This is a genomic window from Bordetella genomosp. 10 (genome assembly GCF_002261225.1).
In the GTDB taxonomy this organism is placed as follows: Bacteria; Pseudomonadota; Gammaproteobacteria; order Burkholderiales; family Burkholderiaceae_B; genus Bordetella_C.
The window spans coordinates 570054-627724 of the sequence record NZ_NEVM01000001.1; the positions used below are offsets into that span (position 1 = coordinate 570054).

Annotated in this window: 46 protein-coding genes and 1 pseudogene (2 of these 47 cut by a window edge); 30 read left to right on the top strand and 17 right to left on the bottom strand. The window is 68.3% G+C overall.

Features of this window, described 5'->3' with window-relative positions; genetic code table 11:
- From ychF to CAL29_RS02585, 19 genes are all read left to right on the top strand, one after another.
- On the top strand, nucleotides 1-317 hold the end of the coding sequence (gene ychF / locus CAL29_RS02495) for a redox-regulated ATPase YchF (RefSeq protein WP_094851417.1). 775 nt of this gene lie to the left of the window's left edge; only the last 317 of its 1092 coding nucleotides appear in the window; its start codon lies off the left edge, out of view; the stop codon is at nucleotides 315-317.
- Between the two features lie 331 nt (nucleotides 318-648).
- Nucleotides 649-1620, top strand: a complete 972-nt coding sequence (locus CAL29_RS02500; protein ID WP_094851418.1) for an Abi family protein — start codon at nucleotides 649-651, stop codon at nucleotides 1618-1620.
- 282 nt (nucleotides 1621-1902) lie between these two features.
- Nucleotides 1903-2739: an intradiol ring-cleavage dioxygenase gene (locus CAL29_RS02505; protein ID WP_094851419.1), complete on the top strand. Its 837-nt coding sequence runs from the start codon at nucleotides 1903-1905 to the stop codon at nucleotides 2737-2739.
- A gap of 357 nt (nucleotides 2740-3096) precedes the next feature.
- Nucleotides 3097-4158, top strand: coding sequence for a type VI secretion system protein TssA (gene tssA / locus CAL29_RS02510; RefSeq protein ID WP_094852658.1), 1062 nt, complete (start codon nucleotides 3097-3099; stop codon nucleotides 4156-4158).
- A gap of 41 nt (nucleotides 4159-4199) precedes the next feature.
- The gene (gene tssB, locus CAL29_RS02515) at nucleotides 4200-4766 is read left to right on the top strand and encodes a type VI secretion system contractile sheath small subunit (protein ID WP_094851420.1); all 567 of its coding nucleotides are present in this window, start codon (nucleotides 4200-4202) and stop codon (nucleotides 4764-4766) included.
- A 54-nt stretch (nucleotides 4767-4820) separates the two neighbouring features.
- A complete protein-coding gene (gene tssC / locus CAL29_RS02520; protein ID WP_373559712.1) occupies nucleotides 4821-6278 on the top strand; it encodes a type VI secretion system contractile sheath large subunit in 1458 nt (485 codons plus the stop codon).
- A 53-nt stretch (nucleotides 6279-6331) separates the two neighbouring features.
- Nucleotides 6332-6829, top strand: coding sequence for an Hcp family type VI secretion system effector (locus CAL29_RS02525; RefSeq protein WP_256977147.1), 498 nt, complete (start codon nucleotides 6332-6334; stop codon nucleotides 6827-6829).
- An 82-nt stretch (nucleotides 6830-6911) separates the two neighbouring features.
- Nucleotides 6912-7427, top strand: a complete 516-nt coding sequence (tssE, locus tag CAL29_RS02530) for a type VI secretion system baseplate subunit TssE (RefSeq protein WP_094851422.1) — start codon at nucleotides 6912-6914, stop codon at nucleotides 7425-7427.
- The gene (gene tssF, locus CAL29_RS02535; RefSeq protein WP_094852660.1) at nucleotides 7427-9352 is read left to right on the top strand and encodes a type VI secretion system baseplate subunit TssF; all 1926 of its coding nucleotides are present in this window, start codon (nucleotides 7427-7429) and stop codon (nucleotides 9350-9352) included. The genes tssE and tssF overlap by 1 nt, the downstream gene beginning before the upstream one ends.
- A gap of 61 nt (nucleotides 9353-9413) precedes the next feature.
- Complete coding sequence (locus tag CAL29_RS02540) at nucleotides 9414-10070, top strand: DUF3540 domain-containing protein (RefSeq protein ID WP_094851423.1); 657 nt, start codon at nucleotides 9414-9416, stop codon at nucleotides 10068-10070.
- Between the two features lie 22 nt (nucleotides 10071-10092).
- Nucleotides 10093-12462 (top strand): type VI secretion system Vgr family protein, encoded by a 2370-nt coding sequence (locus CAL29_RS02545; RefSeq protein WP_094851424.1) that lies wholly within the window; start codon nucleotides 10093-10095, stop codon nucleotides 12460-12462.
- 30 nt (nucleotides 12463-12492) lie between these two features.
- Nucleotides 12493-12897, top strand: a complete 405-nt coding sequence (locus tag CAL29_RS31795; RefSeq protein ID WP_218831795.1) for a hypothetical protein — start codon at nucleotides 12493-12495, stop codon at nucleotides 12895-12897.
- A gap of 29 nt (nucleotides 12898-12926) precedes the next feature.
- Nucleotides 12927-15581: a DUF2169 domain-containing protein gene (locus tag CAL29_RS02555; protein ID WP_094851425.1), complete on the top strand. Its 2655-nt coding sequence runs from the start codon at nucleotides 12927-12929 to the stop codon at nucleotides 15579-15581.
- Nucleotides 15578-16627, top strand: coding sequence for a pentapeptide repeat-containing protein (locus CAL29_RS02560; RefSeq protein WP_094852662.1), 1050 nt, complete (start codon nucleotides 15578-15580; stop codon nucleotides 16625-16627). The genes CAL29_RS02555 and CAL29_RS02560 overlap by 4 nt, the downstream gene beginning before the upstream one ends.
- Before the next feature lie 73 nt (nucleotides 16628-16700).
- Nucleotides 16701-17093 carry a DUF4150 domain-containing protein gene (locus tag CAL29_RS02565; RefSeq protein ID WP_094851426.1) on the top strand — a complete coding sequence of 131 codons (393 nt, stop codon included), beginning with the start codon at nucleotides 16701-16703 and terminating at the stop codon, nucleotides 17091-17093.
- A gap of 14 nt (nucleotides 17094-17107) precedes the next feature.
- A complete protein-coding gene (gene tssG / locus CAL29_RS02570) occupies nucleotides 17108-18211 on the top strand; it encodes a type VI secretion system baseplate subunit TssG (RefSeq protein ID WP_094851427.1) in 1104 nt (367 codons plus the stop codon).
- Between the two features lie 12 nt (nucleotides 18212-18223).
- On the top strand, nucleotides 18224-20857 hold the full coding sequence (gene tssH / locus CAL29_RS02575; RefSeq protein WP_094851428.1) for a type VI secretion system ATPase TssH: 2634 nt from the start codon (nucleotides 18224-18226) through the stop codon (nucleotides 20855-20857).
- 2 nt (nucleotides 20858-20859) lie between these two features.
- Nucleotides 20860-21570 (top strand): hypothetical protein, encoded by a 711-nt coding sequence (locus CAL29_RS02580; protein WP_094851429.1) that lies wholly within the window; start codon nucleotides 20860-20862, stop codon nucleotides 21568-21570.
- A 1-nt stretch (nucleotide 21571) separates the two neighbouring features.
- Complete coding sequence (locus CAL29_RS02585) at nucleotides 21572-22435, top strand: hypothetical protein (RefSeq protein WP_094851430.1); 864 nt, start codon at nucleotides 21572-21574, stop codon at nucleotides 22433-22435.
- A 6-nt stretch (nucleotides 22436-22441) separates the two neighbouring features.
- On the opposite strand, the gene CAL29_RS02590 is transcribed toward CAL29_RS02585, so the two are convergent.
- Nucleotides 22442-23182 carry an FHA domain-containing protein gene (locus tag CAL29_RS02590; protein ID WP_094851431.1) on the bottom strand — a complete coding sequence of 247 codons (741 nt, stop codon included), beginning with the start codon at nucleotides 23180-23182 and terminating at the stop codon, nucleotides 22442-22444.
- A 54-nt stretch (nucleotides 23183-23236) separates the two neighbouring features.
- On the bottom strand, nucleotides 23237-23647 hold the full coding sequence (locus tag CAL29_RS02595; protein WP_094851432.1) for a TssQ family T6SS-associated lipoprotein: 411 nt from the start codon (nucleotides 23645-23647) through the stop codon (nucleotides 23237-23239).
- Nucleotides 23648-23964: 317 nt separating this feature from the next.
- Between CAL29_RS02595 and tssJ the strand changes: the two genes are divergently transcribed.
- The 6 genes from tssJ (at nucleotide 23965) to CAL29_RS02625 (ending at nucleotide 33804) form a co-directional block, all read left to right on the top strand.
- Entirely contained in the window at nucleotides 23965-24507 is a 543-nt protein-coding gene (tssJ, locus tag CAL29_RS02600) for a type VI secretion system lipoprotein TssJ (RefSeq protein WP_094851433.1), read from the top strand.
- Between the two features lie 43 nt (nucleotides 24508-24550).
- Nucleotides 24551-25888 (top strand): type VI secretion system baseplate subunit TssK, encoded by a 1338-nt coding sequence (gene tssK / locus CAL29_RS02605; RefSeq protein ID WP_094851434.1) that lies wholly within the window; start codon nucleotides 24551-24553, stop codon nucleotides 25886-25888.
- 125 nt (nucleotides 25889-26013) lie between these two features.
- A complete protein-coding gene (locus CAL29_RS02610; protein ID WP_256977285.1) occupies nucleotides 26014-27270 on the top strand; it encodes a DotU family type VI secretion system protein in 1257 nt (418 codons plus the stop codon).
- On the top strand, nucleotides 27267-30881 hold the full coding sequence (gene tssM, locus CAL29_RS02615; protein ID WP_094851436.1) for a type VI secretion system membrane subunit TssM: 3615 nt from the start codon (nucleotides 27267-27269) through the stop codon (nucleotides 30879-30881). The genes CAL29_RS02610 and tssM overlap by 4 nt, the downstream gene beginning before the upstream one ends.
- Nucleotides 30863-31624: a type VI secretion system-associated protein TagF gene (gene tagF, locus CAL29_RS02620; protein WP_256977148.1), complete on the top strand. Its 762-nt coding sequence runs from the start codon at nucleotides 30863-30865 to the stop codon at nucleotides 31622-31624. The genes tssM and tagF overlap by 19 nt, the downstream gene beginning before the upstream one ends.
- Nucleotides 31625-31791: 167 nt before the next feature.
- Entirely contained in the window at nucleotides 31792-33804 is a 2013-nt protein-coding gene (locus CAL29_RS02625) for a hypothetical protein (RefSeq protein WP_094851437.1), read from the top strand.
- Nucleotides 33805-33891: 87 nt separating this feature from the next.
- On the opposite strand, the gene CAL29_RS02630 is transcribed toward CAL29_RS02625, so the two are convergent.
- The 5 genes from CAL29_RS02630 to nirB form a co-directional block, all read right to left on the bottom strand.
- Nucleotides 33892-34329, bottom strand: coding sequence for a pyridoxamine 5'-phosphate oxidase family protein (locus tag CAL29_RS02630; protein ID WP_094851438.1), 438 nt, complete (start codon nucleotides 34327-34329; stop codon nucleotides 33892-33894).
- 126 nt (nucleotides 34330-34455) lie between these two features.
- Nucleotides 34456-34887 (bottom strand): DUF1810 domain-containing protein, encoded by a 432-nt coding sequence (locus CAL29_RS02635; RefSeq protein ID WP_094851439.1) that lies wholly within the window; start codon nucleotides 34885-34887, stop codon nucleotides 34456-34458.
- Nucleotides 34888-34951: 64 nt separating this feature from the next.
- Nucleotides 34952-36238, bottom strand: a complete 1287-nt coding sequence (locus CAL29_RS02640) for a nitrate- and nitrite sensing domain-containing protein (protein ID WP_094851440.1) — start codon at nucleotides 36236-36238, stop codon at nucleotides 34952-34954.
- Nucleotides 36239-36364: 126 nt separating this feature from the next.
- Entirely contained in the window at nucleotides 36365-36727 is a 363-nt protein-coding gene (gene nirD / locus CAL29_RS02645; protein WP_218831796.1) for a nitrite reductase small subunit NirD, read from the bottom strand.
- Complete coding sequence (gene nirB / locus CAL29_RS02650; RefSeq protein ID WP_094851441.1) at nucleotides 36724-39336, bottom strand: nitrite reductase large subunit NirB; 2613 nt, start codon at nucleotides 39334-39336, stop codon at nucleotides 36724-36726. The genes nirD and nirB overlap by 4 nt, the downstream gene beginning before the upstream one ends.
- A gap of 503 nt (nucleotides 39337-39839) precedes the next feature.
- Between nirB and CAL29_RS02655 the strand changes: the two genes are divergently transcribed.
- A complete protein-coding gene (locus CAL29_RS02655) occupies nucleotides 39840-40901 on the top strand; it encodes an FUSC family protein (protein WP_444979144.1) in 1062 nt (353 codons plus the stop codon).
- A gap of 796 nt (nucleotides 40902-41697) precedes the next feature.
- Entirely contained in the window at nucleotides 41698-42726 is a 1029-nt protein-coding gene (locus CAL29_RS02660; RefSeq protein WP_094851443.1) for an NADP-dependent oxidoreductase, read from the top strand.
- 23 nt (nucleotides 42727-42749) lie between these two features.
- On the opposite strand, the gene CAL29_RS02665 is transcribed toward CAL29_RS02660, so the two are convergent.
- The 5 genes from CAL29_RS02665 to CAL29_RS02685 are packed head-to-tail and all read right to left on the bottom strand — an operon-like array spanning nucleotide 42750 to nucleotide 49548.
- Nucleotides 42750-44327 carry an efflux transporter outer membrane subunit gene (locus CAL29_RS02665; RefSeq protein ID WP_094851444.1) on the bottom strand — a complete coding sequence of 526 codons (1578 nt, stop codon included), beginning with the start codon at nucleotides 44325-44327 and terminating at the stop codon, nucleotides 42750-42752.
- Nucleotides 44328-44337: 10 nt separating this feature from the next.
- A complete protein-coding gene (locus CAL29_RS02670) occupies nucleotides 44338-45456 on the bottom strand; it encodes an ABC transporter permease (RefSeq protein ID WP_179283880.1) in 1119 nt (372 codons plus the stop codon).
- A gap of 5 nt (nucleotides 45457-45461) precedes the next feature.
- Nucleotides 45462-46607, bottom strand: coding sequence for an ABC transporter permease (locus tag CAL29_RS02675; RefSeq protein ID WP_094851445.1), 1146 nt, complete (start codon nucleotides 46605-46607; stop codon nucleotides 45462-45464).
- Nucleotides 46604-48535 carry an ATP-binding cassette domain-containing protein gene (locus CAL29_RS02680; protein WP_094851446.1) on the bottom strand — a complete coding sequence of 644 codons (1932 nt, stop codon included), beginning with the start codon at nucleotides 48533-48535 and terminating at the stop codon, nucleotides 46604-46606. The genes CAL29_RS02675 and CAL29_RS02680 overlap by 4 nt, the downstream gene beginning before the upstream one ends.
- The gene (locus tag CAL29_RS02685) at nucleotides 48535-49548 is read right to left on the bottom strand and encodes an HlyD family efflux transporter periplasmic adaptor subunit (RefSeq protein WP_094851447.1); all 1014 of its coding nucleotides are present in this window, start codon (nucleotides 49546-49548) and stop codon (nucleotides 48535-48537) included. Before CAL29_RS02685 ends, CAL29_RS02680 begins: the two co-directional genes overlap by 1 nt.
- A gap of 188 nt (nucleotides 49549-49736) precedes the next feature.
- Here CAL29_RS02685 and CAL29_RS02690 point away from each other — a divergent pair, with 188 nt between their 5' ends.
- Both CAL29_RS02690 and CAL29_RS02695 read left to right on the top strand, forming a co-directional pair.
- Nucleotides 49737-52397: an AsmA family protein gene (locus tag CAL29_RS02690; RefSeq protein WP_094851448.1), complete on the top strand. Its 2661-nt coding sequence runs from the start codon at nucleotides 49737-49739 to the stop codon at nucleotides 52395-52397.
- Nucleotides 52394-52780, top strand: coding sequence for an MOSC N-terminal beta barrel domain-containing protein (locus CAL29_RS02695; protein WP_094851449.1), 387 nt, complete (start codon nucleotides 52394-52396; stop codon nucleotides 52778-52780). Before CAL29_RS02690 ends, CAL29_RS02695 begins: the two co-directional genes overlap by 4 nt.
- An 85-nt stretch (nucleotides 52781-52865) precedes the next feature.
- On the opposite strand, the pseudogene CAL29_RS02700 reads toward CAL29_RS02695, so the two are convergent.
- The 4 genes and pseudogenes from CAL29_RS02700 to rsmD form a co-directional block, all read right to left on the bottom strand.
- Nucleotides 52866-54053 (bottom strand): annotated as a pseudogene (locus CAL29_RS02700) (benzoate/H(+) symporter BenE family transporter); the annotation flags it as partial.
- A gap of 29 nt (nucleotides 54054-54082) precedes the next feature.
- A complete protein-coding gene (locus tag CAL29_RS02705) occupies nucleotides 54083-54334 on the bottom strand; it encodes a YfhL family 4Fe-4S dicluster ferredoxin (RefSeq protein ID WP_094851451.1) in 252 nt (83 codons plus the stop codon).
- A 142-nt stretch (nucleotides 54335-54476) separates the two neighbouring features.
- Entirely contained in the window at nucleotides 54477-54980 is a 504-nt protein-coding gene (coaD, locus tag CAL29_RS02710) for a pantetheine-phosphate adenylyltransferase (protein WP_094851452.1), read from the bottom strand.
- Nucleotides 54981-55033: 53 nt separating this feature from the next.
- Nucleotides 55034-55600 (bottom strand): 16S rRNA (guanine(966)-N(2))-methyltransferase RsmD, encoded by a 567-nt coding sequence (gene rsmD, locus CAL29_RS02715; protein ID WP_094851453.1) that lies wholly within the window; start codon nucleotides 55598-55600, stop codon nucleotides 55034-55036.
- A gap of 112 nt (nucleotides 55601-55712) precedes the next feature.
- Between rsmD and ftsY the strand changes: the two genes are divergently transcribed.
- Nucleotides 55713-57089 (top strand): signal recognition particle-docking protein FtsY, encoded by a 1377-nt coding sequence (gene ftsY / locus CAL29_RS02720; RefSeq protein ID WP_373559713.1) that lies wholly within the window; start codon nucleotides 55713-55715, stop codon nucleotides 57087-57089.
- A 91-nt stretch (nucleotides 57090-57180) separates the two neighbouring features.
- Here ftsY and CAL29_RS02725 read toward each other — a convergent pair whose 3' ends face one another.
- On the bottom strand, nucleotides 57181-57671 hold the 3' end of the coding sequence (locus tag CAL29_RS02725) for a CYTH and CHAD domain-containing protein (RefSeq protein WP_094851455.1). 1258 nt of this gene lie beyond the right edge of the window; 491 of the gene's 1749 nt are visible here — the last part of the coding sequence; its start codon lies off the right edge, out of view; the stop codon is at nucleotides 57181-57183.

Here is a 57671-nt window from a genome sequence, read left to right on the forward strand (position 1 = left end):
TGGGCATGGAAGAGCCGGGGTTGAATCGGCTGATTCGCGCGGCGTTCAAGCTGCTTGGGTTGCAGACTTACTTCACGGCTGGCGTGAAGGAAGTGCGCGCCTGGACGGTTTCCATCGGCGCTACTGCCCCGCAGGCGGCTGGCGTCATCCACACTGATTTCGAACGCGGATTTATTCGGGCTCAGACGATTTCCTATGAGGACTTTATTGCCTATAAGGGCGAGCAAGGTGCCAAGGAAGCGGGGAAGATGCGGGCGGAAGGGAAGGAGTATGTGGTGCAGGATGGGGATGTTATGAACTTTTTGTTCAACGTCTGAGCGAGCCGAGGTGTTCCCGGAATTTTCATGAAATATCGGGAACGTCCGGAGCCTAGCAAAAGCCGCATGGTTATGCGGCTTTTTTATTTTTGGTTGTTTGTCGGTGTTTCCTGTGCGTCGGTTACGCGAGTGGAAGTCCACGCCCATGGCCCGTTCGTGAATAACAGGCGTTGTGGAGACAGCCGTGTCAGTCGCGAGAAGTCGCGGAAGATCGAGCGCATGATCCGCACACGCCGGTACTGGAACGGTTCCCCTTGCGAAGTTCCGGAAGGCAAAGCCAAGCTGGAATGTGTGCAAAAAGGACCACCAATTGAGTTACCTAAAACCTTGGATGAGCTATGCCGATCAACTGGATCAATTGGTCGAACGGGGCATGGTCGTCACCGATGGCGGTCGCGCGCTCGATTGCCTAAAGCGCATTGGTTACTACCGGCTGAGCGGCTATTGGTTTGCATTCCGCGAACGGAGTGGCCCACTGTGCATGCTGGATGAACATGGCAGGAAACCGAAGACAGTGCGAGAAGAGCGGCTCGTGCTGGACACCTTTCGTGCCGGCACGACTTTCCAGGACGCGGTGGATCTGTACGTGTTTGACAAGAAGCTGCGTCTGTTGGTGTTGGATGCACTGGAGCGCGTCGAGGTGGCACTGCGTGTGGACGTGTCTCATACGCTGGGGCAACTTGATCGGTTCGCCTACCTCAAGCCAGACTTATTCCATAGTGAGTTCAGCTCCGATCTGGACAAGGCGTCTGGGGTCACGCGACACCATGGCTGGCTTGGCAAGCATGCACAACTGATTGGCCGTTCCAAGGAAGAGTTTGTGCGGCACAGTCTAGCCAGATACGGCTTACCGTTGGCAATCTGGGTAGCCTGCGAAGTATGGGACTTCGGGACACTCTCGACGCTGTATAACGGGATGCGAGAGTCCGAGCAGGACGCCATTGCAGGCCGGTATGGAATAGGAAGTGGCCGTATATTCGCGACCTGGCTGCGTAGCCTGAACTATTTGCGGAATGTTTGTGCGCATCATAGCCGCCTATGGAACCGCAACATCGTGGATCAGCCCAAGCTGCCGGGGGCCACTGAGTTGCCATGGGTTGTCCCGTTTGAGACTGATGTGCACGCCCGGGCCCGATGCTTTCTCTTGTTGAAGATCACTCAGCACCTGCTGAGCGTGGTCAACCCTCGGTCTAGCTGGGCAGCGCGGATGAAAGCGCATTTGATGATGTTTCCTGACCTAAGCCACCTCGGCCTGAACCTCGGAGGCATGGGCGCACCGGTTGGCTGGGATGCTGATTGGTGATCGGGCCCAATAAAAAACCCCTCAGCAGCTTCCTCGCCGAAGCGAGGTCACCGAGAGGGGCCGTGTTGGAGTGAATTGTAGGTGGCATAGCCACGCTCGTCAATGTCAGCGCATGGTTTGGTGGATCGCCCCGCAAGAGGCTGCTCTGCCAACCAAGGTTCGCTTTGAGTTAGGAAGTTGTGCCCGGCTACTTGAGCACGTAAGGCGCACTTAGGGCCCGTCGCTGCGGTTACGATGTTTGGTGGTTTGCAGTTATCCCTGTCCCAGTCAAGGAACCCCACCATGCCACAATACTTCTCGGAAGCCGATTCCGTCGATGCCGTGAACGCGCGGATGGGCGCGGAGGTTAGTCCTCGCTTGCGGCGGGTCATGGCGTCGTTGGTCAGTCACCTTCACGCGTTCATCAAGGATGTCCAGCTCACGCAGGAGGAATGGGAGTTCGCCATCGAGTTCCTGACGCGGACGGGGCAGATTTGCAGCGAGGAAAGGCAGGAGTTCATCCTGCTGAGCGATACGCTGGGCGTGTCGATGCTGGTGGATGCGATCAATAATCGTCGGCCGAGCGGCGCCACGGAGAATACGGTGCTGGGGCCTTTCCATGTCGCCGGGGCGCCGCGGCGGGCGATGGGCGAGTCGATCTCTCTCGATGGCAAAGGCGAGGGCTGTTTGTTCGAGGGGAGGGTGCTGGACACTCAAGGGCGTCCTATCCAAGGGGCCTGTCTCGACGTGTGGTCGGATAACGCGGACGGTTTCTACGATGTCCAGCAACCCGAAGCCCAGCCCAGGTGGAACAATCGCGGCGTTTTCGAGACTGGCGCGGACGGCAGGTACAGCTTCCTGGGCATCAAGCCGGTGTCCTATCCGATTCCGCACGACGGGCCCGTGGGCAAGATGCTGGTTGCGCTCGGCCGCCACCCGTATCGTCCGGCGCATATGCACTTCATCGTCACTGCGCCCGGGTTCCAGACCGTGGTGACGCATACCTTTGTCGGCGACGATCCCTATATCGCCTCCGACGCGGTGTTCGGCGTGAAGGACTCCCTGGTGGCGCCGTTCCAGAAAGAAGGCCCGATGTGGCGTTCGTCGTTCGACTTCGTGCTCATGCCGCTGAGCCCCTGAACCTGTCTAAAACTCCTGTCCAAAACTCCCGTCTAAAAATCCTGCCTGAAAAATACTGTCTCAAACGCCTGTCCAAAACCGGTCATATTGGCGACCCAGCACGCCAATATTAAATTCTCGTGAATCTCACAAACATATTCACTCGAAACGCCAATACCGGTTTTTGTCGCGCGTTCTTAATAAGTCCCGGCATAGTCGTATCGGGAGATATAAGTCAACGGTAAAAATTAAAAGAACTTGTTAGCGAGCAAGATAATTGCCATTTGCCGTGCTTAGCATCCGGCTTTCCTCCCGAATGTGGACGAAAGTAGGAGACCGGGGTGGCGGTAGCCATCCGCCCGGTCCCGGATGCGCAAAATGGAATTTGCAGACATTCTCACCGCGCTGGATCCGCGCCTGCCCTGCGGCGAAGATCTGGAATACGACGCGGACTTCCTGCTGTTGCAGCAGGCTGCCGTCGGCAAGGCCGAGCAGCAGTTCGGATCGACCATCATTCCCGCCGACCCGCCCGATTGGCGCGAGGTCGAACGGCGCGCGCATGCGCTGCTGGAACGCACCCGCGACATCCGCATCATCAGCCACCTGACCCAGGCCTGGACCGAGATCCGCGGCCTGCCTGGCTATGCGCAGGGCCTCACGTTGGCCGCCGATGCGCTCGAACGTTATTGGGAGCCCGTGCATCCCCGCCTGCAAGGCGAGGACGACGAGGACATGGATCCGATGCCGCGCATCTATGCGTTGACCTCGCTGGGCGACGTGCAGGGCTGCGCGCGCAGCGCGCGCTCGGCGTCGCTGCTGAGCGGCGTGCATGGGCAACTGAGCTTGCGCGACGCCGAGGCGGTGCTGGACGGCACCCGCACCGACAACGACGCCTATCCGGGCGGCCGCGCGCGCCTGGTGCAGAGCCTGCGCGCCGCCGCGATGCAAGGCAGCGCCGACGTCAACGCGGTGGGCGAGGCGGCCGCGGCCCTGCTGCGCATACAGGAACTGGTGAACGCCAGGCTGGGCGCCGAATGGGCGCCCGATTACCGCGGCATCCTGCGCACGCTGCAATGCGTGGCGCAGCAGCTCCAGGACGAGAGCGCCGCCGGCGACGGAAAAGCCGACGTCGACCTCGCGGACAGCACCAACACCGGCGCGCCAAAAGTTGACGCGCCGCAGCCCCAGCGTCCCGCCCCCGCGCTGCGCTGGCAGGACGCCCAGATCCAATCCCGCGACGACGCCGTGCTGATGCTGGCCAAGGTGTGCGCCTACTTCGACGCGCACGAACCCAGCCACCCGGCACCGTACCTGATCCAGCGGGCGCAGCAGCTTATCTCGATGCGCTTCCACGACATCATCCGCAACCTCGCGCCGCAAGGCCTGGAGCAGTTCGAAGCGTGGTTGCCCAAGGACCCCGACGGGCGCGTTTCGACCTGAATCCAGACCGCCGCCAACATACCGAACCAGGAGCAACCAGCATGGCCACCAACCCCAAGGGAAGCGGACAGAAGTTCATCGCCCGCAACCGCGCCCCCCGCGTGCAGATCGAGTACGACGTCGAGATCTACGGCGCCGAACGCAAGGTGCAACTGCCGTTCGTGATGGGCGTCATGGCGGACCTGGCGGGCAAGACCGCCGCGCCGCAGCCGGACGTGGCCGAGCGCAAGTTCCTCGACATCGACATCGACAACTTCGACGAGCGCATGAAGTCGCTGCAGCCGCGCGTCGCTTTCCAGGTGCCGAATACGCTGACCGGCGACGGCAACCTCAACGTGGACATCACGTTCGAGAGCATCGACGATTTCTCGCCCGCCACGGTGGCCTCCAAGGTCGAGGCCATGAACAAGCTGCTGGAGGCCCGCACGCAGCTCGCCAATCTGCTGACCTATATGGACGGCAAGACCGGCGCCGAGGAACTGATCGGCCAGGTGCTGAAGAATCCCGCGCTGCTGAACGCGCTGGCCTCCGCGCCCAACCCGGAAAGCGGAAAAGACGCCGCGCCCGACGACGGCGCCGCGCCCCGGGACGAGCAGGCGGAAAACTAAGAGGAGAATCCCATGACTGTTGCTGCCAAGCAGACGCAAGCACGCGCCGAGGCGATGCAGGCGGACGACCTGTCCGCCCTGCTGAAGAAGGAGTTCAAGCCCAAGACCGAGCAGGCGCAGGACGCCGTGGAGCATGCCGTGCGCACGCTCGCGCACCAGGCCCTGGAGAACAGCGCCGTGGGCCTGTCCTCGGACGCCTACCGCACCATCCAGGCCATCATCGGCGAGATCGACCGCAAGCTCTCGGAGCAGATCAACCTGGTCATGCACCACGCGGAGTTCCAGCAACTGGAAGGCGCCTGGCGCGGGTTGCACTACCTGGTGAACAACACCGAGACGGACGAGCTGCTGAAGATCCGCGTGATGAACCTGTCCAAGAAGGAGCTGGGACGCACGCTGAAGCGCCACAAGGGCGTGGGCTGGGACCAGAGTCCCATTTTCAAGCGGGTGTATGAAGAGGAATACGGCCAGTTCGGCGGCGAACCGCTGGGTTGCCTGGTGGGCGACTACCACTTCGACCACAGCCCGCCCGACGTGGAGCTGCTGGGCGAGATTGCCAGGGTCTCGGCGGCGGCGCACTGCCCCTTCATCGCCGGCGCGGCACCCAGCGTGATGCAGATGGATTCCTGGCAGGAACTGGCCAATCCGCGCGATCTCACCAAGATCTTCACCAATACCGAATACGCCGCCTGGCGCAGCCTGCGGGAGTCCGAGGATTCCCGCTACGTCGGCCTGGCCATGCCGCGCTTCCTGGCGCGCCTGCCCTACGGCGCGCGTACCAATCCGGTCGACGAGTTCGACTTCGAGGAAGACACCGACGGCGCCAACCACGACCGCTACACCTGGGCCAACTCGGCCTATGCCATGGCGGCGAACATCAATCGTTCCTTCAAGCTGTATGGCTGGAGCACGTCCATCCGCGGCGTCGAATCGGGCGGCGCGGTGGAGAACCTGCCGTGCCATACCTTCCCCACGGACGACGGCGGCGTCGACATGAAGTGCCCCACCGAGATCGCCATCAGCGACCGGCGCGAGGCCGAGCTGGCGAAGAACGGCTTCATGCCGCTGGTGCATCGCAAGAACTCCGACTTCGCCGCCTTCATCGGTGCGCAATCGTTGCAGAAGCCGCAGGAGTACTACGACAACGACGCATCGGCCAACGCCAAGCTGTCGGCCCGCCTGCCCTACCTGTTCGCCTGCTGCCGCTTCGCGCACTACCTGAAGTGCATCGTGCGCGACAAGATCGGCTCGTTCCGCGAACGCGACGACATGGAGCGCTGGCTGAACGACTGGATCATGAACTACGTGGACGGGGACCCGGTGAACTCGTCCCAGGAGACGAAGGCGCGCAAGCCGCTGGCGGCCGCCGAAGTCCAGGTGGAGGAGATCGAGGACAACCCCGGGTACTACTCGGCGAAGTTTTTCCTGCGGCCGCACTATCAGCTAGAAGGTTTGACAGTGTCGCTGCGCCTGGTGTCGAAGCTGCCGTCGCTCAAGCAAAACGAAGGCTGAGACACATCACTTTGGCAGACATGCCTTATCGATCACACACTTAGGAGAATGAAGTGGCTGTTGACATGTTCATGAGGATAGAAGGGGCGAGCGGCGAGTCCAAGGATGCCAACCACAAGGAGTGGACCGACATCCTGAGCTTTTCCTGGGGCGCCACCCAGCCCGGCTCCATGGCCACCGGCGGCGGCGGCGGTTCGGGCAAGGCCAGCTTCAACGACCTGCACGTGGTGGCCCGCATCGACAAGGCCGCGCCCGCCGTCATGAAGCATTGCGCCGGCGGCAAGCACCTGAGCAAGGTCGAGCTGTCGATATGCAAGGCCGGCGGCACGCAGATCGAATATTCGAAGATCACGCTGGACGACGTGATGGTGACGTCGGTGCAATTGTCGGGCGACAACACCGCCACCTCGGCCGATCCCGAGTACGTGCTGGTGAACTACGCCTTCCAGGCCTCCAAGGTCACCCAGCAATACTGGGAACAGACCGACAAGGGCGGCAAGGGCGCCGAAAGCCAGGTCGCCTGGGACATCAAGCAGAACAAGGAAGCCTGAGTCCCTTGCGTCCAGCCGGCCGGATGCCGTTCCCTCGCGGCGCCCGGCCGGCGCCATTCCCTGACCGCCTGCCCCTCCCGCGATGCAAAAACCCGTTCCTTCCCTGCGCGACCGGCTCCAGCCGGCATTGCTCGATCGCCTGATGGACGACGCGCCGGCCCAACGCGCGGAAACGCACGACGCCGGCATGATCACGCACGCGGAACTGCGGTCGGCGGTGCTGCGCGATTTGCGCTGGCTGCTGAATACCGTGAACCTGGAAAGCACGGAAGACCTGGCGGCGTTCGGCCAGGTGCCGGCTTCCACCCTGAATTTCGGCGTGCGCGCGCTGGCGGGCAAGCGCATGTCCGACATCGACTGGATCGACGTCGAGGATTCCCTGCGCCACGCCATTACCGCCTTCGAACCGCGCATCCTGCCCGCGTCGGTCGAAGTGCGCTGCGTGACGAACACCGCCACCCTGGAGCACCACAACGTGCTCAGCCTGGACATCAAGGGCATGCTCTGGTGCGTGCCTTATCCGATGGAATTCCTGTTCCGCACCGACATCGACCTGGAAAGCGGACATATGGACCTGCGCGACCTGGGGGGCCATTGATGGACGCCCGCCTGCTGGACTACTACAACCGTGAACTCTCCTACATGCGGGAGATGGGCGAGGAGTTCGCGCGGCAATATCCCAAGGTCGCGGGCCGCCTGGGCATGAACGGCGTCGAGGTGGCGGATCCCTACGTGGAACGGCTGCTGGAGGGCTTCAGCTTCCTGACCGCGCGCGTCCAGATGAAGATGGACGCCGAGTTTCCCCGCTTCTCGCAACGGTTGCTGGAAGTCGTGTACCCCAACTACCTGGCGCCGACGCCCTCGATGGCGGTGGTGCAACTGTCGCCCAGCATGAACGAAGGCACGCTGGCGCGCGGGTTCAAGCTGCCTCGCGGCACGCTGCTGCGCGGCCGCCTGCCCAAGGGGGAACAGACGCCCTGCGATTTCCAGACCTGCCACGACCTGACGCTGTGGCCCCTGCGCGTGGACGGCGCCGAGTTCACCGGGGCGCCGTCCGACCTGCCGCTGGCCCGCATGGGGCTGGCCGGCCGCGGCGCCGGCGTCCTGTCGGCGCTGCGCATCCGCCTGGAGGTATGCGGCGGCGCCGAGCTGGACAAGCTGGACCTGGACAGCCTGGTGCTGCACCTGAACGGGCAGGACGTGCCGATGCAGCGCCTGCTGGAGCTGATGATGGGCCACACCGTGGCGGTCCTTTGCCACGATGCCCAGGCGCCGTTCGGCTGGATGGAGAAGCTGCCCGCTTCCGCGGTCCGCCACGAGGGCTTCGAGGACGGCCAGGCCATGCTGCCGGCCGACCGCCGCCTGTTCCAGGGCTACCGCCTGTTGCAGGAATACTTCGCCTTTCCGCAGCGATTCCTCTTCGCCAGCATCAACGGCTTGCGGCGTGCGCTGGCCGGCGCCGCCCGTGCCGGGACGGGCGCGGGCGTAGGCGCTTCGGGCCCGCGCAGTCCCCGGCATTTCTGCATCACCCTCCTGTTCTCGCGCGCGGCGCCCGAGCTGGAGGGCGCCGTGAACGCGTCCAACATCGCGCTGCACTGCACGCCCGCCATCAATCTCTTCCCGCGCCGCGCCGACCGCGTGGCCGTGACGCCGCGCAATCACGAGTACCACCTCGTGGTCGACCGCACGCGCCCCATGGACTACGAGGTCTACGGCGTGACGGCGGTCACGGGCCATGCCACCGCCGCGCGGCCGGCGCAGTCCTTCCGGCCATTCTACGGATCGCTGGGCGCTGACGAGGAGGAGTATGGCGCGTATTTCTCGGTGCGGCGCGAGCCGCGCCTGCTGTCGGACTCGGCGCTGCGCAACGGCACCCGCACCGGCTACACCGGCAGCGAGGTCCACGTGTCGCTGGTGGACCGCAACGAGGCGCCGTTCTCCGGCGATCTGCGCTACCTGACGCTGGAAACCCTCTGCACCAACCGCGACCTGCCCATGCTGCTGCCGCTGGGCACGGACACGGATTTCACCTTGCGGGTGTCCGCGCCCGTGGCGGCCATCAAGGTGCTGCACGGACCGACCCGCCCCCGCGCGGCGCTGGCCGAGAACGCCGCCACCTGGCACCTGATCAGCCACCTGGGCCTGAACTACCTCAGCCTGGTCGATATCGACCAGGAGCAGGGCGCGCAGACCCTGCGCGAGATGCTGAAGATCTATGGCGACCTGGCCGATCCCGTGGTCGCGAAGCAGATTTCCGGCCTGCGCCACGTGCGTGCCACGGCGGTGCATCACCGCCTGCCCGTGCCCGGCCCCATCGTCTATGGACGCGGGGTGCGCGTGTCGCTGGACGTGGACGAGATCGCGTTCTCGGGCATCAGCCCCTACCTGTTCGGGGCCGTGCTGGAGCAGTTCTTCGCCCGTCACGTGTCCATCAACATGATGTCCGAGCTGGAGCTGTCCACCTTGCAGCGGGGCCGCATCGCGAGCTGGAAGCCCCGCATGGGCGCGCGCCCCGCGGTGTAGCGCCTTGCCACGATATACGACACAGAACCACAGAGCCGAACGAGAACCGAGGAAACCCCAGATGAGCACAGCCGCCGCCAGCCGAAGCTATCCCCGCTACGATCCCGTGCATCTCATCGGCGTGGTCATGCACGTCGGCGACGACGGCTGCGTGGTCGATTGCGACGGCCGCGCATGGCGCTGCGTCCGCGCGGCGAGCTGCCTGCTGGCGCCGGCCGTGGGCGATACGGTGCTGGTGAGCGGGCCGGACAGCAGCCGCGTATTCCTGATCGCCGTCATCGCCCAGGCCGATCCCGCCTCCGCGCGCATCGAGCTCCCCGGCGACGTGGTGATCGCCGCGCCGGACGGCGACCTGACGCTGGAAAGCGGCGGCCGCACGCAACTGAACGGCCGCACCCGCGTGCAGGTCCAGGCCGCGGCGTTCGGCTTGCAGGCGGCCGACGCGGACTGCCGCGTCGAGCGCATGCGCTACGCCGGGGCCGAGGTGAAGGGCAGCGTCGGCATGCTGCGCCTGGCCGGCAAGGTCTGCGAAACGGCGGTGGACCGCCTGGTGCAGCTCAGCCGAAACGTCTTCCGCATCACGGAGGAATCCGAGCACGTGCGCGCCCGCGTGCTCGACAGCCAGGCCAGCCAGAGCGCGCGCCTGCACGCGCCCTATACGGTGGTCACGGGCGAGGAGCTGGTCAAGGTCGACGCCAGCCAGATACACGTGGGCTGAACCCCGCTATTGGAGCCAGGACATGGATCGCATCATCACCGCCCACACGCCGCTGCCGCCGGAGCAGCTTTCGTTTCGCGGCATGTACGGCCAGGAAGCCCTTTCGCAGTTGTTCGAGTTCAGCGTCGAACTGATATCCGATTCGTATACGCTGGACCTGAAGCAGTTGCTGGGCAAGCCCCTGACGCTGGAAATCCAGACGGCGGACGGCGGCAAGCGCTACCTGAACGGACAGATCACCCGCTGCACGCTGGTCGGCCGCGAAAGCGCGACCTCGCGCTACTACGTCTACCGCGCCACGGTGCGCCCGTGGCTGTGGTACCTGACGCAGACCTCGGACAACAAGATCTTCCAGCACAAGAGCGTGCCGGACGTCATCAAGGAAGTGCTGGCCGACTATGCCTTTCCCATGGAGATGCACCTGTCCAGCAGCTACCGGCCCTGGGAATATTGCGTGCAGTACCAGGAAACCGATTTCGCCTTCGTCAGCCGCTTGATGGAGCACGAGGGCATCTACTACTGGTTCAAGCACGAGAACGGCAAGCACACCCTGGTGCTGACCGACGACATCACCCAGCACGAGACCCTGCCGGGCACGGCCAGCATTCCCTACTATGGGCCGGATCGCACCACGGTGCCGCAGGAAGAGTACGTGTCGAACTGGGAAATCGCCGAGCAGATCACGCCCGGCGGCTTCGCCACCAACGATTTCGATTTCAAGCGGCCGGGCACGAGCCTGGACGCCAAGCGCATGAACCCCGGCGCCTACGACAACGGCGACCTGGAGGTCTACGAATGGCTGGGCGGCTACACCGACCCCGGCGAGGCGGAGCACTACACTCGGGTGCGGCTGCAGGACTTGCAGAGCCGGCAGGAGATGGTGCAGGGGACGAGCAACATCCGCACGCTGGCGCCGGGCTACCTGGTCACGCTGCGCAACCACCCGCGCGAATCCGAGAACCGCGAATACCTGATCGTCGCCACGCGCTACCGCATCCATGAAAGCGGCCAGAACACGGGCGCGGGCAGCATCGCCATGTGCGACGTGGATTTCACCGTGCTGCCGTCCAGCACGCAGTTCCGCGCGCCGCGCCTCACGCCCATGTCGCACACGCACGGTCCGCAGACGGCCACCGTGGTGGGCAAGGAGGGCCAGCAGATTTGGGTCGACCAGTACGGCCGCATCAAGGTGCAGTTCCACTGGGACCGCTACGGCCAGAAGAATGAAAACAGCTCCTGCTGGGTGCGGGTGTCCAGCCCGTGGGCCAGCGGCGGTTTCGGCGGCATCCAGCCGCCGCGCCGCGGCGACGAGGTGGTGGTGGATTTCATCGGCGGCCACCCCGACCGGCCCATCGTGATCGGCCGCGTCTACAACGGCGGCAACATGCCGCCCTGGGACCTGCCGGCCAATGCCACGCAAAGCGGTTTCCTGACCCGTTCGCAGGACGGCACGCCGCACACCGCCAATGCGTTCATGTTCGAGGACAAGCCGGGCGTCGAGGAAATCTGGGTGCACGCCGAGCGCAATATGCGCACCGAGGTGGAGAACGACGAGTACCGCAAGGTGGACGGCCTGCGCGACACGACCATCGGCCAGAACGACACCACCCGGGTGCTGGGCTCGCGCTTCATCCACGTGACGGGCACGGATACGCTGACCGTCGGCATGACCCGCAATGTCACCGTGACCGACACGGAAACCTATACGGTCAACGGCGCGCGCACCCTGCACGTGTCCGGCGGCATGACGACGGAGAATTTCGACCAGGGCCTGACCACCACGGTGGCGGCCGACGGCGAGACGCGCGAGGTGACCGGCGCCTTCAAGGAGACGTTGCATACCGGGCAGGAGGTCGTGGTCACGGGCAACGACTCGCTGCACGACGTGCTGGCCGGCACGCTGACCGAACGGGCCAAGGGCAAGGTGTCGGTGGAATCCACCAGCGACGCCATGGACGTCAAGGCCATGAACCAGGTGCTGGTGCAATCCTCGGCGGCGGGCATGGACCTGAAGTCCAAGGCGCAGATGACCATGACCTCGGAGAGCGCGGGCATCGACATGAAGGCGCCGCAGGACATCACGCTGACCAGCGACACCGACGTGGTCCTGAACGGCAAGAAGGTGAAGGATCTTTCGACGAAGAGCTGGCTCAAGGCCACGCCGTTCGGGTTGAACCTGACGGTGGCGCAGGCGACCATCGGCATGTTCAACGCCACGGTCTGGCGCTCGAACGTGGGCGCCGCGATTTCGAAGGCGGACTTCTCCGTCATCAAGACCGACGTGTTCAACGTCTCGAACAAGATCGGCGCCTTCGAGTCCAAGAATACCGGGCTGAAATCCGAGAGCGCGGGCGCCAAGAGCCTGCTGGCCGGCCTGCTGACGATCATCTGAGCGCCGCGGCGACTTCAAGGAGGGGGAAGAATGGATTTTCTCGAACGCATGGGACTGCCGGGCTGGATAGCGTGGTTCGGCCCGGTGGCGCTGCTGCTGATCGCGTCATTCGCCTGGAACATCTACAACATCAAGCGCCAGATCGACCGGCGCGCGGCCGTGGTCCAGAAGGAAGAGGCCGTGCGCGCGTCCGGTGACGCGGCCACGGCCACCGTGCTGGAAACCGCCGACACGGGCGTGCGCACCGGCGCGGACGAATACTTCATCTGGCGCCTGCGGCTGGCGGTCAGGCCCGCGCTGGGCCAGCCCTTCGAGCGCACGATCGAGGTGCCCGTCGCGCCCACGCGCTTCGCGGATTTCGCCGAAGGGAAGGAGATCCGCGTGCGCGTCGCCGCCGACCGCGGCCAGGTGGTCGTCGACCAGCGCACCAAATGAACATCGCTTGAACATCGCGTGAACGCCGAATGAAGACCATCAAGCCTTTCCGCCTGAGCCTCATGACCCGGCCTTATCGCTGGCGGCGCGCCGACACCCTGGGCGTGGCGGTGATGGCCCTGGCCACGCTGGACGACGCGCCGCGGTTGATGCCGGAGCAGGAGCTGTGGAAGCTGGCCGCCGAGGAGACCGGCGGCATCCTGGACCTGGGCGTCCCCAAGGCCTGCGCGGAATTCCTGGTCAGCGGCTACGCGTACACGCGGCACCAGCCGGACAAGACGGCTTGCGGCGTGCGCGTGCGGGTGGGCGAACTGGAGAAGTCCCTGCTGGTGTTCGGCGACCGCTATTGGCTGGACGGACGCCCCAGCCAGCCCGCGCCCTTCGAGCAGATGCGGGTGAACTGGACGCGCGCGTACGGCGGCCCCGACGTCGCCGCGAATCCCCAGGGCATGGGATCCCTGGCCGTCGACGTCAACGGCGCGCGCGTATTGCCCTTGCCCAATGTCGAGGCGCCGCATGCCCGCATCTCCTCGCCGCGCCAGCAAGTCGAGCCGGCCGGCTTCACCGCCTACCCGCCCGACGCCGCGCAGCGTTTCGCGCTGATCGGCAGCAAGTATGGGCAGGACTGGCTGGAGCAGGACTACCCCGGTTTCGCCGAAGACATGGACTGGCACTTTTTCAACGCCGCGCCGGCTGACCAGCGCCGCGACGGCCGGGCGCTGGAAGCGGGCAGCCGCTACGAAATCTGGAACATGCATCCCGAGCGCCAGGCCTTGCACGGCCGCTTGCCGGACTGGAAGGCGCGCTGCTTCGCCAGCCGCCACGCCGACGGCGCGGCGCTGGAAGAGATCGACCTGTGGCTCAGCACCGCGTGGTTCTTCCCGCACCGCGAGCGGGTGCTGCTGATCTGGCACGGCGGGCTGCCCGTGCGCGAGAACGACGCGGCGGATGTGAAGCTGATCATGCCGGCCCTGGAACTGGCGGGCCGGCCGCGGCCCCTGGATCATTACCTGCGGGTGGTCCAGCAGCGGCTGGACAAGACGTACGGCGCGGTCCATGCCTTGTGCGACGCGGATCTGGCGCCGGAGGAAGTGCAGGGCGAGTGGCTGGACGGCGCCTTGCCCGATCCCGCGCAGCGCCCCATGGTGCGCAACATCATGCAGGGCCTGGCGCGCAAGCGCGAGGGCTGGCGCCAGGAGCTGCTGGACGAGGGCATGGATCCCGACCTGGTCCTGGCCTCCGTGCCCGAGGCGGAAAAACCGCCTACCGTCGCCGAGCTGCCGGCGTTGCTGCGCGGCATGGAGGAACGGATGCGCGAACAGCGGGCGTCGCTGGACGAGGCGCGGGCGCAAGCCCTGGCCGACGCCGACCTGCGGCAATTCGCCCGCGCGGCGGAGATCGACGTGCCCGCCATCGCCGATCATGGCCGGCCGGGCAGTGTCGGCCGTTTCGATCCCGAGGAAATGCACGCGCAACTGGCGGATTTCGATGCGAATCCGGTGACCGCGCCGGCGGCGCCGGGCGTGGAAGCGCAAGCCGATGCCGGGCACGAGGCGCGGGCGCGTCCGCCCATGGATCAGGACGGCATCGCGCAGCGGCTGGGCCCGCAGGTCGACCGGCTCTATCTGAATGGCGCGCATATGTTCGACGCGCCGCCGGCGATGCCGCCGCACCGCGCGCAACGCACGCGCCGGCGCGTCATGGAGATCCACGCGGGCAACCGCGATTTCACCGGCATGAACCTGATCGGCGCCGACCTGTCGGGGATGGACCTGCGCGGTAGCTGCTTCCGCCGCGCCGCGCTGGAAGGCGCCAACCTGACCGGGGCCACGCTGGACCAGTGCGACTTCACGGGCGCGGTGCTGGCGCGGGCCAACGCGCAGGGAGCCTCCTTCAACGCGGCTGTGTTCGCCCAAGCCAACCTGTCGATGCTGCGCGGCGAGCGCGCACGCTTCGACAACGCCGACTTCACCGACGCCGTATGCGTGGAGTCGGTCTTCGACGGCTGCGCCTTCGCCGGCGCTGGTTTCCTGCGCACGCAGTGGCGCGACGCGGCCTGCACGGACTGCGATTTCAGCGGCGCGCGCTTCGCGGAACTGACGCCCATGACCCTGCGGCTGGTCCGTAGCGTCTTTGCCGGCGCGAGCTTCAGGCAATGCGCTTTCATGGCCTGCCAGCTCGATCAGTGCGGTTTCGCCGAGGCGGCGCTGACGCGTTGCAGCTTCGTCAACACGGCGTTTACCGGCGCCACGGATTTCACCGAGGCAGCGCTTTTCGCATCGTCCTTTTGCGGCACGACCTCCCTGGAAGACGTCTGTTTCCGCGAAGCCAGCCTGAAACAGTGCGGCTTCCGCGGCGTCTCGCTGGCGCGCGCCGATTTCAGCGGCGCGGCCATGGCGGGCAGCGACTTCTCGGATTGCGTCTTCCACCAGGCCCGCCTGGACAAGCTGTCCGCCGGCGAAAGCCTGTTCGTGCGCGCCGACTTCACCGGCGCGTCGCTGCGCGGGGCCAACCTGATGCAGTCCATCCTGTCCAAGGCCATCTTCCTGCAAGCCGATCTGGGCGAGGCCAACCTGTTCCGCGCCGACGTGTCGCAAGCCGCGCTGGACGGATCGACCCGCATGGACGGCGCCCATACGCGCAACGCCAAGGTATGGCCGCGGCGGCGCGAGGCGGCGGCATGACGCCGCAGACCCTCATGGAGCGCATCGCCTTGGGCGACGTCGTCCAGGACGCGGACCTGCGCGGCGCGCCGCTGGCCGGGCTGGACCTGTCCGGCGCCATGTTCGACGGCGTCGATCTGCGCGGCGCGGACCTGTCGGCCTGCCTGCTCGTCGATTGCCGCTTCAACGGTTGCCGGCTGGACGGCTGCCGCCTGGAAGGCGCCGACCTGTCCGAATGCAGCTTCCTGCGTTGCGCGTTCGCCGGCGCGCGCCTGGCCGCCGCCAACCTGACCGGCGCCGCGCTGGTCGAGTGCGATCTCTCCGGGGCGGACCTTGCCGGCGGCACGCTCGATCGCAGCACGTTTTTCCAGAGCGACCTGCGCGATGCCTGCCTGCGCACGCAGGCCATCGACCGCGCGGTGTTCAGCGAAAGCCGCATGGACGGCGTGGACCTGTCCGGCACCGTGCTGACGTTCGTGAACTTCCATCGGCTGGACCTGCGCACGGTGCGGCTGGCGGAGGCCCATGGCGAAAGCGCCATGTTCGTGGAGTGCGACCTGACCGGCCATGATTTCACGGGCCAGCGTTTCACCCTGTGCCAGTTCACGGATGCGCGGTTGGACGGCGCCGATTTTTCCGGCGCGGTGCTGACGCAGTCCAATTTCAAGGGCGCCTCGCTCAAACGCGCCGTGTTCACGGGCGCCGACGCGGCGCGCTGCCTCTTTCCGCAGGCGGATCTTTCGGGCGCCGTCTGCCGGGGCGCGCGCTTCGACCAGGGCATCTGGGCCGGCGCCATCGTGGAGGGCGCCGATTTCTCGGGCGCCAGCCTGTGGCAATGCGTGTTCCATGGCGCGGTCTGCGCGGACGCCGACTTCAGCCATGCGCGCATGGAAGACACCGATTTCAAGATGGCCGACCTGAGCCGCGCGGACCTGCGCGGCGCCCACGTGCTGCGCCTGCGCCTGCATCGCGCGCTGACGGCCGACGCGCGCTGGAGCAGCCGCGCCGGCGTCATCGAGAACGACCCGGAATTGCTGGAGGCCGAACTATGGTCGGCGTCGCATTGATGGCCCGTCCCCGGGCCGACCGCCGCCGCGGGCGATGGCCCGCCGGCATCCCCGTACACGAAGGAGCACGGATATGTTCGCGAATTGCCAGTTGATGGGCCTGGACCTGGCGTTTCCGGATGTCTGCAAGACGCCGCCCGCCGCGATGGCGCCCTTGCCGTATCCCAACCTGGCCCTGGGTCCGACCGCCATCCCGAACGCCTGGAACATCCTGTTCGTGGCCGCGCCCGCGCACAATATGGCCACCTTCACGCCCATCACCAACGGGGACATTCCGGGCGCGGGCGGCGGCATCGTGTCGCAGACCTTCATGAGCCAGTCCCGCCATCTGACCGGGGCGTTCACGGTGCTGCTGATGGGCACGCCGGCCACCCGGCTGACCAGCGTGTCGCTGCAGAACCAGATCAACATGGTGGGCATGCGCATCGTACCGAGCCAGCCCAAGATCCTGCTGCTCGCGCCTTGACGCCCGGACGCGCCATGGACACTCCCTCCGATCCGATACCGCAGAACGCCGCGCCGCGCGCCGGCATGGACGCCGCGGCGCCGCTGCCCCCGGCATTCTGGCGCGATCTCGCGCGCGATCCCTACTCGCACGATCTCTACCACGTGCTGCGCTGGATCGACGCGCGCGGCGGCGCGCGCCTGCCGCTGGGCCGCGAGACCGTGCCCCGGCACGAGCCGGTGCGCATGCGCCAGGAACCGTCGATGGCCTTCGCGCCGTCCACGCTGGCCGCCGCGCGGCCGGCGCGGGCGGACCGTCCGCCGGAGCTGTCCATCTACAGTTTCGGCCTGTTCGGCCCCAACGGTCCGCTGCCCCTGCACATGACCGAGCACGTCCGCGAGCGCATCCATCACTATGGCGACGCCACGCTGGCCGCGTTCGCGGACCTGTTCCATCACCGCCTCATCCTGCTGTTCTACCGCGCCTGGGCCGACGCGCAGAGCACCGTCAGCCTGGACCGGCGCGACGACCGCTTCAGCCGCTATGTCGCCTGCCTGTTGCACATGGGCCAGCCGTCCATGCGTGGGCGCGACAAGGTGGTAGACCACGCCAAATACCACATGGCCAGCCATCTGTTGCGGCAGACCCGCAACCCGGAAGGCTTGCAGCAGATCCTGCGGCATTACTTCGGCGTGCCGGTGCGCATCCGCGAGTTCGTGCCGCAATGGATACGGCTGGCGCCGGACCAGCGGCTGGGCCTGCGCGGATCGCAGGGCCTGGGCCGGGACACCATCCTGGGCGCGGCGGTGCGCGACGCGCAACACAAGTTCCGCATCGAGATCGGGCCGCTGGCGCGCGAGCAATACGACAGCTTCCTGCCGGGCGCCAGGTCGGCGGAAAAGCTCGTGCAGTGGGTGCGGCACTACACGGGCATCGAATTCGCCTGGGACGTGCGGCTGGTGCTGGCGCGCGAGCACGTCAGCGGCGCGCGGCTGGGCGACGCCCCGATCGGCCTGCGTAGCTGGCTCGGTCATCGGCCCGCCGCGCTGGGCGACGCCGGCGACCTGGTCATCGACTATGAAACGCGCCGCGCTCGCGCGGCGGGCCAGGCCCAGCCTTCCTTTTCCTATCTATCCTGACGGTTATCCCCCATGTCCGATATCGGCCGCACGGAACTCTTCGGCAAGCTGGATCCGCTGCTCTACCAGGCGCTGGAAGGCGCCACCGCCTTCTGCAAGCTGCGCGGCAACCCCTATGTGGAAGTGGCGCACTGGCTGCACCAGATCCTGCATGCGCAGGACAGCGACCTGCATCGCATCCTGCGCCATTTCGAGATCGATGCCGGACGGGTGCAGGCCGATCTCGTCCGCGCGCTGGACCAGTTGCCGCGCGGCGCGGGGTCCGTCTCCGACCTGTCCGAGCACATCGACCACGCGGTCGAGCGCGCCTGGGTGCTGGCTTCCCTGCGCTATGACGCGGGCCGCATCCGCTCCGGCCATCTGCTGACGGGATTGGCCAAGACGTATTCCCTGCGCAACGTGCTGCTGGGCATCTCGGGCCTGTTCGGACGCGTGGTGCCCGACGTGCTGCTGGAACGACTGGCCGCCATCACGGCCGGCTCGCCCGAGGAAGACGCCGGCGTGGACAGCGCGGCAGGGACGGGCGAGGGGCAAGGCGGCGCCGCCGGCGGGCAGCGTTCCGCCCTGGCGCAATACGCCGTGGACCTGACCGCGAAGGCGCGCGACGGCGCCATCGACCCCGTTTCGGGCCGCGACGAGGAAATCCGCCAACTGGTGGACATCCTGATGCGGCGGCGCCAGAACAATCCGCTCCTGACCGGCGAGGCCGGCGTGGGCAAGACCGCGGTGGTCGAAGGGCTGGCGCTGCGGCTGGCCGCCGGCGACGTGCCGCCGGCCTTGCGGGACGTGTCGCTGCACCTGCTGGACATCGGCCTGCTACAGGCCGGCGCGGGCGTGAAGGGGGAGTTCGAGCAGCGGCTGCGCCGCCTCATCGACGAGGTGCAGTCCAGCGCCAGGCCCATCATCCTGTTCATCGACGAGATCCATACCCTGGTGGGCGCCGGCGGCGCCGCCGGCACGGGCGACGCCGCCAACCTGCTCAAGCCCGCGCTGGCGCGGGGCCAACTGCGCACCATAGGCGCCACCACCTGGGCCGAGTACAAGAAGTACATCGAGAACGATCCCGCGCTGACGCGGCGCTTCCAGGTCGTGCAGATCCACGAGCCCGCGGAAGACCGCGCCATCGTCATGCTGCGCGGCCTGCGCGAGACGCTGGAAGCGCATCACCGCGTGCTGCTGCTGGACGAGGCGGTGGAGGCCGCGGTGCGGCTGTCGCATCGCTATATCCCGGCGCGCCAATTGCCGGACAAGGCCGTGGCGCTGCTCGATACGGCCTGCGCGCGGGTCGCCGTCAGCCAGCACGCCGCGCCGGCCGCGCTGGAAGACGCGCGGCGCCGCATCGAGGCCCTGGAGATCGAACTGGACGTCGCCGCCCGCGAGCATCGCCTGGGCGTCGCCGACGCCGAACGCGGCGTGGCCTTGCGCGCGGCCTTGCAGGAGGCGCGCGCGCAGGAGAGCGCGCTGGCCGCCCGCTGGGAAGAGGAGTCCGCCGCCGCCGCCCGCATCCATGACCTGTGCGCGAGGCTGGACGCGCCCGGCCCGGCCGACGACGCCGGGCAGGAAGGCTTGCGCGCGGAATTGCACGCGGCGCGCGAGGCGCTGACCGCGCTGCAAGGGGAGCAGGCCCTCATCCATGCCGCCGTGGACGCCGGCGCCGTGGCCGCCGTGGTGGCGGACTGGACGGGAATTCCGGTGGGCCGCATGGTCAAGGACGAGGCGCGGGCCGTATTGGACCTGGCCCGGACCCTGGGGCAGCGCGTCATCGGCCAGGACGCCGGCCTGGAGGCTATCGCCCGCCGCATCCAGACTTCGCGCGCGCGCCTGACCGATCCCGGCAAGCCCGTGGGGGTCTTCATGCTGTGCGGCCCCAGCGGCGTGGGCAAGACCGAGACGGCCCTGGCGCTGGCCGAAGCCCTGTACGGCGGCGAGCAGAACGTGATCACCATCAACATGAGCGAATTCCAGGAATCGCATACGGTCTCGACGTTGAAGGGCGCGCCGCCGGGCTACGTCGGCTACGGCGAGGGCGGCGTGCTCACCGAGGCCGTGCGGCGCCGGCCCTACAGCGTGGTCCTGCTGGACGAAGTGGAGAAAGCGCATCCCGACGTGCACGAGGTTTTCTTCCAGGTTTTCGACAAGGGCTGGATGGAGGACGGCGGCGGCCGCTACATCGACTTCCGCAATACGGTCATCCTGCTCACGTCCAACGTGGGCACGGAGCACGTCGCCCGCCTGTGCCGCGACCCCGCGCGCGCGCCAGGACCGGAGGCGCTGGGCGCGGCGCTACGCGAACCGCTGTTGCAGGTGTTCCCGCCCGCGCTGCTGGGCCGCCTGGTGGTGGTGCCTTACTATCCATTGTCCGACGAGATGCTGGCGCGCATCGTCGACCTGCAACTGGACCGCATCGCGCAGCGGCTACGGGTCAATCACGATATCGCCTTGCACGTCGCGCCCGCGGCCACCGCATTGATCGTGGCGCGCTGCACGGAAGTGGAGTCCGGCGGCCGCATGGTCGACGCCATTCTCACCAATACGGTGCTGCCGCGCATCAGCCAGGAGTTGCTGGCCGCATCGGTGGATGGCCGCCGCGTGAGCGCCGCGTGGCTCGATGCCGCCGGCGGCGAATTTACCTACCGCTACGAGTGACGATGATGAAATCCACCATGGCCGCCGTGCTGCTGGGCACGGCGATGATTTCCACGGCGATGCATGCGCGGGCGGCGCCCGCCGCGCGGGAGAGCGGGATGACGCAGAAAGTGACGGTCCGCGTGGACGACGTGCGCTACGCGATCCCCAGGGATTATCTGGACGGGCCGCTGGAGCCCGGCGGCGAGCAGCAGCACGCCCTGTTGCTGCGCGCGATGCTGCCCGGCTTCACCCCCGATTCCGGCGACGCCGGGCAGGGCAGGGCGCGCGACCGGATGCTGGTCAACATCCTGCTGGAGGAGCCCGCCGTGAAAGCCGGCGTTGTGCAGGACATGCTGGCCACCGACTATCGCCTGTACGCCGGCGATCTCACCGCGCAGGGGATGGCGACGCGGGCGCATCGATTCGAACCCGCCTTCGACGGCCTGCGCCGGGTGGCGGACCTGGACGAGTCCTCGGAACGCTGGAAGCGCTATCCCGACGTCTATATCGAAGGCGACGAGCAGCATCCCACCACCGTGATGACCTGCAATCGCGCGGGCGTGGGCATCGTCAATTTCCCCCAATGCGTGCTTGCTTTCATGGCGGGCCGCATCAAGGTCAGCGTCCACGCCGAGCGCGACCAGGCGCCGAACTGGCGTGCGCTGCGCACCGGCGCGCTGCGCCTGCTGGATGATTTCAAGGCCCAGGCCCAGACCACACAGGGGAAATGACATGGCCGCGACCTATCCCTTACTTTCGCCGGGCTATGACGTGCTGGAAAGCGACCGGCTGCGCCGCGCCGGAGACCGCGCGGGCTATTACACCTATCTGGAGGCCCATGGGTCCATCTACGCGCCGCTGGCGAAAGGCGTGGTGCGGCAGGACACGCCCTCGGGCGCGGTGGCCATCGCCTATTGCCGCGAATTCGCGCGCCGCCACGGCGTGACGGTCGGCGAGGACACCCTGGTCCAGATCAACATGGGCCTGATCAACCACGATTGCGACGCGCGCATGGCCGCCTTCCGCGACACCGGGGTGAACCGCGAGCTGACCATGTCCGCCATCCGCGCGTATCACGCCCAGGTCTTCAGGGAGGTGATCGGCACGCAGCCGGAGACCTGGACCGCCGAAGTCCCGCTGCAATGCGGCGGCGCGCGGGCCGACGACGTGTGGCTCCATATGCTGACGGGGTCCTTCATCGACGTCGCCGTCAACACCTGCCTGGAGGTCATCGGCCTGCTGCCCGGCCGGCTGAAGGTCGACGCCTATGCCTGCATGGCCGCGGGCCAGTTGCTGGTGCCCAGCATGTTCACGGCGGGGCATGGCTTCTTCGGCAACGAAACGCGGCTGGGCATGCGGGTGGAAGGGCTGGGCAGCCTTACGCCGCTGCAACGGCGGGTGGTGGACTACCTGGACATCCTGACGTGCTCGGGCCCGATCCCGTCCATGGCCGTCATGTCCGCCGGCAGCAGGCGCCTGGACGAGTGGTTGCGCACCGAGGCCGATGCCTTCGGCCGCACCGGCTTCGGCCGGGCCTACCTGCGCGGGATGGAACTGCAGTTGCAGAGCCCCTATGGGTTTTCGCCCATGCCCTGAGGCGGGTCACGCGTCCTTGCGCACCGTGGGCGGGCGCATATGGCCGGACGGTTCGCGCACGTCGTCGCGGTCCGTCATGGGACGTGACGGCGTGCCGCGCGGGCCGGTCATGCCCCCGATCGTGCCGCCGATGGGATCGTCGCGGAGGGACGCCAGCGGATCCTCGCCGTGCAGCGTCGACGGCGTGGCGTCGGTGAAGACGTGGTCCACGTGGCGGCCGTCGGGATCGGGAAACATCGCCAGCGGATCGCCGCGCTTGTCGCCGAAGACCGTGTCGCCGTGGCCGAGCTGGGCCAGCGGGTCCTCCGGATTGCGGCCTGCGGCCGACGCCATGTCGAAGGGATGGGCCGAGACGTCCGGCGCGGCGCCGACCGGCAGGGTGCCCGGCCCGAACAGATCGCCGAAGATGCCCGGCGCGGGCGCGGCCGCCATGGCGGCCGCATCGTCGGCGTGCAGCACGTAGGCGCCGATGGTCACTTCGTCGCCGTGGCGCAGCGTCGCCTCCTGTTCGCAAGCCAGCGCCTCGCCGTTGATGCTGACGCCGGCCATGCCGCTCAGGTTCGCCAGCCAGCAGGCGCTGTCGCCGACGCGCACCAGGGCCTGCACCCGGCACAGCGCGCCGGGTGCGTCGTCCAGCACCAGGCGGTTCTCGCGGCCGCGTCCTATGGTGCCGCCGGGGGCCGGGAATTCCGCCTCGACGGGCGCGAAGGGAAGGTCGTCGGTGCGCCGGATCGCGGTGAGTTTCATGGCGGGCTCCTGGTGGCCGTTACGGAAGGCGGGCGCAAGGCGGAAGCAAGGCGGTCAGCGGGAAGCGGTGGCCCCCGCCGCGGCCTTGGCCGCGCGGAACGCCGGTCCCCACTTGGGATGCCCTTGCTCCGCGGGCGTCAGGGTGAAATCGGGTTCGATGGCCAGGATGCGCGTGAAGTCGTCCTGGCACAGCGTCTGGTAGTTGATGATGCAGTAGCTGAACGCCTGCAGCTTCAGGGATTCCACCACCACGGCGGGCGTGGAGCCGGCCAGTTCGCCGGAAGTGGCGACGGTGCGGACGACGTCCCCGTACTTGCCGGCGTTGTAGTCGTCCCGCACCTGCTGCAACTGCGTCAGGGCGGCCTGCGTGGGCGTCGCCTGCGCTTGCGGAGACGTGGAAGGCGCGCTGCACGCGGCGAGCGCCGACGAGAGGGACACGAGGGCAATGCGAATGGTGTTTTTCATTTTGAGGACGCCGGTATGCCTGTCGGGTGAATTCGTTACTTGAAATAAACCTCTACATCGTTTGCGTCGTTTCGATACGGGCGCCGCGACCGCGATGCCATACGCAACGGGCAAGTCGCCGGATGATATCCGGCAGGATCTTCAAAAAGTGAATCGGAGTGTTTCGTAAAAGTATCGGTGATCGTGTTGATGTGTCAGCAAGGTAACGCCGGTAACGTCATCCGGGTGTCATCTATTTCTCATTTTTCTCGATTCTCATACGGGCTTTGCGCCCATCGCGCATCCCTATCGTCGACACCGGATGAGACCCGCAAGGCATGGATAAACAGCGCGCCGTTCACGTGTACAAGGTCCTCGCGGCATGCCTGGCCGCCGCCCTCGTGCTCGGGGCCTGCGCATCGACCGCCCGGCGCGTCGCCGTGCCCTACGCGATTTCCTTCACCGCCGACGCGCAGGTGAATCCCGACGCCAACGGCCGGCCGTCGCCCATCCAGATCACGGTGTACGAGCTGAAATCGGCCAGCACCTTCAAGGCGCGCGACTACTTCGCGCTGCAGTCCAATCCGCAGGCGGCCCTGGGCGCCGAGCTGCTCAATACCGACCAGATCATCCTGCAGCCGGGCCAGACCGAGGTCATCAAGCACGCGGGCAACGTGGATGCGGGCGCGATCGGCATCGTCGCCTCCTATCGCGATCTCGAGGACAGCCAGTGGCGCCTGACCGTGCCGCTGCCCGAGGCCGAGAACACCAACATCTACAAATTCTGGCAGTTCTCCCCCAACGAACAGACGGTGCAGATCGCCGTCAATCGATCCGGGCTGGCGGTGACCGGCTGGGATCGTCCATGGTGGCCGTTCTAGCGCGAACGCGCGCCTTCTCCCTGTCCGCACACACATCGAACATATGGCATCACCCAAGAGCAAAGTCGTCTGGTCCGAAGGGATGTTCCTGCGTCCCCAGCACTTCCAGCAATTCGAACGCCACCTGGAGCAGACGCTGCAACAGCGCGTGCTGCCGTTGCAGGGCTTTTTCTGGGGCTTTCACCGCCTGGCCGTCGACGCGGACGCGCTGGCCATCGGCAAGCTGGCGTTGACCGAGGCCCAGGGCATCTTTCCGGACGGCACCCCCTTCGAATTCGATCATCCCGACGATGCGCCGGTCGCGTTGGACGTGCCAGCGGACCTCAGGGGCGAGCGCATCGTGCTGGCCGTTCCCCGCCAGCGCCCCGGCGCCAGCGACGTCGTGTTCGAGGACCAGGGCGATACGCTGGCGCGCTATCGCGTGCATGAGGAAGAAATCGAGGACAGCGGCGAAGTCGCGCTGGAGCCCGCCCTGCTGCAACTGGGCAGGCTGCGCTTGCGGCTGCTGCCGGAATCCGAACTCGGCGACGACTGGCTGGGCGTGGGCGTGGCGCGCGTGCTGGAGCGGCGCGCCGACAATCGCGTCGTGCTCGACGACGCCTTCGTGCCGCCTTGCGTGGCCGTGGACGGCCAGCCGGTGCTGCGCGGTTTCGTACACGAACTGCACGGCCTGCTCGAAACGCGCGCCCAGGCCCTGGCCGCGCGGCTGTCGCAACCGGGCCGCGGCGGCGTCGCCGAGGTGTCGGACTTCATGCTGCTGGAGGTCGTGAACCGCTACCAGGGCGCGACGTGGCATGCGCGCCAGACGCCGGGCCTGCATCCGGAGCGCCTGTTCCACGATTTCCTCATGCTGGCCTGCGACCTGGCGACCTACACGGCGGCCGACCGCCTGCCCGGCGTGCTGCCCGTCTACGAGCATGACGACCTTCAGGCGACCTTCGCGCCGCTCATGGAGGAATTGCGCCGCTCCTTGTCGGCGGTGCTGGAGCAGCGCGCCTTCCAGATTCCGCTGCAAGACCGCGGACAGGGCGTGCGCGTGGCGCAGATTCCCGACCTGGAGCTGCTCCAGACGGCGGGTTTCGTGCTCGCGGTGCATGCCGACCTGCCGGGCGAGGCCTTGCGCGCGCGTTTCCCCGCGCAAGTGAAGATCGGTCCGGTGGAGCGCATCCGCGACCTGGTCCACCTGCAATTGCCGGGAGTGACCGTGCATGCGCTGGCGGTGGCGCCGCGCCAGATTCCGTATCACGCCGGCCACGTGTATTTCGAGTTGGACAAGAGCGGGGACTTCTGGAAGCAGTTGCAGCGCAGCGGCGCGCTGGCGTTGCACCTGGCGGGCGAATTCCCCGGATTGACGATGGAGTTCTGGGCGCTGCGCGATTGAGGGTCCCTCGCGCCCGCTTGATTCATTCACGCATTCATTCATGAATTTCACTGGACGCCGGCGAAGGCCTCGCCGGCTTGCAGGGAGACACTATGCAGGCCTCCGACCACGCCTTGCCCGGTTCGATGGCGCCCCCCGGCGCCCCGGACGAGTTCGACGCCGCCAGCCGCTTGCGGCCTGACGAGTACGTGATCAGCGGATCGAATTCCCTGGTCGCCGCCGCCAATCCGCTGCTGGACCTGATTCCGCAGATCCGCGCCACGCGCTCGCATCCCGCGCCGGCGCTGCTGCGCGAACACCTGCTGGACGAGGTGCGGCAGTTCGAACTGCGCGCGCAACAGGCGGGCATCCCCAACGAGACCATCCTGGGCGCGCGCTATTGCCTGTGCACCGCGCTGGACGAGGCGGCCGCCCTGACGCCCTGGGGCGGCGGCGGCACGTGGTCGGCGCACAGCCTGCTCGTCACCTTCCACAACGAGACCTGGGGCGGCGAGAAATTCTTCCAGTTGCTGGCCAAGCTCACCCAGAATCCCAGCCACCACCTGGACCTGCTGGAGCTGCTGTACTACTGCCTGCTGCTGGGTTTCGAGGGCCGCTACCGCGTCATCGACAACGGCCGCTCGCAACTGGAGACCCTGCGCCAGCGCCTGCTGCGCATCCTGCGCGGCGCCCGCGGCGAATACCCGCGCGAGCTGTCGCCGCACTGGCGCGACGTGCCGGCGCAGGTCCAGTCGCGCCGCCTGCCGGTGCCGCTCTGGGCCTTCGCCGCGCTGGCCGCGGTGCTGGCGATCGCGGCCTACTTCGGCTTCAACCTGGCCCTGGCGTCGCGTTCCGATAGCGCCTTTGCCGCCATCGGCAACCTGAAGCCGCCCATGGTCAGGATCGCCGCGCCCGTGCCGCCGCAGCCCGCTCCCGCGCCGCGCCTGGCGGAATTCCTGGCGCCCGAGATCCGCGAGAACCTGGTCACCGTGCGCGACGAGGCGGACCGCAGCGTGGTGGTCCTGCGCGGCGACGGCCTGTTCGATTCGGGCGCGGCCACCGTGCTGGACCGCTATGTGCCCGTGCTCTCGCGCATCGCCGATGCGCTGCGCGACACCCACGGCAACATCCTGGTCAGCGGTTATACCGACAACACGCCCATGCGCAGCGCGCGCTTTCCCTCCAACTGGCATCTGTCGCAGGCCCGCGCCGACGCGGTCAAGGACCTCCTGGCCAAGCGTCTCGAGGACCCGGGCCGCCTGCGCGCGGAGGGCCGCGGCGAAACCGATCCGGTCGCGCCCAACGACACGCCGGCCAATCGCGCCCGCAACCGCCGCGTGGAAATCACGCTGCTGGTGCCGCCGATGCCGCCCGCCGCCACGCTCGAAGGTAAGCAACGATGATCCACAACGTGTTCGGATTCCTGTTCAGCCGCGGGCTGTGGAATTTCCTGGGCGTCGTCGCCCTGGCGCTGCTGGTCTGGGTGGCGGGGCCCTTGATCGCGGTGGGCGCCACGCGGCCGCTGGAAAGCGAAAACGCGCGCATCGCCGTGATCGCGGCGATTTTCCTGGTCTGGCTGTTGCGCCTGCTGTGGCGCAAGTGGCGCGAAGGCCGGCTGAACGCCCAATTGCTGGGGCAGTTGCGCAAGCCGGCCGCGAAGCTGAAGAAGGAAGAGGCCTCGCCGGAGAATGCGGACATACGCGAACTGGCCGAGCGCTTCGACGAAGCGGTGACCCTGCTGCGCGAGACCCGCTTCGAAAGCGGCGGGAAGCGCGCGCCGTGGGGGCGTTTTACACGGCAATACCTGTACCAGCTTCCCTGGTACGTCTTCATCGGCGCGCCGGGGTCGGGCAAGACGACGGCGCTGGTCAATTCGGGCCTGAACTTTCCGCTGGCGGACCGCTTCGGCAAGGTCGCCCTGCGCGGCGTGGGCGGAACGCGCAATTGCGATTGGTGGTTCACCGACGACGCGGTGCTGCTGGACACCGCCGGCCGCTACACCACCCATGAGAGCGATCCCACCGGCGACGAAGAGGAGTGGTCCGGCTTCCTGGGCCTGCTATCCAAGTTCCGCGGCCGCCAGCCCATCAACGGCGCCATGCTGACCGTCAGCGTGGCGGATCTCCTGTCGGCGTCCGACACCGAGCGCGTGCAGCACGCGGCCGTGCTGCGCCGCCGGTTGCAGGAGCTGCGGGAGCAACTGGGCATCCAGTTCCCCATCTACGTGCTGGTCACCAAGGCCGACCTGCTGTCCGGCTTCGAAGAGTACTTCGCCTCGTTCAGCCGCGACGACCTGGCGCAGGTCTGGGGCTTTACGCTGCCCTACGCGCAGTCGCAGCAGGCCGACTTCGACCTGTACGAAGCTTTCCATGCCGAATACCGCCTGCTGCAACGGCGCCTGGACGACGCCTTGCCCGAGGTGCTGGCGGCCGAGCAGGACCCGGGCCGGCGCGCGCTGGCCTACATGCTGCCGCAGCAGTTCGCCGGCTTGCAGCCCGTGCTGGGCCACTTCCTGAGCGACGTTTTCGCCGCCTCCAGGTTCGAGGTCCGCCTGATGCCGCGCGGCGTCTACTTCACCAGCGGCACGCAGGGGGGCGAGACCTTCGACCAGGTGACGGGCAAGCTGCGCCGCTATCTGCGCATCGAGGGCGCGGGGGGCCACAGCAGCGCGCCGGCCGAAGGGCAGGGCCGCAGCTTCTTCCTGAAGAACCTGTTGCAGGAGGTGATCTTCAAGGAGGCCGGCCTGGCGGGCCGCAATATGCGCTGGGAGCGGCGCTATCGCCGCCTGCACTGGGCTGGCTACCTGGGGCTGGGCGCCGTGCTCGCGGGACTCCTCATCGGCTGGGGCATCAGCTACCGCAACAACGCCGCCTACCTGGACGAGATCGCGCGGCGGGTGCCGGTGGTCGACAAGCTGGGCAGCGAGATGAAGATCACCCGGTCGGGCGACGTGCTGGGCCTGATGCCTTTCCTCGATGCGCTCTGGTATCTGCCCAAGGGCGCGGATTTCGACGTCGACGATCCGCCGCTGTCCTACCGCTTCGGCTTGTACCAGGGGCGCAAGATGACCGCCGCGGCGCAGGCCATATACCGGGACACCCTGGACCAGGCCTTGCTCCAGCAGGTCGCGCGGCGGATCGAGACCGCCCTGCGCAATGCCGCGCCCGACGACCTGGAATTCACCTATGAAGCGCTGCGCGCCTATCTGATGCTGTACGACGCCAGGCATTACGACGCGGAGTTCATGCATGCCTGGCTGCTGTCGGATATGCAGAAGACCTTGCCCGAAGGCTATACCCGCAAGCAGTATCAGCAGTTGTCGCTGCACCTGCGCAACCTGGTGCGCGAGCACGTGCTGGCCTCGCCCTTTCCCCAGGACATGGAGCTGGTGCGGCGGATGCGCGAGCGCCTGGCCAGCTACACCCTGCCACAGCGCGCCTACAGCCGCCTGCGCCGCATGCTGGGCAACACGGGCGAACTGCCGGACATCACCGCGGTGACCCTGGGCGGCCCGCAGGCGACGTCGGTATTCGTGCGCAAGAGCGGGAAGCCGCTGACCGACGGCATTCCCGGCCTGTACAGCTATCGCGGCTATTGGGACGTCTTCAGCAAGCGCGTGCCCGGCGTGGCCGAGCTGTTGCGCGCCGACGATGCCTGGGTGCTGGATACGCCGCCGCCGGGCGTCATGGACCAGGCGGCGCAGGACCGCCTGGTGGCCGACATCAAGCGCCTGTACCTGAACGACTACGTCGCGCGTTGGGATGCCTACCTGAACGATCTTCAGTTGGCGCCGAGCAAGTCCCTGTTGCAGAGCATACAGACCGCCCGCACGCTGTCCGCGCCGGAGTCGCCCATGGTGATGCTGGTGCAGAACGTGGCGCGCCAGACCACGCTGCTGCGCGACGCGAAGTCTTCCGAACGGTCCCTGGTGGACCAGGCGCGCGACCGGGTCAGCAGCACGCGCGAGGCGCTGGAGCAGATGTTCGGACCGGTGGGGCTGGACAATACGGCCCGCGAGGACGCCAACGGCGACAAGCTCGAACGCATCGTCGACCAGCATTTCGAGCCCTACCGCAGGCTTGCCGCCAGCGACGGCAATGCGCCACCGGCCATCAGCGCCACGACAGGGTTGATCAACGAGCTGTACACCTATCTCACGGCGACGGATGCCGCCTTGCGCAGCGCCAGTCCGGCGCCCAACTCCGACGTGGTCACCAAGCTGCGCGCCGAGGCCGGCCGCATGCCGGGGCCCTTGCGCGACCTGCTCAACGGCCTGTCGATGAATGCCTCGGGCGAGGTGTCCGGCGTCGTGCGCGAGCGGCTGGGCGACAACCTGGCCGCCACGATAGGCGTGTTCTGCCGGCAATCCATCAGCGGGCGCTATCCCTTCGCGCCGGCGTCCAGCCGCGACGTCGCGCCCAACGACATGGCGCGGCTGTTCGCGCCCAACGGCATGATGGACGACTTCTTCCAGAAGAACCTGGCCAGCCAGATCGACGTGTCGGGGCAGCGCTGGCGCTTCAAGCCCGATATCGAAGGCCGGCCGGGCGAGAGTTCGGCCTTCCTGGATTCCTTCCAGCGGGCGGGCGTGATCCGCGACGTGTATTTCGCGGCGGGCAGCGCGGCGCCGCAGTACCGGGTGTCGATCCGGCCGGTCGAGATGGACGGCAGCATCACGCAGTTCCTGATGGACGTGGACGGGCAGGCGATCCAGTACGCGCACGGACCGCAGGTCGCCACCTCGGTCACGTGGCCGGGGCCGCGCGGCGGCAGCCAGGTGCGCATCGAGCTGACGCCGCAATCGGGGCCCGCGGGCCTGGTCACCAGCGGACCCTGGGCGCTGAACCGCATGCTGGACAAGGCGCGGCTCAAGCCGGGGCCGTCGCCGGAGGTCACGCTGGCCACCTTCGACATCAACGGGCGCAAGGTCGTGCTGGAAATCACCGCGAACAGCGTCAAGAGTCCTTTCCACCTGCCCGAAATGCAAGGTTTTGCATGTCCGGGCCGTTCTTGAGGGCGGAATCGATGGGCGGCATGGATATCGGGCAGCGGCTGGGCTGGTACGGCAAGATTCCGGCCACGGGCGATTTCGTGAATCGCAACCTGCCGCGCGAATTGAGCGGCTGGTGGGACAAGTGGTTGCAGCACGGGCTGGCGGCCTTGAAGCAGTCGCAGGACGAAGCGGCCCTGCGCGCCTACGCGGCGGCGCCCTTGTGGAATTTCGCCATTCCCTCGGGGCCCGGCGCGGGCGGGGTGCAGTTCGGCTGCATCGCGGCCAGCCGCGACAGGGTGGGGCGCAACTACCCCCTGTGCGTTTCCCTGTACATGCCGGTGGACCTGTACGAGCCGCGCATGCTGGACGCGGCGGGCGAGTATTTCCACCAGCTCGGGGTCGGGCTGTTGATGGCGGTGCGGCACGGCTGCGCCGCCGAGCAACTGGAGCGCGCCTTGCAGCCGGCCCGCGCGGCGGCCGCCGCCATGTCGGCCGCGGGCCGCGGCGCGGTGGCGGCGAGCCGGGGCAGCGACATCATGGACATCCTGAACGCCGGGCAGCCCGCTCCCGCCCAGGCCTTGGCGGGCAACAGGCCGCTGGCGTGGGCGGAGCTGCCGTCGGTATTCAACCCGGGGTCGCATACCAGCTATTGGTGGACCAACCAGGCCGACGGCGCGGCCCTGCGCACCTATCTGCATGGCGGCGCGTTGAACGTGACGCTGTTCGCCACGCTGTTTTCATCTTTCGCCGGCGTCCGGCGCTAGTGGTGGTGTTCCGGAATTTCGCTTGAAGTCTGCTCGAATGTCGCGCGGACTGCCGGGACATCGCACTGGGAATGACTGTATCTGGAGATTGGACCATGTCGCTATCCACAGGGTTTGCATCACCGCCGGCCGCCAGTGGCGCGGAACCGGCAGCGTCCCCACGCCCCTTGAGCGCCATCGCCGCGATGGGAACGGGCGGGGTGCCGCAGGCGCGCATCCGCCAGATGCTGGCCGACCTGGTCGCCGGCTTGTCGGCGCTGCATGCGCAGGGGCGGATTCATGGTGGAATATCCATGGACACCGTCGTGCGCGGGGATGCCGATCCGGTGCGGCTCCTCGATCCGTCGGGCGAGCAGGCGCCGCCCGATGGTGACGAGACGGTGCGGCATCCGGGATATGCGCCTTTCGAGCAGTACACGGATGATCCGGGGTGGCCGTGCGGGCCTTGGACGGACATCTATGCCCTGAGCGCGCTGGCGCATGCGCTGGTCACCGGCGCGCCGCCGCCGGACGCGCTGTCGCGGCGCGTTCGCGATGACTATGTGCCGCTGTTGCAGCGCGCGCCGCAAGGCTACGACCCGGCCTTCCTAGCCGGTCTGGACGCGGGGCTATCGATGCCCCCGTCACTGCGGCCGCAAACGCTGGAGGCGTTCGACGAGGTGTTGCTTTTGCCGGTGCCGACGCCGGTCGCGATGGCTGCGGGGGATGCGATCGGCGCGGTGGGTGCGGGGACGGTCGCGGTGGCGGCTGGCATGAGTAGGATGCCTGCCGACGCGGACGCTGTGGATACGGCAGAGGGCTCCGCAACCTCGGAAACCGGGGGCGAGGCCGGTCAGCCTGCCGCGGCCGCCGCTGCAAGCGCCGTTATTGCCCCGGTCCCGCGCTCAAACGCGACCCCTGCAAACGTGGACCCTGCCGCGGCAACTCGCACGCCGGCGGCCGAGAAGGAGGCGCCCGTCGGGCAACCGGCCGCGAACGACGCCGAGGCCGGGGCGCGCGAAAAGCCCCGCCGTGCTTCCGTCATGGGTATTGCCTTGGTCGTCGCGATCCTGGCCGTGGCCGGTTTCCTGTGGCTGAGAGACGATGCCCCGCCGGCCAAGGTCGTGGGCAGGGAGGCGGTCCCCGGCCCGGTTGCCGATGGGCAAGCGGAGAACGCCAGTAACGGCCAGGCAGGTTCTGCACAGAACGGTCAGGCAAGTTCCGCGCAGGCGACGCCGAATAGTCAGGCAAGTTCTGCACTGGCGTCGCCGGATAGTCAGGGAAGTTCCGCACAGGCGGCTCCGGACAGGCAGGCAAATACCGCCCCTGCGGCGCCGAGCAGTCAGGCAAGCTCCGCTCCGTCGGAGTCGGCGCCGGACGCCACGCAGACGCCGCCGACCGCCGCACAGACGCCGACGGCGGGTAGCGCATCTGGCGCCCAGGCTTCCGCCGCCGGGCGTCCCGAGACCGGCGGTGGCGCGGACCTTCCGCAGGCGCCAGCCGCATCGGATCCCGCCATCGCCACCGCCACGCTGGGCGGCGCCCTGCCCATTCCCGATCGCCGCACCGCGCCGGGATCGGTAACCGTCCAGGACCCGCAAGCCGTGGCGTCCGCGCACCCCGCTACACCGCAGCCGCCGGCTTCCCAGACATCCACCTCTACGTCGGCTGCAACGACGGCCCCGCCCGCGGTGCCTTCGGCAGCAGCGCCCCAGGCGGCGCCGTCCCAGGGCGCGTCGTCTCAGGCGGCGGCTTCCCGGTCAGCAGCGGCGCAAGCAGCAGCGACGCAAGCAGCAGAAGCTCAGGCGGCAAATTCTCGGATCGTGGGGTCTCAGGCCTTAGAAGCCCAGGCAGCGTCAGGCCAAGCAGCATCAGGCCCGGCGGCGTCAGGCCAGGCAGGCACGGCCCGGGTGGCGGCGTCGCCGGCAGCGATGACTCCAGGGGCGGTAGCCTCCGCATCGGCCGACGCCGAGATGTCCCCCAAGCCCAAGGGGCCCGTCACGGTCAGGGTGGACGTGCGTCCTTGGGGCGAGGTGTTCGTCGACGGCAAGTCGCGCGGACTCAGCCCGCCGCTGCGGGAGCTGAAGCTCTCGCCCGGCAAGCATGCCGTCATCGTCCGGAACGCCGGCCTGCCGCCTTACAGCGTCACCCTGGACCTGGCCGACAACCGCGCCGCGGCGATCTCGCACGTGTTCCAGTGACGGCGCCAGGTGGCGCATGAGTCGGCAGTACCCCGGCCGGCAATGCCTCGGCCGGCAATGCCTCCAGCCGGCAATGCCCCCGCCGGCTCAGTCCGCCCCGCGCCGCCAATGCGTCTTGGCGCCGAACTTCACCCGGTTATCGGTGAGCTTCATCTCGTCGAGCGTAACCACCCACACGGGCGAGGCAATCCCTCGCGTCTCGGGGAAGCGCTCATGGTAGAGCGCAAGCACGCGGGATGCTTCGCCCGGATCTTCCACCAACCTCGCGATGCCCGAGAACTGCAAACCCAGGATCTGGGAAATTTCTCGCGGCTGTCCCGCGACGCAGCCCGCGACTTGCGGATGTGCCTGGATGGCGCGCGCATGCCGGGTGTCCAGGCTGCCCAGGAAGACAACCGCCACGCCTCGCGGATCGTAGGCGAAGAAGGCGCTGGACGCCCATGGACCTTGCGCGTCGTGGACGGCCAGCGACAGGACGTGATGGTCGGCGAGCAAGTCGGCGATAGCGGCGGGGACGGGTTCCATGACCAGCTATGTTACGGGTTTATGGGACTGGCTGGGACTGGTTGGCGTTAGTTGGGGCTAGTAGGGACTAAGCGGGTTCATGGAACGCACGCGCATGCCGCCGAGACCGCTTATCCACGCCCCCGCTCATCCTTCCCGCCGCAATCGCGCCTCCGTCAACCCATCTCCCTGGCCGCCGAAATACTTGCGCAGGCATTCCTGGAAGGCCTGCTCCTCGGGCGCGACGTGGGCGAACAAGGTCATGCAGGAGCGGAATTTCATGTCGTCGGGCGAACCGAAGATTTCATGGATGTCCCGCCCCTGCACTGCGGCCACCAAGGTGGCGCACTCCCGCAGCCGCGGGCCCAGCACGGGATGGTCCAGGTACGCCCGCGCTTCTTCCCGTCCCGCGATGCCATAGGCCTGCGCCATCGCGCTATGCCCCAGCCCGCGCAGTTGGGGAAACACGTACCACATCCAGTGGCTGCGCTTGCGCCCCGCGCGCAGCTCTTCCAATACCTGTTCGATGACCGGCGCCTGCGCGTCGACGAAGCGTTGAAGATGATGAGGATCGTCCATGGCTGCCTCCCGCCTTACGTTTCGTGGCGATGAATCGCCAGATTTGCGGGAATACGGCCGCCTGTCAATCCCGGCCCGTCCGCTTGCCGCCCAGCCTCTCGATGACTTCCCGCGCCACCATGTGCAAGGGCTGGCCGGTATTCATCGCCGTCTTCTGCAACTGGTCGTGCGCTTCCTTCTCCGTGACCCCCAGCGCCGCGACGAGCACCCACTTGGCGCGCTCGACGTGCTTGCGCTCGTCCAGGGCCTTGCGCGCCTGCGCCAGTTGGTGCTCGGATTCGGCCAGCCGCGCGGTCTGGCGCGACAGCATGTCCAGCACCGAGGCTTGCAGGCCGGCGCCCAGGTTGTCTTCGGGCGGCGCGCTCAGCGGCCGCGCCTGGACGCTGAAGACGCGGCCGGTCCCGTCGCGCGTCTCGGCGGCGGAGAGCTGGTCGAGCAGCACGCGATGATCGGCCAGTTCTTCGCGGGTCGAGGAGATGCGGGCCTGGCATAGCCGCGCCAGCCCTTCGATCAGCGCCCGTTCGACGTGGTGCATGGCGTCGATGCGCGCGGTGGCGGCGGCGAACCACGCCGCGCTCAGTTGAGGATCGACCTGCTGGCCGGCGCTGGTGCGCGCGGCGATGGTGCGCAGGCGCGCCAGCGTCTCCGTCAGCTCGCGCGCGTGCTCCCAATGCGAGGCATCGGCTTCCCGCGGGCCGCCATGGGCCATGAAGGCATCGAAGCAGCGCTCCTGCGCCTGCACCAGGGCCTGCATCTGCGCCTTGCGTTCGTCGGTGAAATAGCCGTTCAGGAAACCGACGACGCCACAGGCTCTTTCCTGCCCGGAGAGTTCCTTGCCCTGGATGAAGTTGAGCAGCGCCACCAGCGCGCGCGTGACGTCGGCGTCGATGGCGGCGTCCGCCAGTTCGAAGACGATGGCCAGTAGCGCGCCGATCAGGCCGGTATAGCGGCCGGTGGCGGTTTCCGGCGCGATGGCGCGGCGCCGCACCTGCTCGCGCAGCGTCTCCAGCGGCTCCATCTGTTGCAAGGCATGCGCGATCGAGGACAACAGGCGCACGCTGGCGCGCTCGGTCGGACCGGCCGGCTCGATCAGTCCGTCCCAGGCCTCGCGCACCTGTTTTTCGATGGCGGCGCTTTCGCGCGCCTGCGTGGTCACCTGGACCAGCACGGTGTCGCCGACGTCGCAAAGCAGGGCGTTGGACAGGCCCCGCTCTTTCTGCAGGCTGTGCACCAACTGGCTGATCAGGTCGACCAGCCGCGACAATTCCGTCAGGGCTTCGAGTCGGCCCAGTTCCCGTTGGCGAGCCGCCATGAGAAAGCGCAACGGCGGCGCGAGTCGTTTCTTCTGCATGAAGCTGATCCCCGATTTTTCGTCATGCTAACGCAGGCGGGCGTCTTCGTGGCGATGGCGCGCCAGGCAACGTCGCGTCGCGGCGCGAGCCGGGCTCGGCGCGGACGCGACAGCCGCCGCGGGGATTCACTCCAGGTACACGTCAACCGCTTCTCCTTCCAGCCGCGCGGGCCATACCCGCAGCGCCTGCGCGGCGTCTTCCACGCACTGCCCGTCCCGCAGGCGGAAATGCTGCTTGTACATGGGCGAGGCCACCACCAGCTCGCCGCCCAGGCGGCCGAGGATGCCGCGGCCGATGACGTTGGCGCCGGATTGGGGATCCTTGTTGGCAAGCGCGTAGACCGGCTGCCGGGGCTCGTCGGGCAGGTAGAAAAGGGCGATCTGGTGGCCCTCGACCAGGGCGACGACGCCGGAGCCGGCCACCAGGTCCGCGCGCGTGCAGACGGTGCGCCAGCCGGGAGCGGCGGAGGAAGCGGGCTGGGCGCTCACGATAGGGACTCCTCGATCAAGGGAATGATTCTGCCACCGCCCTGGGCGGTGTTTTCCGCCGCGCCGGCGGCATCCTGCCCGGCGAGGCGTTTCATGTCGGCCGGCCGCTTCTGGCCGCGCTCGTCGACGAAGACGATATCCGGGTCGCCGCCGCGCTGGTTGACGAAGGTGCGGAAGCGCTTGAGCTTTTCCGGGTCCGATAGCGCATTGGCCCATTCGCATTCATAGCTGTCGACCACCGCCTGCATCTGCGCCTCCAGTTCGGCGCCCAGGCCCAGGCTGTCCTCCAGGATCACGTCCTTCAGGTAGTCCAGTCCGCCCTCCAGCGATTCGCGCCAGACCGACGTGCGTTGCAGCTTGTCGGCGGTGCGGATGTAGAACATGAGCAGGCGGTCGATGGCGCGGATAAGGCCCGCGTCGTCGAGATCGGTGGCGAACAATTCGGCGTGGCGGGGCCGCATGCCGCCGTTGCCGCAGACGTACAGGTTCCAGCCGCGCTCCGTGGCGATGACGCCGATGTCCTTGCTCTGCGCCTCGGCGCATTCGCGCGTGCAGCCCGACACCGCGAACTTGAGTTTGTGGGGCGCGCGCAGGCCCTTGTAGCGGTTCTCCAGGTTCAGGGCCATCTTGACGCTGTCCTGCACGCCGTAGCGGCACCACGTGCTGCCGACGCAGGACTTCACGGTGCGCGTGGACTTGCCGTAGGCATGGCCGGTTTCGAAGCCGGCCTCGATCAGTTCGCTCCAGATGTCCGGCAGCTCATGCAACTGCGCGCCGAAGAAGTCGATGCGCTGGCCGCCGGTGATCTTGGTGTAGAGGCCGTATTTCTGGCCGATGCGTCCCAGGGCCACCAGTTTCTCCGGCGTGATCTCCCCGCCGGCGATGCGCGGCACCACGGAGTAGGTGCCGTTCTTCTGCATGTTCGCCATGAACATATCGTTGGTGTCCTGCAGGACCACGCGCTTGGGATCCTGGATGGGCTGGTTCCAGCAGGACGCCAGGATGGAGGCCACGACGGGCTTGCAGATATCGCAGCCCACGCTGCCGCGCCCATGCCGCCGCAGCAGTTCGTCGAAGGAATCGATGGCGCCGACGCGCACCAGCGCATAGAGTTCCTGGCGGGTGTAGGCGAAGTGTTCGCACAGGCTCTTGTCGACCTTGACGCCGCGCCGGGCCTGCTCGTGCTCGAAGACCTGCTTGAGCAGGGCCGCGCAGCCGCCGCAGCCGGTCGAGGCCTTGGTGCAGGCCTTCAGGTCGCCCAGCGTGGCGCAGCCGCCGTCGATGGCCGCGCATACCGCGCCCTTGCTGACGTTGTGGCAGGAGCAGACGACGGCGCCGTCGGGCAGGGCATCGGCGCCCAGCAGGGGCGGCCCGCCGGCGGCGGGCAGGATCAGGCTGGCCGGTTCGGCCGGCGCGGCCATGGCGTTGACCGTGTATTGCAGCAGGGTGTCGTAATAGCTGTTGTCGCCGACCAGGATGGCGCCCAGGACGCGCTTGCCGTCCTCCGAGACCACCACGCGCCGGTAGCTGGCGCCCGCTTCGTCGATGTAGCGGTAGCTGCGCGCGCCCGGCGTGGCGCCTTGCGCGTCGCCGATCGACCCCACGTCCACGCCCAGCAGCTTGAGCTTGGTCGACATGTCGGCGCCCTGGAAGCGCAGGCTGCCGTCGCCGCACAACTGCGACGCCGTCACGCGGGCCATTTGATAGCCGGGCGCCACCAGGCCGAAGATCTGGCCTTCCCACACCGCGCATTCGCCGATGGCGTAGATGTCCGGGTCGCTGGTGCGGCAGCATTCGTCGACCGCGACGCCGCCGCGCGCGCCCATGGCCAGGCCGCCGAGCTTGGGCAATTCGTCGCGCGGCCGGATGCCGGCGGAGAACACCACCAGGTCGGTTTCCAGGGCCTCGCCGCCCACGAAGTTCATGCGATGGCGGTAGCGCTGGCCGGGCTTGATCGATTCGGTGGCACAGGACACGTGCACGTGCACGCCCAGGGCTTCGATGCGCGCGCGCAGCGCCGCGCTGCCCTCGGCGTCGAGCTGCGCCGGCATGAGCCGCGGCGCGAACTCCACCACGTGCGCCTCCAGGCCCAGTTGCCGCAGCGCGTTGGCGGCCTCCAGGCCCAGCAGGCCTCCGCCCACCACCACGCCGCGCCGCGCGCCCGCGGCGGCGGCGCGGATCTGGTCGAGGTCCGCCAGCGTGCGGTAGACCAGGCGGGACGTGCCGTCCGCGCCGTCGACGGGCGGCACGAAGGGATAGGAGCCCGTCGCCAGGATCAGCTTGTCATAGCGCCGCTCGCCGGCGCTGGTGGCCAGCGTGCGCCGGGCGCGGTCCAGCGCCGTGACCTTGACGCCGAGATGCAGGGCCAGGCCCTCGTGCCGGTAATCGGCCTCGCTGCCCAGGCGTAGCGAGGCCGCGTCGCGGCCGGCGAAGTATTCCGACAGATGCACGCGGTCATAGGCGGGCAGCGTTTCTTCGCCGTACACGTCGATGCGGTATCGCGCGAGCGCGCCGTCGGCCACCAGTTGCTCGACGCAGTGATGGGCCACCATGCCGTGGCCGACGATGGCCAGGATGGGACGGTTGGGATCGGGAGAGGGTGCGGTCATGAATCTCTTGCCTGTCGGATGTTGCGCAAAGCCGGATGCGAAAAATAAAAGGCGCCTCGGACCACGGAGGTCCAAGGCGCCTTTGCCTGTCTTGCTGTCGATGCGGATGGCCGGCATGCGCCGGACGGTCGATACGAATAAAGCAATGTCCATGCCAATCGGCGGGGCGGTCACGCGCGAGAGCGCTTTCTCCCGGCGCGGCGCCGTCGCGCGGCCCGGTCACGCCTGCTCATGCGTTGCCATGCGCAGCCATACGCGGCGGCAAGCCGCGCGCGCATGACGCGTCCTGGTGCATGCCTGCCCCACGTTGTGCACTGATCGAGGGCGCGCGGCCGGCGCGGAACGCGGCGGCCCGCGAGGCGCATCGCGTGGATTTGCGTTTAAACCACGCATGAGGCGCGGCCCGGCGCGCCAGGCTTGGTCGGCCTGGGGCCGCGTGCGAAGATAGCTTCAGGTCCCGCGTCAGACGGGCCGCCTCATCCGCCAGTTTGCTTTACCCGAAAATGACGAATCACCCCCTGGTTATCCGGTCCATGCGTTTCGCGCGCCGCCTGTCGCGCCCCCTGATGGATCCGCACAGGCGCTATCAGAACGCAAAGCTCATCCACGCGACGCGCGTCGCGCTCGGCATCCTCATCACCATCGTCTTCAGCTCCATCGCGCAGCTTCCGCATGCGGAGTGGTCGACCATCTCGCTGATCATCGTGATCGGCGGCTTGCAGCATCACGGCAATATCCGCAAGCGCGCGGCCGAACGCGCGCTGGGCACGATCATCGGCGCGGTCTACGGCCTGTTGATCATCCTGCAGCAATCCTATTTCGGACTCTTCCCCTTGACCTACCTGCTCATGGCGGTGGGCTGCGGCGTGTGCGCCTATTACGCCATCGGCAAGGGCGGCTACATCGCGCTGCTGTCCGCGGTGACGCTGGTCATCGTGGCCGGCCACGGCGACAACCAGTTCGACGAAGGCCTCTGGCGCGCGATCAACGTGTTCATCGGCATCGTGGTGGCGCTGTTGCTGTCCTTCGCCTTGCCGCTGTACGCCACCTATTCCTGGCGCTTCAACCTGGCGGACGCCTTGCGCGGCTGCGCGCGCGTCTATGAGCGCATCACGCAGCAGGAAGCGATTTCCAACGAAGCGCACCTGAAGGAAATGGCCCGCCTGGGCAGCGCCCTGGTGCAGTTGCGTTCGCTGATCCCCTCCGTGTCCAAGGAGGTGCACATGCCGGTGGCCAAGCTGGAGAGCATCCAGCGCAGCCTGCGTATCGTGATCAGTTGCCTGGAGATCCTGTCCACGGCCGCGGCGGACCGTTCCGTCGTCGACGCCGCCGGCGCGGCCGCGCCGGCAACGGCCGGCCTGGGGCCCGCGCCGGGAAACCATATCGCCGATGCGCTGTACGGCACGGCGCGGGCGCTGAAGTCCGGCTCGGCGCGCCGCCTGGCGCCGTATGCGCAGGACGCCGCGGGCATGGCCGCCAGCGGCACGGTGGCCGGCATGCTGGCCACCGAGGTCGAGCAGATCCGCGCGACGCTGGCGGGAACGGCGGCGCGCTGGGCGGTCTGACGTCCTGCGTCCTGCATCTTGCGGCATCGTCGCGCGCGGTTTGCGTGCTTGGCGAGCAATGGGTTTCAAGTCGTTGATCTGTAATGCTTAATCCATTTGCTCACCAGGCTGTCCCAAAGCTTGTCCACACAAATTGTTGATAACACGGCGGCGGCGCGGGCTGTCTCGGCTCGAAAGCGGGGCCGGCGTGGCGGATGGCGCATTTCTCTGGCGATTTGCCCGCTTGCTGCGCATTCCTTGCGCAATTCCGGCTCAGGGCGGCCGTTCGAGGACGCCAAACGGGCGCAAAACGCCAACTTGCGACGTTTTCGATCATCATGGCGCAAGTCGCTGAGGGGAAAGGACTTTTCATGTTTCTCCCACGGCTATCCCAAGCCTATCCCAGGGTTTTTCCACACAAAGTGTTGATAACCCCTGTGGGACGGCTGGTGAGGAGGGAGAAATCCACAGCGCATGCATCGATAAGGCGGCCGGGCGTGTCCAAAGGCGCGGGAATGGGCGCGCCGCGCGCCGTTTTCGCTCCGGAACCCCTCCGCGCGCGCATTTGGAGCCATTTCGAGCAGCTCGTTCCAAGTCTTTGAACAGAAACGTATTTTCCGGTTTCTCCCATGGCTATCCCAAGCCTATCCCAGGGCTTTTCCACATAAAGTGTTGATAACCGGGCAGGGGATGCCTTATCCCCAGGGAGCCGGGGAACCGTCCGCCGCCACGATGCCGCGGCGATAAGATGGGAATCGATGCCGCCCCTCGCGCGCGCGGCAAATCCCACATACCGACCGACCCAGAGGAAACCGCCATGCCCGCCACCCCCACGCAGGCCCGTCGCATCGTCCTGGCCGCCCGCCCCCAGGGCGAGCCCAGGGAAACGGACTTCCGCATCGAGACCTTCACGCCCGGCGATCCCGCGCCCGGCCAGGTCCTGCTGGAGAGCCTTTATCTGTCGCTGGACCCCTATATGCGCGGCCGCATGAGCGAGGCCAAGTCCTATGCGCCGAGCCTCGCCGTCGGCCAGACCATCGTCGGCGAAGTCGTGGCGCGCGTGCTGGCGAGCGCGGCGCCCGCGTTCGCGCCCGGCGACCTGGTGCAGGCCCATGCGGGCTGGACGACGCATGCCTTGATGGACGCCAAGGGGCTGGTCAAGATCGATCCCGCCATCGCGCCGGTGGAAACGCGGCTGGGCGTGCTGGGCATGCCCGGCTTCACCGCGTATGCGGGCCTGCGCGAAATCGGCCGGCCGCGCGCGGGCGAGACCGTGGTCGTTGCCGCCGCCAGCGGCCCCGTGGGGTCCCTGGTGGGCCAGTTGGCCAAGCGGGATGGCGCTCGGGTCGTGGGCATCGCCGGCGGCGCCGACAAGTGCGCGTACGTGAAGAAGGAGTTGGGCTTCGACGCGGCGGTCGACCATCGCCGCGACGGCATGGCGCAAGCCCTGGCCGAGGCCTGCCCCGACGGCATCGACGTGTATTTCGAGAACGTCGGCGGCGCGGTATGGGAGGCGGTTTTCCCGCTGCTCAATACCTTCGCCCGCATCCCCGTCTGCGGCCTGATCGCCGACTACAACGGCACCACTTCCCGCCCCGGCGACTTGACGGTGCCGGCCCTGATGCGCGGCGTGCTGAGCAAGCGGCTCACCCTGCGCGGATTCATCAACTACGACCTCGATTCCTATCGCGAGGATTTCCTGCGCGAAGTCGGCGCGGGCCTGCGCGACGGCACCATACGCCATGCGGAAGACATCAGCGAGGGACTGGACAGCGCGCCGGGGGCCTTCATGGGGATGCTGAAGGGCCGCAACTTCGGCAAGGTGCTGGTGCGCCTGGCGCAGTAGGCAAGCGGGCGACGGTTGGCCGTTTACCTGGCCGGCGAGCTGTCCGCGCGCGCGGCGGCACGGGCGGCATCGCCGGAGACGGGCCCGGCGTCCGCGCCGCTTGCCGGGGCGTCCGGCGGCTGCAAGGCGCCGCCGCCCACGGCCTTGTAGATCGCCACCAGGTCCATGCGCAGGCGGCTGTCGCTGTCGGCCAGGTCGCTGCGCGCCTGCAAGTCGCCGCGCTCGGCGTCGAGCTGGGCGAGCAGGTCGGTCATGCCGCGCGCATAGCGGGCGCGCGCCAGGGCATAGGCGTCGGCGCTGCTGGCGGCCTTCTCGCGCAGGCGCGCATTGCGCTGGCGCTCGGCGCCGTAGGCGGTGAGGGCATCGTCGATTTCCTGCCATGCCTTGAGCACCGTGCGCTGGTAATCGACCGCGGCTTCCTGCTGTTGTAGTTCGCGCAACACCACCACCGACCGCCGCCTGCCCATGTCGAAAATGGGCAGGCTCAGCGTCGGGCCGATCTGCCAGTTGCGCGTGCCCCATTCGCCGAAGCGATGGCCCTGGTAGGACTCGTAGCCGAAACCCGCGCCCAGCACGATGCGCGGATAGAGGTCCGCGGTGGCCACGCCGATGTTCGCCGTGGCCGAATGCAGCCGGTACTCGGCGGCGCGGATGTCAGGCCGGCGCAGCGCGACCTGCGAGGGCAGGCCCAGGCTCAGGTCCGGCAGGCCGGCATAGGCGCCGGCTGCCGCGCCGGCCGGCGTGGCCAGCAGCGCGGTCAACTCGCCGGGCCGCGCGCCGGTCAACAGGCCGATCTGGTTGATGGCGGCGGCTTCCTGCGCCCGCAGGCCGGGCAGCCGCGATTGCAGGTCGGCCAGTTGCGTGCGCTGGCGCGTCACGTCGAAATCGTCGATCAGGCCGCCGCGCGCCCGCGCCGCGATCAAATCCAGCGTATCGCTGGCCACGGCGATGTCGCGTTCGACGATGGCGCGCTGGCGCTGGGCCAGCCGCAGCTCGAAATACGCGCGCGCCACTTCGCTCGCCACGGTCAGGCGCATGTCCTGTAGCAAGGCGGCCGCGGCATCGGTGTCGGCGTCGGCCGCTTCGACCGAGCGGCGCACGTGCCCCCACAGGTCCAGTTCCCACGACGCGTCGAAGCCGGCCTGGTGGTCCGTGAAGGGGGAGCTCAAGGCCTTGGCCAACTGGTCGCGCTCCGTGGGCGCCACCAGGTCCAGCATGCGCGTGCCGGCGGCGTACTCGCTGCCGCGTTGCCTCTGGACCGCTGCGTTGGCGTTCACCGCGGGGCCGCGTTGCGCCGCCACCGTATCGCGCTGCGCGCGGCTTTGCGCGAAGCGCAGGGCGGCGCTGCGCAGGTCCGGGCTGGCCGCGACGGCGCGCTGCTGCAACTGGTCCAGCACGGGATCCTGGAATTGCGTCCACCAGTCCGCCGGCAAGGGCGCGGCGCCCACGGCCAGGCCGGCCGTCAGCGACGGGTCGCCGCTGCGCCATGCGGTCCAGTCGTCGGGCGCGGCGGGCGCCGGCGCGTGGAAGTCCGGACCGACGGCGCAGCCCGACAGCAGGCAAAGCACGAAAACGAGGTGTAGCGATGAACGGCGTGTCATGGTGTCTCCCTCAGGCCAGCCGGTGGCGGAACAGCCAGGCGGCCAGCGGCAGGGTCAGCGCGGCGATGCAGGCGAAAGGGATGAAGTCGATCCAGACCGCCTGCAAGCCGGCGCCTTCCAGGTATACCCGCCGCACCAAGTCGATGGCGAAGCGCAGCGGGTTGGCGTAGGTGGCGATCTGCATGGCCAGCGGCATGTTCTTGACCGGCGTGGCCAGGCCCGACAGCAGCACCAGCGGCATCAGCAGGACGAAGGTGTACAGCATGGCCTGCTGCATGTTGGCGGAAACGGCGGAGATCGACAGGCCCAGCCCGACCACCGCGATCGTGAAGCCGAGCAGCCCGGCGCTCAGCGGCAGAAGGCTGCCGGCCATGGGGACGCGGAACCAGAACAGCGAGACCAGCAGGATCAACCCCGACTGCAACAGGCCGATGGCGATGGAGGGCAGGGCCTTGCCGATCATGATCTCCAGCGGCGTATAGGGCGTGACCAGCAACTGGTCGAAGGTGCCCTGTTCGCGCTCGCGCGCCACCGAGAGCGCCGCCAGCATCATGGTCTGGATCATGCTGAGGCTGGCGATCAGGCCGGGCAGTATGCTCCAGCGCGTTTCCTGGTTGGGGTTGAACCAGGTGCGCGCGATGACGTTCACGGGCGGCGCCGCCAGGCCGGCCTGGCTGGCGTTGAAGGCGGCCACCACCGCGCGGATCTGTCCGGCGGCCGTACCCGCGGTGGTGGAGTTGCGGCCGTCGAGGATGAGTTGCAGGGGCGCGGGCGTGCCGGCCGCGAGGCGGTTGGCGAAGTCGGGGGCGAATTGCAGGACCAGCAGGGCCTGGCCCGAATCGATGACCGACGCGATCTGCGAGGACGACTGCAAGGTGGCCACGCGATGGAACACGCCGGTGCCGTCCAGGCGCGCCAGCAGTTCGGTGGACTCCTGGCTGCGGCTCTGGTCGACCACCGCGTACGGGACGTTGGTCAGGTCGAAGGTCGCGGCGTAGCCGAACAGCAGGCTTTGCAGCAGCGGCGGCACCACCAGGATCACGCGGCTGGCGGGGTCCTTCAGGATGGCGAGAAATTCCTTCTGGCAGAGATTGCCCAGGTGGCGCAGGAAGGCGAGCAGGGTAGCCATGGCCGTCAGTCCAGTTTTTTCCGGGTCAGGACGCGCGCCAGTCCCAGCAGCACGACGGCATAGCCGGCCAGGATCACGCAGTCCTTGACGATCAGCGGCCAATAGTTGCCGGCCAGGAACAGGGACTTCACCAGCTCCATGAAATACGTGGCCGGCAGCAGGTGCCCGATGATGTTGACCGCCGCGGGAACGTTGCGCAGGTCGAAAACGAAGCCGGACAGCATCATGGCCGGCAGGAAGCTGGCGAGGATGGCGATCTGGCTGGCGAGGAACTGGTTCTTGGTGAAGGCCGAGATCAGCAGGCCGATGCCCAGGGCCACGAACATGTACAGCATGGAGCCCAGCAGCAGGGCGAGGATGGAGCCATGGACGGGCACGTCGAACAGCAGGCGCGCCGCCAGCAGGCACAAGGCCAGGCCCAGCAGGCCGACGCCGAAGTAGGGGATGATCTTGGCGATCAGGATCTCCACGGGCCGCACCGGCGTGACGAAGAGCGCCTCCAGCGTGCCGCGCTCCCACTCGCGCGCCATCACCAGGGCGGTCAGGAAGGTGCCGATCAGCGTCATGATCAGGACGATGAGGCCGGGCACCAGGTACCAGGTGCTGTTGTTGGCGGCGTTGAACCACAGGCGGTCGACCACCTCCACGCTGCCGGCCTGCGTTGCCGGCGCGTCGCCGCGCGCCTGGCGCTTCTGCATCCACGTCGCCACCGCGCCTTCCACGTAGGCCTGCACCGCCAGCGCGCGGGTGGGATCGGCGCCTTGCAGCAGGGTTTGCAGCACGGCGTCGCCCGTGGCCAGGCGGCGCGCGAAGTCGCTGGGGATGTAGAGCAGGGCGTCGGCCTGCTGCGCGTTCATGATGCGGCGGCCTTCCTGCAGGCTGCGGACCGCGCGCGCCGTGAGGAACGGCGAATGCGCGAGAGTGGCCTGGATTTCATGGGCGGGCGGCGAACTGTCCTCCATCACCACCACGACGTCGGCGTCCTTCACGTCCAGCGACAAGCCGTAGCCGAAGATCAGGATCAGCACGATGGGCAGGCCGATGCCGATCAGCAGGTTGCTGCGGTCGCGCAGCAACTGGCGGAATTCCTTGCGGGTGAGGGACCAGAGGCGGCGCCAGAAGCCGCCTTGCGGCTGGCGCGAGGCGGTCATGCGGCGGCTCCCTTGGGTGGCTCGGGCGGGAGACCGGCGTGGGGGCCGTTGCCGCCGTCCGCCGCCGGCCGCGCCCGCCTTTCCGCGTCGCGCCGCTGCGAGCGCCCCTGCTCGACGATGCCGATGAAGGCCTGCTCCATGTCCAGCTTGTGTGCCGGGGTTTCGCCGGCCTGCGCGCGGACTTCGGCTGGCGTGCCCAGCGCCAGCAGCTTGCCGGCGTCCTGGATGACGATGCGGTCGCAATACTCCGCTTCTTCCATGAAGTGGGTGGTGATGACGATGGTCGTGCCGGTTTCCGCCAGCGCCGTGATGCGGCGCCAGAACGCGCGCCGCGCGAGCGGGTCGGCGCCGCTGGTCGGTTCGTCGAGGAACAGGATTTCCGGTTCGTGCAGCAGGCCGACGGCCATCGCCAGGCGCTGCTTGACGCCGCCGGGCAGGTGGCCGGCCGGCATCCGCAGCAGGTCCGACAACTGGAACTGGCCGGCGACCTCGGCCATGCGGTCGCGCAGGCGCGCGCCGGACAGGCCGTAGGCGCCGCCGAAGAAGCGCAGGTTCTCGTAGGCGGAGAGATTGCCGTACAGCGCGAACTTCTGCGAGACGTAGCCGATGCGGCGGCGCGCCTGCGCGCGGGCCTTGCGCATGTCCAGGCCCGCCACCTGGGCGTAGCCGCTGCTGGCGGGCAGCAGGCCGCACAGCATGCGGAAGGTGGTGGTCTTGCCCGCGCCGTTCGGGCCCAGCAGGCCGAAGATCTCGCCGCGCGCCACGCTGAAGCTGGTGCGGTCCACCGCGGTGAAGTCGCCGAACTTGCGCACCAGGTCGCGCACCTCGATGGCGGGGCCGTTGCCGTTATTGTCGTGGCTGTCCCTGTCGCGCGCGGAGACGCCGGAAGGCGCGGTCTCCGGCGGCCCGTCCGATCCGACGGATGCCGCGCCTTCCAAGGCCTCGCCGCCGTCGCCGCGCGTGCGCAGCAGCACCATGAAGCCATCCTCCAGCCGGGCGTCCACGGGCCGCAGGCGCTCGGCCGGGAATCCCAGCCGGTCGGCGTCCGCCCGATCGCGCAGGATGAGCCGGACTTCGCCGCCCTGGGGCACCGCGTCGACGATGGCGTCGGCGCGGTCCAGCAGACTGGCTTGCAGCTCGCGCACGGGCCGCCCGTCGGGCGGCGCGACGACGAAGCACCGGCCGCTCGCATGGTGGCTGATGTCCCCGGGCTGGCCGGCGGCCAGCACCCGGCCTTCGTGCAGCACGTAGACTTCGCCGCAGCGTTCCGCCTCGTCCAGATACGCCGTCGTCATCAGCACGGACAGGCCTTCCGCCTCGACCAACTGCTGCACGATCTCCCACAGTTCCCGCCGCGACAGCGGATCCACGCCCACCGTGGGCTCGTCCAGCAGCAGCAGGTCGGGGGAGCGCACCAGCGTGCAGGCCAGGCCCAGCTTCTGCTTCATGCCGCCGGACAGCTTGCCCGCGGGCCGGGCGGTGAAGCGCGCCAGGTCGGTCATCTCGAGGAGTTGGGCATAGCGGTCGCGCCGCTCCTCGACGGCCACGCCGTGCAGGTCGGCATACAGGTCGAGGTTTTCCTGCACGCTCAGGTCTTCGTACAGGCCGAAGCGCTGCGGCATGTAGCTGATGCGGTTCTGGATGGCCTGCGGCTCCCTGGCGGCATCCAGCCCCAGCACGCGCAAGGCGCCGCTGTCGGCACGCATGAGGCCGGCGGTCAGGCGCAGGAAGGTGGTCTTGCCCGCGCCGTCCGGGCCGACCAGCGCCGTCAGGGCGCGGGCGCGCACGCGCAGCGAGACGTCGGCCAGGGCCTGCACGTGGCGGCGCGCCTCTTTTTCATAGAAGCGCTTGTGCACGCCGCTGGCCTCGACGGCGTAGTCGCCGCCGCCCGTGGCCGTATCCGGAGGAGCCTGGACGCTGGCCGTCATCAGCGCTGCGCGGGCGTGTTGGCGGCCTGCCGTTGCAGCACCACCGTGGCCGGCATGCCCAGGCGCAATTCATCGCGCGGATCGTCCACCAGCACGCGCACCTCGTACACGAGATCGGTGCGCAATTCCTCGGTCTGCACGCTCTTGGGGGTGAACTCCGCGACCGACGAGATATAGCCGATGCGTCCCGACAGCGCGCGCTTGCCCGCGCTGTCGGTGTAGACGTCGGCGTGCATGCCGCCGCGCACGAAGCCCAACTGGGTTTCGTTGACATAGGCGCGCACCCATTTCGGGTCGGTCAGCGCCAGCGTGTAGACCGCCCGCTGCGGCGACGCCATGTCGCCGGGTTCCAGCAGGCGGGCGCGCACGACCCCGTCGCGCGGCGCCAGCAGTTGTCCGAGATCGATCTGGTGTTGCAGCAGGGCGGCCTGGGCCTCGGCGGCGCGCAGGCTGGCCTGCGCCTGGGCAATGTCTTCCTGGCGCGGACCGATCTGCGCGAGCTTCAGGGACTTGCGGCGGTCTTCCAGATTGGCCTGGGCCACGCGCAACTGCGCCACCGCGTTGTCGATGTCCTGCTTGCTGACGCCGCGGCCGTTGGTGTCCGCCGCCACGCCGCGCAACCGGCGCAGTTGCTGCGCGGCCAGTTCGGCCTGGGCTTCGGCGGCGCCCGTCTGGGCCTTGGCCTGCTCCACCTCTTCCGGGCGGGTGCCGTTGCGCAGGCGCGCCAGCGCTTCCCGCTGCGCCTCGGCCTGGGCCCGCACCTGCGCCAGTTGCAGCGCCAGGGTGCGCGTGTCCAGCACCGCCAGCACCTGTCCGGCCTTGACCTTGTCGCCTTCCTCCACGCGCACTTCGCGCACCCGCTCGCTGCCTTCGAAGGCCAGCGAAACCTGGCGGATGTCGATATTGCCGTAGAGGGTAATGCGGTTGTCGTCGGTGGCGGGCCGCAGCCACATCCAGAGACCGGCGGCCACGGCCGCCACGAGAATCACGCAGACAACGACGGTTTTTTTCATCCAGCCATATCCGTTCGAAGACCCAGAGCCATTTTCAGTCGAGTCCGCTGGTCGGGCTCTGAAAACAGATGCCACTATGAATGAATCACGTGGGCCGATTTGTTACGATACCCTTTTTCCGCGGCCAGTATGGCCGCGTGTCGTTTGGGCATTGAGCAGGACTTATTGTCCGGATTTAAGCAGAGCCGATGAAGACCTGGATCAAACGCATCGTATTGGCCCTGGCCATCCTGGTGGCGGTAGTGGTAGCCGCCGCGGCGGTGTTCGTCCTGACGTTCGATCCCAACGCCTATAAGGCGCGGCTGCAGGAAATGGTGAGCCAGCGCTTCCACCGCACGCTGATCATCGACGGCGACATCGACATGACGCTGTTTCCCACGCTGGGCCTGACCCTGCAGGGCGTCTCGTTGACCGAGCCAGGCCGCGACGAGCTGTTCGCGTCCATCGAGGACGCCCAGGTTTCCGTCGCCATCTGGCCGCTGCTATCGAAGAAGCTGGTCATCGACCATTTGACCTTCAGCGGGGTCAAGGCGCGCGTGGTGCGCGACAAGCAGGGCCGCTTCAACTTCGAGGACCTGGTGGGCGGTCCGGCGCCGGTTGCCGATGCGGACAATGTTCCGGGGGCCGGCGACGCGGCGCCATCGGCAGCGGATACGCCGGCCGCCGCGCCCGGCGCCGCGCAGAGCGCCGCCGGGGCCGCCGCCGGTCTTGGGCAGGCCGCGGCCGACGCCGGCGGCGCCTCGCCCATGGTCGGCGGCATGCGCATCGACATCGCCGGCGTCGACCTCAAGGACGGCGAGCTGCAATTGCAGGATGACCGCTCCGGCCTGGCGCTGGCGATAACGCAACTGGAAGCGACCACGGGCCGCGTGGCGTACGACCGTCCTTTCCCCGTGCAGTTGTCCGCCCATTTGCAGGGCACGGCGCCGGCGGTGGACGCCGACCTGACCGGGCAGGCGAAGCTGAGCCTGAACCCGGCCGGCCCCCGCTACGCCGCCGAGGACATGAACCTGCGCCTGAGCGGCCGCCTCGGCGACGCCCAGGCCAAGTCCCTGACCGCGCGCGGCAAGCTGGGCTTCGATAGCGGCAAGCTGGAGGCCGCCGGCCTGGAACTGGTGTTCGAGGGCGACCTGCGCGACCCGGCGCGGCCCTTGTCCAACGTCGACGCCAGCATCGCGGCGCCGGCGCTGATGTTCGATTCGGCCCGGCATGAAATGCGCTGGGAGAAGCTGACGGTGCGGGCCAAGGGCGCCGCGCCGGACGGTCCCTTCGAGCTGGCGGTGGATGCGCCGGCCTTGAGCGTTTCGCCGTCAGGCGCCAGCGGCGCGGCGCTGGGCGGCCGCCTGCGGCTCAACGGCGGCGACAGCGTGGACCTGCGCTTCGGTCTCAAGGGCATCGGCGGCAACGCCGAGGCGCTGAGCGTGGAGGAGGTCAAGGCGCAGGCCACGATTTCATACGGCGCCCGCGCCGCGCGGCCAGCGTCCGCCGATGCCGCGCCGACGGCCAGCGTCGCGCCGGCGCGCGCGGGCGGCAAGCCCGGGACGCGCGAAGTCGCCGTTACGCTCGCCTCGCCGCTGACGCTGGACCTGGCGCACCGCGCTGGCGCGTTGCCGGCCGTGCAGGGCAATATCGCCATCACCGATCCCGGCCTGCCGCAAGGCGCCATGCAGATTCCCCTGACCGGCGCCCTCAGCGCGGACCTGGCCAAGGACTCGGCCGAGGCGGCGCTCAATGCGCAGTTGGAAGGCGGCAAGTTCGACCTGAAGACCAGCGTCGCGCAACTGACCGCGCATCCCGCCATCACGTTCGCGCTGGCGGTCGATCAACTGGACCTGGACAAGCTGGCCCCGGCCGGCGGCGCGATACTCGGCGCGCCGCGGCCGCCCGCGGGCGATCCGGCGGGCAAGGGCGCGGGAGAAGCACAGGCGCCTGCCAGCGCGCCGGAAACGGACAAGGTGGACTTCAGCGCGCTGGCCGGCATGAGCGCCAAGGGCAGCGTCTCCATCGGAACGCTGGTGGCGCGCGGCCTGCATGCCGATACCGTCCGCGCCAACGTGGCGCTGGCGCGCGGCAAGCTGGACCTCGGCGGCCTGTCCGCCGCGCTGTACGGCGGCAAGCTGGCGGGCGCCTTCTCGGTCGATGCCGCGCGCGAGAACGCCATGAGCGCGCGCCTGAATCTGAACGGCGTGGCGATCGGGCCCCTGCTTGCCGACGTGGCCGGCCGGCGCGCCCTGACGGGCACCGGCGACGTGGCGCTGGACCTGAAGACCCAGGGCGCCGACGTCCCGGCCCTGAAGCGTCAATTGTCCGGCACCGCGCAACTGCGGGTGCGCGATGGCGCCGTGCAGGGCATCAACGTCGGGCAGGTCCTGCGCGACGTCAAGGCGCTGGTGCTGTCGGGCAAGCGCGAGGACAGCACGGAGGTGCAGGCCGACGCCTCGCGCGAAACTGCGTTCTCGCGCCTGGACGCGGACCTGGCCTTCGCCAATGGCGTCGGCACCTTCAAGTCTCTGGCGCTGGTTTCGCCGCTGCTGCGCGTGACCCAGGGATCGCCCGCCCGCATCGACGTCGGCGCGGACACGGTCGACCTGGTGGCGCAGGTCCGCATCGCCGATGCGCCGCCGCGCGCCGAAGGCCTGGACGAATTGCGCGGCCTGGGCGTGCCGGTGCACGTCCACGGGCCTTACGATCATTTGAGCTATCGCGTCGATTGGCGCGCCATGGCCGGCGACCTGGCCGCCCGCGCCCTGCAGCGCGGCCTGAAGGACGCCCTCAAGCACAAGCATGGCAAGTCGGAAGAACGACTCCAGGATCTGGGTAAGGTATTGAAAGGAATCACGGGGAAATGAGCACACCCATCCATCATCCGGTGGCCCATTGCGGCGGCACCGACAACCCGCAGGCGGCCGCCTACGAACGGCGCTGGCTGCTGGTGCATTCCGGCGGCCAATGGCTGACGCAAGACATCTGTCCGCGCCTGGCGGAAATCGAGGTGGAATTGCGTTTCGGCTATCTGGTGCTGCGCGCGCCGGGCATGCTGCGCATCGACATTCCGCTCGACGTCATCGAGGACGACGACAGCGTGCGCGAAGCCATCATGGTGGGCACGCAGGCGGTGGACGTGGTGGACGAGGGCGAACTGGCGGCCGCCTGGGTCTCCAACTATGCCGGCATCCCCTGCCGGCTGATGAAAGTGCATCCGGAGATGGGGCCGATCGACTGGCCGGCGTGATCCGGCGCTAGCGTTCCGCTTCGGCAGCGTCGGCTGACGCGGGCGTCAGCGCCGGCGTCGTCTGCGCCGGCGCAGGCACGGCGCGCCGGCGCGGGGCGAGCAGCGCATGCGCCAGCAGGCCCGCCGCCAGGCCCCAGAAGGCCGAACCGATGCCCCAGAAGCTCATGCCCGATGCCGTGGCCAGCACGGTGATGAGGGCCGCCTCGCGGCTTTCGGCGTGCTGCATCGCGCTGGCCAGGCCGCCCATGATGGGGCCCAGCAGCGCCAGCCCAGCCAACGCCGCGATCAATGCCGGCGGCAAGGCCTGAAAAAACACGGCCACCGCGCCGGCGGCCACGCTCAGCACTACGTAGCTCACGCCGTAGGTGACGGCGGCGACATAGCGCCGGCCGGGGTCGGGATGCGATTCATGGCCCGCGCAGATCGCCGCGATGATGGCGGCCAGCGTGACGCTGTGCGCGCCGAAGGGCGCGGCCAGCAAGCCCACGCCGCCGCTGACCGCGATGAGGCGCGAGGCCGGCACGCGATAGCCCGCGGCCTGCAAGATGGCCAGGCCGGGCAGGTTCTGCGAGGCCATCGCCACCACGAACAGCGGCAGCGCCAGGCTGATCGCTCCGCGCCAGGTGAATTCCGGCGTGGTCCAGACGAATTGCGTCAATTCCCAGCCGCCCGCGTCGAAACGCAGCACGCCGCGCGAGGCCGCGACGGCCAGGCCGCAGGCCAGCACCGCCAGGATGGCGTAGCGCGGCGCCCAACGCTTGCACAGCAGGTAGGCCAAGCCCATGGGCAGGACCAGCCATGCTTCCTTGCCCATCGCGCCGAACACGCCGATGCCGAAGTTCAGCAGCACGCCGGCCAGCATGGCGGCCGCGATCTGCGGCGGAATGCGCCGCGCGATGGGATCGACCCAGCCGAGCAGGCCGCAGGCCAGGGCCAGCGCCGCCGCCAGCACGAAAGCGCCGACCGCCTCGCCGAAGGGCACGCCGGCCAGCGCGCTGATCAGCAGGGCCGCGCCGGGCGTGGACCAGGCCAGCACGACGGGCACGCGCAGGCGCAGGCTGAGCCAGGCGCCGCCCAGGCCCAGGGCCAGGCAGATGGAGCCCAGCCAGGATCCGATGCGCGCCGGGTCCAGGCCGGCGCTATGGCCAGCCTGCACCATCAGCACCGCCGTGCCGCCGAAGCTCACCAGCACGGCGACCAGGCCGGCGACGACGGCCGACAGCGACATGTCGCCGCGGCGCGAGAGCGGAAGGGAGGTGCGGGGGGATGTCATTCGGGCGGCGGGCGTGGCCGGGGCCTGGGTCAGCGCGGCGCCGTCAGGCGATGGTACTTGGCCATCAAGGCTTCCTGGCCTTCGTGCCATTGGGGATGCAGTTCGATGCATTCCACGGGACAAACGACCTTGCATTGCGGCTCATCGTAGTGGCCGACGCATTCGGTGCATTTGTCCGGGTCGATGACGTAATAGTCCTCACCCATGGAAATCGCTTCGTTCGGGCACTGGGGCTCGCAAACGTCGCAATTGATGCATTCCTCGGTGATTTTCAGGGCCATGGAGATGGGCGCCCGCGGTACCCGGCGAGGGTGGGCAGGCGCCTGCGCAAGTAAGGGCAATAAGGGGATTGTAATCCCCGCGTCGCCCCGGCCTCCGAAGCGACCCTGCCGCCGGCGTGGGTAGAGGCGCCGGCGGCGCCGGTCAGCCCTGCCAGGTCTGTTCGCGGCGTTGCTTGGCCTTTTCCTGCAGCCAGCGCTCGACCGAGGGGAAGACGAACTTGCTGACGTCGCCGCCCAACTGGGCGATTTCCCGCACGATGGTGCCGGAGATGAACTGGTACTGGTCCGACGGCGTCATGAACAGCGTCTCGACGTCCGGCAGCAGGTGGCGGTTCATGCCGGCCATCTGGAATTCGTATTCGAAGTCGGAGACGGCGCGCAGGCCGCGCACGATCACGCGGCCGTTCTGCTCGCGCACGAAATCCTTGAGCAGGCCGCCGAAGTTTTCCACGCGCACGTTGGGATAGTGGCCCAGCACTTCGCGCGCGATGGCCACGCGCTCGTCGATGCTGAAAAAGGGTTTCTTGTTGCGGCTGTGCGCGATGCCCACGACGACTTCGTCGAACAATGTGGCAGCGCGGCGAACCAGATCTTCATGACCGCGCGTGAGCGGATCGAACGTGCCGGGGTATACAGCGATGATCATGCGACCTCCCTCGTTTTATAGGTATGTCATCTCTCCGAACGGCGATTATTGACCTATTTCCGCAATGCAGCAAATTGCAGCAGGTGGTAGTGCACCGCGCCGGCTTTGTCCTGACGCAATAATTCGAAATTTTCGGGCGCTTCGAGGGCGTTTTCGCTCTCAGCGTACACCAAGGCGTTCTCGGTGAGGATGCCCGGCAGCAGGGGCCAGATGCGGGGCAGCCAATCCTGGCCGAAAGGCGGGTCCAGCATGACCAGGTCGTAGCGGGTGGCGTCCATGCGTCGCAGCGTGTCCAGGGCGTCGCCGGCGTGGATGCGGATCCGCGTGGCGCCGAGCTTGTCGCGCACCGTCCGCAGGGCGGACAGGGCGGCGCGGTCGCGCTCCACCATCTGCACGTGGGCGGCGCCGCGCGAGGCGGCTTCGAAGCCTAGCGCGCCGCTGCCGGCGAAGAGGTCCAGCACCGATTTGTCGTCGTAGCGGTTGTCCCAGAAGTGGTTCAGCCAGTTGAACAGGGTCTCGCGCACCCGGTCGGGGGTGGGGCGCAGGCCGGCGGCGTCGACGACGGCGATGGGGGTGCGCCGGTAAAGGCCACCGACGATGCGAATATACTTGTTCACCATGTTTGAAAAATTCAACTTCTTCAAGAAAAAAAAGCCCGCGCCGGACGTTCAGACGCCCGCCGAGCCCGTAGCCGACGCGCCGCCCGCGCAGGTCCCCGAGCAAGCCGCCCCGGTGCCTCCGGCGCCCGCGTCCGTGCCTGCTTCCTCACAGCCTGCGCCGGTGCCGTCTGCGCCTGCTTCCACACCGCCTGCATCGGTGCCGCCCACGTCCGCGCCAGTGTCTGCACAGTCTGCACCGGTGCCACCTGCGTTTTCGCCCAGTTCTGCGCGACCTGCGGCAGCGCCGTCCGGCGCCACCCCGGCGACGGAAACTCGTAGTCCGGCCGCTGGCAGCCAGGCTGCCGCCGGCCTCCCGGCCGGAAGCGCCGCGTCACCGCCTGCTCCGGCATCGGTCGCCGCGGAGCCCGTGACGGCATCGGCCGTCCAGACGCCTAGCGCCGCATACGTAGCGCCGGCCTCGGGGCAGCCAGCCCCGCCCATGGCCCCGGTCACGCCGCCCGCCGCGCCGCCGGTCACGCCGTCCACCGTAGCTCAGCCCGAGCCGTCGCCTGCCGCCCCTGCCGAGGCGGCGCCCGCCAAGACCTCCTGGCTGAACCGCCTGAAGAAAGGCCTTGCGCGTACCGGCCAGAGCATAGGCGGCCTGTTCGTCGGCGTGAAGGTCGACGAAAACCTGTTCGAGGAACTGGAATCGGCGCTCATTATGGCCGATGCCGGCCTGGAGGCGACCGAGAAGCTGCTCACCGCGTTGCGCGCCCGCGTCAAGAAAGACCGCATCGAGGACCCCGCCAAGGTGCGCGACGCCTTGCGTGAATTGCTGGCCGATCACCTGCGTCCGCTGGAGCGCCGCTTCGACGTCACCCGCGCCAAGCCGCTGGTGGTGATGATCGCCGGCGTCAACGGCGCCGGCAAGACCACGTCCATCGGCAAGCTGGCCTATACCTTCCAGCAGCAGGGCGCCAGCGTGCTGCTGGCCGCCGGCGATACCTTCCGCGCCGCCGCGCGCGAGCAACTGATGCAATGGGGCGCCCGCAACAACGTGACCGTCATCGCGCAGGAGGGCGGCGATCCGGCCGCCGTGGCCTTCGACGCCGTCAATGCCGGCCGCGCCCGCGGCGCCTCGGTGGTCATGGTCGACACCGCCGGCCGCCTGCCGACGCAACTGCATCTGATGGAAGAGCTGAAGAAAATCCGCCGCGTGATCGGCAAGGCCGACGCCAACGCGCCGCACGAGGTGCTGCTGGTGATCGACGGCAACACCGGCCAGAACGCGCTGGCGCAGATCCGCGCCTTCGACGCCGCCATCAACCTTACCGGCCTGGTGGTCACCAAGCTGGACGGCACCGCCAAGGGCGGCACGCTGGCCGCCGTGGCCGCGGGCAGCCAGGGCGTGCGCCCGGTGCCGGTCTACTGGATCGGCGTGGGCGAAGGCCTGGAAGACCTCCAGCCCTTCGTCGCCGACGAATTCGCCGGCGCGCTGTTGGCGGGATAACTCGCGGAAGGGGGCCGGACCGCGGAATGGTCCGGCCGCCGGCCGGATTCGGATATCCATCTCGATATCCATTCCGGCGCCGGTATGCCGCCTATTTCCAGAATTCCTTCGCGTGTCCGAATTGCTTGAACGCGCGTTCGGCCTTGGCCACCAGTTCTTCCTGACGCGCGCTGATCCAGCCCAGCGCGAACCACGCCTGCGGATACTGCACGCTCCATTGGCGATAAAGATCGTGCGCCACGGACAGGTCGTTCATTTCCCCCAGCACGTCCTGCACGGCGGCCAGGCGGATCTTGTAGTCGCGCACCTTGGCGGCCGGCAGCAGCGACTCCGTGAAATTCAACCCGTAGCGCAGCCGCTTGGCCCGCTTGCGCAAGGCATGGCGGCTGGGGATGTCCAGCGCCGCGAAGTGCCGGCCCTCGTGCAGGACGCGGCGATGCCATTTACGCAGGCGCGCGGCCAGCAGGTCGTGCAGCGTGGGCGGCGTTTCCTGTTCCGGCGGCACCAGCGGAATGATGGACGGGACGATCTGCGGCGCGTGGGTGCTGTCCCAGTCGACCGGGGCCGGTACGGCGCCGGCGG

Excerpts from the sequence above, each read along its gene's own strand:
- CAL29_RS02500 (WP_094851418.1), top strand. The coding sequence starts at position 649 with ATGAGCTATGCCGATCAACTGGATCAATTGGTCGAACGGGGCATGGTC.
- CAL29_RS02505 (WP_094851419.1), top strand. The coding sequence starts at position 1,903 with ATGCCACAATACTTCTCGGAAGCCGATTCCGTCGATGCCGTGAACGCG.
- tssA (WP_094852658.1), top strand. The coding sequence starts at position 3,097 with ATGGAATTTGCAGACATTCTCACCGCGCTGGATCCGCGCCTGCCCTGC.
- tssB (WP_094851420.1), top strand. The coding sequence starts at position 4,200 with ATGGCCACCAACCCCAAGGGAAGCGGACAGAAGTTCATCGCCCGCAAC.
- tssC (WP_373559712.1), top strand. The coding sequence starts at position 4,821 with ATGCAGGCGGACGACCTGTCCGCCCTGCTGAAGAAGGAGTTCAAGCCC.
- tssE (WP_094851422.1), top strand. The coding sequence starts at position 6,912 with ATGCAAAAACCCGTTCCTTCCCTGCGCGACCGGCTCCAGCCGGCATTG.
- tssF (WP_094852660.1), top strand. The coding sequence starts at position 7,427 with ATGGACGCCCGCCTGCTGGACTACTACAACCGTGAACTCTCCTACATG.
- CAL29_RS02540 (WP_094851423.1), top strand. The coding sequence starts at position 9,414 with ATGAGCACAGCCGCCGCCAGCCGAAGCTATCCCCGCTACGATCCCGTG.
- CAL29_RS02545 (WP_094851424.1), top strand. The coding sequence starts at position 10,093 with ATGGATCGCATCATCACCGCCCACACGCCGCTGCCGCCGGAGCAGCTT.
- CAL29_RS31795 (WP_218831795.1), top strand. The coding sequence starts at position 12,493 with ATGGATTTTCTCGAACGCATGGGACTGCCGGGCTGGATAGCGTGGTTC.
- CAL29_RS02555 (WP_094851425.1), top strand. The coding sequence starts at position 12,927 with ATGAAGACCATCAAGCCTTTCCGCCTGAGCCTCATGACCCGGCCTTAT.
- CAL29_RS02560 (WP_094852662.1), top strand. The coding sequence starts at position 15,578 with ATGACGCCGCAGACCCTCATGGAGCGCATCGCCTTGGGCGACGTCGTC.
- CAL29_RS02565 (WP_094851426.1), top strand. The coding sequence starts at position 16,701 with ATGTTCGCGAATTGCCAGTTGATGGGCCTGGACCTGGCGTTTCCGGAT.
- tssG (WP_094851427.1), top strand. The coding sequence starts at position 17,108 with ATGGACACTCCCTCCGATCCGATACCGCAGAACGCCGCGCCGCGCGCC.
- tssH (WP_094851428.1), top strand. The coding sequence starts at position 18,224 with ATGTCCGATATCGGCCGCACGGAACTCTTCGGCAAGCTGGATCCGCTG.
- CAL29_RS02580 (WP_094851429.1), top strand. The coding sequence starts at position 20,860 with ATGATGAAATCCACCATGGCCGCCGTGCTGCTGGGCACGGCGATGATT.
- CAL29_RS02585 (WP_094851430.1), top strand. The coding sequence starts at position 21,572 with ATGGCCGCGACCTATCCCTTACTTTCGCCGGGCTATGACGTGCTGGAA.
- CAL29_RS02590 (WP_094851431.1), bottom strand. The coding sequence starts at position 23,182 with ATGAAACTCACCGCGATCCGGCGCACCGACGACCTTCCCTTCGCGCCC.
- CAL29_RS02595 (WP_094851432.1), bottom strand. The coding sequence starts at position 23,647 with ATGAAAAACACCATTCGCATTGCCCTCGTGTCCCTCTCGTCGGCGCTC.
- tssJ (WP_094851433.1), top strand. The coding sequence starts at position 23,965 with ATGGATAAACAGCGCGCCGTTCACGTGTACAAGGTCCTCGCGGCATGC.
- tssK (WP_094851434.1), top strand. The coding sequence starts at position 24,551 with ATGGCATCACCCAAGAGCAAAGTCGTCTGGTCCGAAGGGATGTTCCTG.
- CAL29_RS02610 (WP_256977285.1), top strand. The coding sequence starts at position 26,014 with ATGGCGCCCCCCGGCGCCCCGGACGAGTTCGACGCCGCCAGCCGCTTG.
- tssM (WP_094851436.1), top strand. The coding sequence starts at position 27,267 with ATGATCCACAACGTGTTCGGATTCCTGTTCAGCCGCGGGCTGTGGAAT.
- tagF (WP_256977148.1), top strand. The coding sequence starts at position 30,863 with ATGTCCGGGCCGTTCTTGAGGGCGGAATCGATGGGCGGCATGGATATC.
- CAL29_RS02630 (WP_094851438.1), bottom strand. The coding sequence starts at position 34,329 with ATGGAACCCGTCCCCGCCGCTATCGCCGACTTGCTCGCCGACCATCAC.
- CAL29_RS02635 (WP_094851439.1), bottom strand. The coding sequence starts at position 34,887 with ATGGACGATCCTCATCATCTTCAACGCTTCGTCGACGCGCAGGCGCCG.
- CAL29_RS02640 (WP_094851440.1), bottom strand. The coding sequence starts at position 36,238 with ATGCAGAAGAAACGACTCGCGCCGCCGTTGCGCTTTCTCATGGCGGCT.
- nirB (WP_094851441.1), bottom strand. The coding sequence starts at position 39,336 with ATGACCGCACCCTCTCCCGATCCCAACCGTCCCATCCTGGCCATCGTC.
- CAL29_RS02655 (WP_444979144.1), top strand. The coding sequence starts at position 39,840 with ATGACGAATCACCCCCTGGTTATCCGGTCCATGCGTTTCGCGCGCCGC.
- CAL29_RS02660 (WP_094851443.1), top strand. The coding sequence starts at position 41,698 with ATGCCCGCCACCCCCACGCAGGCCCGTCGCATCGTCCTGGCCGCCCGC.
- CAL29_RS02665 (WP_094851444.1), bottom strand. The coding sequence starts at position 44,327 with ATGACACGCCGTTCATCGCTACACCTCGTTTTCGTGCTTTGCCTGCTG.
- CAL29_RS02670 (WP_179283880.1), bottom strand. The coding sequence starts at position 45,456 with ATGGCTACCCTGCTCGCCTTCCTGCGCCACCTGGGCAATCTCTGCCAG.
- CAL29_RS02675 (WP_094851445.1), bottom strand. The coding sequence starts at position 46,607 with ATGACCGCCTCGCGCCAGCCGCAAGGCGGCTTCTGGCGCCGCCTCTGG.
- CAL29_RS02680 (WP_094851446.1), bottom strand. The coding sequence starts at position 48,535 with ATGACGGCCAGCGTCCAGGCTCCTCCGGATACGGCCACGGGCGGCGGC.
- CAL29_RS02685 (WP_094851447.1), bottom strand. The coding sequence starts at position 49,548 with ATGAAAAAAACCGTCGTTGTCTGCGTGATTCTCGTGGCGGCCGTGGCC.
- CAL29_RS02690 (WP_094851448.1), top strand. The coding sequence starts at position 49,737 with ATGAAGACCTGGATCAAACGCATCGTATTGGCCCTGGCCATCCTGGTG.
- CAL29_RS02695 (WP_094851449.1), top strand. The coding sequence starts at position 52,394 with ATGAGCACACCCATCCATCATCCGGTGGCCCATTGCGGCGGCACCGAC.
- CAL29_RS02705 (WP_094851451.1), bottom strand. The coding sequence starts at position 54,334 with ATGGCCCTGAAAATCACCGAGGAATGCATCAATTGCGACGTTTGCGAG.
- coaD (WP_094851452.1), bottom strand. The coding sequence starts at position 54,980 with ATGATCATCGCTGTATACCCCGGCACGTTCGATCCGCTCACGCGCGGT.
- rsmD (WP_094851453.1), bottom strand. The coding sequence starts at position 55,600 with ATGGTGAACAAGTATATTCGCATCGTCGGTGGCCTTTACCGGCGCACC.